44 protein-coding genes (1 of these 44 running past the window's edge) are annotated in these 57,671 nt (G+C 40.5%); 8 read left to right on the top strand and 36 right to left on the bottom strand.

Going from position 1 to position 57,671, the window contains the following annotated elements:
- Window positions 1-219: 219 nt before the first annotated feature.
- A complete protein-coding gene (locus DWX43_RS04020; RefSeq protein WP_182440613.1) occupies window positions 220-1,737 on the bottom strand; it encodes a glycoside hydrolase family 25 protein in 1,518 nt (505 codons plus the stop codon).
- A gap of 501 nt (window positions 1,738-2,238) precedes the next feature.
- Between DWX43_RS04020 and DWX43_RS04025 the strand changes: the two genes are divergently transcribed.
- Entirely contained in the window at window positions 2,239-3,954 is a 1,716-nt protein-coding gene (locus DWX43_RS04025; RefSeq protein WP_118618942.1) for a fibronectin type III domain-containing protein, read from the top strand.
- Between the two features lie 215 nt (window positions 3,955-4,169).
- Here the strand turns inward: DWX43_RS04025 and DWX43_RS04030 are convergent, their stop codons facing one another.
- The 6 genes from DWX43_RS04030 to DWX43_RS04055 all read right to left on the bottom strand — a co-directional run bounded on the left by DWX43_RS04030 (window position 4,170) and on the right by DWX43_RS04055 (window position 17,253).
- On the bottom strand, window positions 4,170-6,182 hold the full coding sequence (locus tag DWX43_RS04030; RefSeq protein WP_182440614.1) for an NlpC/P60 family protein: 2,013 nt from the start codon (window positions 6,180-6,182) through the stop codon (window positions 4,170-4,172).
- Between the two features lie 240 nt (window positions 6,183-6,422).
- Window positions 6,423-8,423, bottom strand: a complete 2,001-nt coding sequence (locus DWX43_RS04035; protein WP_118618946.1) for a peptidoglycan DD-metalloendopeptidase family protein — start codon at window positions 8,421-8,423, stop codon at window positions 6,423-6,425.
- A 66-nt stretch (window positions 8,424-8,489) separates the two neighbouring features.
- Complete coding sequence (locus DWX43_RS04040; RefSeq protein WP_182440615.1) at window positions 8,490-8,810, bottom strand: MW1434 family type I TA system toxin; 321 nt, start codon at window positions 8,808-8,810, stop codon at window positions 8,490-8,492.
- Between the two features lie 321 nt (window positions 8,811-9,131).
- The gene (locus DWX43_RS04045) at window positions 9,132-14,153 is read right to left on the bottom strand and encodes a leucine-rich repeat protein (RefSeq protein WP_118618950.1); all 5,022 of its coding nucleotides are present in this window, start codon (window positions 14,151-14,153) and stop codon (window positions 9,132-9,134) included.
- 33 nt (window positions 14,154-14,186) lie between these two features.
- A complete protein-coding gene (locus DWX43_RS26890; protein ID WP_182440616.1) occupies window positions 14,187-16,955 on the bottom strand; it encodes a hypothetical protein in 2,769 nt (922 codons plus the stop codon).
- 118 nt (window positions 16,956-17,073) lie between these two features.
- On the bottom strand, window positions 17,074-17,253 hold the full coding sequence (locus DWX43_RS04055; RefSeq protein ID WP_118618952.1) for a hypothetical protein: 180 nt from the start codon (window positions 17,251-17,253) through the stop codon (window positions 17,074-17,076).
- 94 nt (window positions 17,254-17,347) lie between these two features.
- Between DWX43_RS04055 and DWX43_RS04060 the strand changes: the two genes are divergently transcribed.
- Window positions 17,348-18,625 (top strand): lipopolysaccharide biosynthesis protein, encoded by a 1,278-nt coding sequence (locus tag DWX43_RS04060; RefSeq protein ID WP_243099246.1) that lies wholly within the window; start codon window positions 17,348-17,350, stop codon window positions 18,623-18,625.
- A gap of 226 nt (window positions 18,626-18,851) precedes the next feature.
- On the opposite strand, the gene DWX43_RS04065 is transcribed toward DWX43_RS04060, so the two are convergent.
- The 19 genes from DWX43_RS04065 to DWX43_RS04155 form a co-directional block, all read right to left on the bottom strand.
- Entirely contained in the window at window positions 18,852-20,105 is a 1,254-nt protein-coding gene (locus DWX43_RS04065; RefSeq protein WP_118618954.1) for an acetyl-CoA acetyltransferase, read from the bottom strand.
- A gap of 18 nt (window positions 20,106-20,123) precedes the next feature.
- Entirely contained in the window at window positions 20,124-21,425 is a 1,302-nt protein-coding gene (locus tag DWX43_RS04070) for a 3-hydroxyacyl-CoA dehydrogenase family protein (protein WP_118618956.1), read from the bottom strand.
- 12 nt (window positions 21,426-21,437) lie between these two features.
- Window positions 21,438-22,592, bottom strand: a complete 1,155-nt coding sequence (locus DWX43_RS04075) for a pyridoxal phosphate-dependent aminotransferase (protein WP_118618958.1) — start codon at window positions 22,590-22,592, stop codon at window positions 21,438-21,440.
- A 29-nt stretch (window positions 22,593-22,621) separates the two neighbouring features.
- A complete protein-coding gene (locus DWX43_RS04080) occupies window positions 22,622-24,511 on the bottom strand; it encodes a glycosyltransferase family 39 protein (protein ID WP_118618960.1) in 1,890 nt (629 codons plus the stop codon).
- Window positions 24,495-25,463: a glycosyltransferase family 2 protein gene (locus DWX43_RS04085; protein ID WP_118618962.1), complete on the bottom strand. Its 969-nt coding sequence runs from the start codon at window positions 25,461-25,463 to the stop codon at window positions 24,495-24,497. The genes DWX43_RS04080 and DWX43_RS04085 overlap by 17 nt, the downstream gene beginning before the upstream one ends.
- Before the next feature lie 9 nt (window positions 25,464-25,472).
- On the bottom strand, window positions 25,473-26,114 hold the full coding sequence (locus DWX43_RS04090) for an RraA family protein (RefSeq protein ID WP_118618964.1): 642 nt from the start codon (window positions 26,112-26,114) through the stop codon (window positions 25,473-25,475).
- An 18-nt stretch (window positions 26,115-26,132) separates the two neighbouring features.
- Window positions 26,133-27,344 (bottom strand): ATP-grasp domain-containing protein, encoded by a 1,212-nt coding sequence (locus DWX43_RS04095; RefSeq protein WP_118618966.1) that lies wholly within the window; start codon window positions 27,342-27,344, stop codon window positions 26,133-26,135.
- A gap of 16 nt (window positions 27,345-27,360) precedes the next feature.
- On the bottom strand, window positions 27,361-28,023 hold the full coding sequence (locus DWX43_RS04100; protein WP_118618968.1) for an acetyltransferase: 663 nt from the start codon (window positions 28,021-28,023) through the stop codon (window positions 27,361-27,363).
- Window positions 28,024-28,040: 17 nt separating this feature from the next.
- A complete protein-coding gene (locus DWX43_RS04105) occupies window positions 28,041-29,102 on the bottom strand; it encodes an acyltransferase family protein (RefSeq protein ID WP_118618970.1) in 1,062 nt (353 codons plus the stop codon).
- Window positions 29,103-29,104: 2 nt separating this feature from the next.
- Complete coding sequence (gene rffA / locus DWX43_RS04110; protein ID WP_118618972.1) at window positions 29,105-30,253, bottom strand: dTDP-4-amino-4,6-dideoxygalactose transaminase; 1,149 nt, start codon at window positions 30,251-30,253, stop codon at window positions 29,105-29,107.
- A 25-nt stretch (window positions 30,254-30,278) separates the two neighbouring features.
- A complete protein-coding gene (locus tag DWX43_RS04115; protein WP_118618974.1) occupies window positions 30,279-32,090 on the bottom strand; it encodes a hypothetical protein in 1,812 nt (603 codons plus the stop codon).
- A gap of 56 nt (window positions 32,091-32,146) precedes the next feature.
- Window positions 32,147-33,232, bottom strand: coding sequence for a glycosyltransferase family 2 protein (locus DWX43_RS04120; protein WP_118618976.1), 1,086 nt, complete (start codon window positions 33,230-33,232; stop codon window positions 32,147-32,149).
- Between the two features lie 19 nt (window positions 33,233-33,251).
- Window positions 33,252-34,472: a glycosyltransferase family 4 protein gene (locus DWX43_RS04125; protein ID WP_118618978.1), complete on the bottom strand. Its 1,221-nt coding sequence runs from the start codon at window positions 34,470-34,472 to the stop codon at window positions 33,252-33,254.
- A gap of 17 nt (window positions 34,473-34,489) precedes the next feature.
- Window positions 34,490-35,185, bottom strand: a complete 696-nt coding sequence (locus DWX43_RS04130) for a sugar transferase (RefSeq protein ID WP_118619367.1) — start codon at window positions 35,183-35,185, stop codon at window positions 34,490-34,492.
- A 74-nt stretch (window positions 35,186-35,259) separates the two neighbouring features.
- Window positions 35,260-36,465 carry a DegT/DnrJ/EryC1/StrS family aminotransferase gene (locus DWX43_RS04135; RefSeq protein ID WP_118618980.1) on the bottom strand — a complete coding sequence of 402 codons (1,206 nt, stop codon included), beginning with the start codon at window positions 36,463-36,465 and terminating at the stop codon, window positions 35,260-35,262.
- Between the two features lie 17 nt (window positions 36,466-36,482).
- Window positions 36,483-38,480 (bottom strand): nucleoside-diphosphate sugar epimerase/dehydratase, encoded by a 1,998-nt coding sequence (locus DWX43_RS04140; RefSeq protein ID WP_347559296.1) that lies wholly within the window; start codon window positions 38,478-38,480, stop codon window positions 36,483-36,485.
- Window positions 38,481-38,525: 45 nt separating this feature from the next.
- Window positions 38,526-40,358 (bottom strand): LCP family protein, encoded by a 1,833-nt coding sequence (locus tag DWX43_RS04145; RefSeq protein WP_243099247.1) that lies wholly within the window; start codon window positions 40,356-40,358, stop codon window positions 38,526-38,528.
- A gap of 215 nt (window positions 40,359-40,573) precedes the next feature.
- Window positions 40,574-42,730: a protein translocase subunit SecD gene (secD, locus tag DWX43_RS04150; RefSeq protein ID WP_118618982.1), complete on the bottom strand. Its 2,157-nt coding sequence runs from the start codon at window positions 42,728-42,730 to the stop codon at window positions 40,574-40,576.
- A 28-nt stretch (window positions 42,731-42,758) separates the two neighbouring features.
- Entirely contained in the window at window positions 42,759-43,184 is a 426-nt protein-coding gene (locus DWX43_RS04155) for a hypothetical protein (RefSeq protein ID WP_118618984.1), read from the bottom strand.
- A 196-nt stretch (window positions 43,185-43,380) separates the two neighbouring features.
- Here DWX43_RS04155 and DWX43_RS04160 point away from each other — a divergent pair, with 196 nt between their 5' ends.
- Entirely contained in the window at window positions 43,381-43,866 is a 486-nt protein-coding gene (locus DWX43_RS04160) for a cytidylate kinase-like family protein (protein ID WP_109729384.1), read from the top strand.
- Between the two features lie 8 nt (window positions 43,867-43,874).
- Here the strand turns inward: DWX43_RS04160 and DWX43_RS04165 are convergent, their stop codons facing one another.
- A complete protein-coding gene (locus DWX43_RS04165; RefSeq protein WP_118618986.1) occupies window positions 43,875-45,146 on the bottom strand; it encodes a dicarboxylate/amino acid:cation symporter in 1,272 nt (423 codons plus the stop codon).
- The gene (gene rfbD / locus DWX43_RS04170) at window positions 45,147-46,073 is read right to left on the bottom strand and encodes a dTDP-4-dehydrorhamnose reductase (protein ID WP_243099248.1); all 927 of its coding nucleotides are present in this window, start codon (window positions 46,071-46,073) and stop codon (window positions 45,147-45,149) included.
- A gap of 217 nt (window positions 46,074-46,290) precedes the next feature.
- Between rfbD and DWX43_RS04175 the strand changes: the two genes are divergently transcribed.
- Complete coding sequence (locus DWX43_RS04175) at window positions 46,291-47,091, top strand: DUF4474 domain-containing protein (protein ID WP_243099249.1); 801 nt, start codon at window positions 46,291-46,293, stop codon at window positions 47,089-47,091.
- The gene (locus tag DWX43_RS04180) at window positions 47,088-47,957 is read left to right on the top strand and encodes a metallophosphoesterase (RefSeq protein ID WP_109729388.1); all 870 of its coding nucleotides are present in this window, start codon (window positions 47,088-47,090) and stop codon (window positions 47,955-47,957) included. The genes DWX43_RS04175 and DWX43_RS04180 overlap by 4 nt, the downstream gene beginning before the upstream one ends.
- A 23-nt stretch (window positions 47,958-47,980) precedes the next feature.
- Here DWX43_RS04180 and DWX43_RS04185 read toward each other — a convergent pair whose 3' ends face one another.
- From DWX43_RS04185 to pth, 4 genes are all read right to left on the bottom strand, one after another.
- Entirely contained in the window at window positions 47,981-48,541 is a 561-nt protein-coding gene (locus DWX43_RS04185) for a manganese efflux pump MntP family protein (RefSeq protein WP_109729389.1), read from the bottom strand.
- 220 nt (window positions 48,542-48,761) lie between these two features.
- The gene (locus DWX43_RS04190) at window positions 48,762-49,820 is read right to left on the bottom strand and encodes a peptidylprolyl isomerase (protein ID WP_118618992.1); all 1,059 of its coding nucleotides are present in this window, start codon (window positions 49,818-49,820) and stop codon (window positions 48,762-48,764) included.
- 48 nt (window positions 49,821-49,868) lie between these two features.
- Window positions 49,869-53,252 (bottom strand): transcription-repair coupling factor, encoded by a 3,384-nt coding sequence (gene mfd / locus DWX43_RS04195; protein WP_118618994.1) that lies wholly within the window; start codon window positions 53,250-53,252, stop codon window positions 49,869-49,871.
- 4 nt (window positions 53,253-53,256) lie between these two features.
- Window positions 53,257-53,835, bottom strand: coding sequence for an aminoacyl-tRNA hydrolase (gene pth, locus DWX43_RS04200; RefSeq protein WP_109729392.1), 579 nt, complete (start codon window positions 53,833-53,835; stop codon window positions 53,257-53,259).
- A 206-nt stretch (window positions 53,836-54,041) separates the two neighbouring features.
- Here pth and DWX43_RS04205 point away from each other — a divergent pair, with 206 nt between their 5' ends.
- A complete protein-coding gene (locus DWX43_RS04205) occupies window positions 54,042-54,476 on the top strand; it encodes a hypothetical protein (protein ID WP_109729393.1) in 435 nt (144 codons plus the stop codon).
- 24 nt (window positions 54,477-54,500) lie between these two features.
- On the opposite strand, the gene DWX43_RS04210 is transcribed toward DWX43_RS04205, so the two are convergent.
- From DWX43_RS04210 to sigG, 3 genes are all read right to left on the bottom strand, one after another.
- Window positions 54,501-54,764: a glyoxalase gene (locus tag DWX43_RS04210; RefSeq protein ID WP_109729394.1), complete on the bottom strand. Its 264-nt coding sequence runs from the start codon at window positions 54,762-54,764 to the stop codon at window positions 54,501-54,503.
- On the bottom strand, window positions 54,757-55,434 hold the full coding sequence (locus DWX43_RS04215; protein ID WP_118618996.1) for an HAD-IA family hydrolase: 678 nt from the start codon (window positions 55,432-55,434) through the stop codon (window positions 54,757-54,759). Before DWX43_RS04215 ends, DWX43_RS04210 begins: the two co-directional genes overlap by 8 nt.
- A 122-nt stretch (window positions 55,435-55,556) precedes the next feature.
- Window positions 55,557-56,336, bottom strand: a complete 780-nt coding sequence (gene sigG / locus DWX43_RS04220; RefSeq protein WP_109729396.1) for an RNA polymerase sporulation sigma factor SigG — start codon at window positions 56,334-56,336, stop codon at window positions 55,557-55,559.
- A 193-nt stretch (window positions 56,337-56,529) separates the two neighbouring features.
- Between sigG and DWX43_RS04225 the strand changes: the two genes are divergently transcribed.
- Complete coding sequence (locus DWX43_RS04225; RefSeq protein ID WP_118618998.1) at window positions 56,530-56,826, top strand: nucleotidyltransferase domain-containing protein; 297 nt, start codon at window positions 56,530-56,532, stop codon at window positions 56,824-56,826.
- Window positions 56,813-57,226, top strand: a complete 414-nt coding sequence (locus DWX43_RS04230; protein WP_118619000.1) for an HI0074 family nucleotidyltransferase substrate-binding subunit — start codon at window positions 56,813-56,815, stop codon at window positions 57,224-57,226. The genes DWX43_RS04225 and DWX43_RS04230 overlap by 14 nt, the downstream gene beginning before the upstream one ends.
- A 71-nt stretch (window positions 57,227-57,297) precedes the next feature.
- Here DWX43_RS04230 and DWX43_RS04235 read toward each other — a convergent pair whose 3' ends face one another.
- On the bottom strand, window positions 57,298-57,671 hold the 3' portion of the coding sequence (locus DWX43_RS04235) for a manganese catalase family protein (RefSeq protein ID WP_109729397.1). It continues 244 nt past the right edge of the window; 374 of the gene's 618 nt are visible here — the last part of the coding sequence; its start codon lies beyond the right edge, outside the window; it ends in the stop codon at window positions 57,298-57,300.

Here is a 57,671-nt window from a genome sequence, read left to right on the forward strand (position 1 = left end):
GCAATGAATTGTCCACAATACATTCGAAGCCTGAAACCCTTGGTTGCCTGAAAAATATTCAATTGTCATATTTTTTGTTTGGGCTTATTAAAATACGCCAAAAATCTGATGATCTACGTCAATTCAGAAACAATTCTGAATACGGACCTGTTTTTATCTCCTTATATAGCGGAAAGTTATCCACGCTCAACGCTAAAATCATTTAACAATTACCTATACTTATAATGCTTTTCCATATGTATACTTAGGGGTTCCTCCCACAATCATTTTTCCTTTGTCATCTTTATGATATGGATATACCCAGTAAAAATTAAACTGTTCTTTCAAAGCTTTCATATCTGTATATGTAGTGCCTCTGGTTGTCATGCCAATATACCCATATTTTCCACCCGTTCTCTGCCCGTATACTAAATAGCCTTCTGCTCCTGAAGATATGTTCCATGTTAAACGTACACCGCCTTTAACAGATGCTGCCCTAAGATTGGTAACCGCATGACAAACACCCTTTGCATATACATACTTCGTGCAGCTGCCTGGTATCATTTTACCAGCAGTATTTTTCACATAAGGAAATACCCAATAAAAATTATATGCTGTATCCAAAGCTTTAGTATCTGTATACGTAGTACCTTTTGTAGTCATACCAACATAACCATACTTACCATTTTTCTGGGCATATATCAAATATCCCTCTGCGCCAACAGACGCACTCCAACTCAAACTGACCCTTTGTTTTCCTAACGATACAGCTTTAAGATCCTTAACTGCAGACGGCGGAGTCACCTTTTCTTCCATCCAGAAATTAATATCAGTACCTCCTGAAATCCCCTCCACTTGTCCTGTATCAGTGCACTGCCACATATTATAAGTACCTTGGTAATCACAGGTTGAATTATACTGTGCTACCCATTTGAACCATGAATTATTGCTAAAAGCTGAATCTGTTAAATAATTATCCCACCAATCAAGATTTGCATAAATACCAACAGAGTATCCAGAAGCAGATACCGTTTCACAAAATACTTTCGCTATATTTCCTTTTAATGTCTTGTCCAGATTAATAGTTGAATTGTCTTCCATATCTAAAAAGACGGGGTAGGACAACGTTCGGCCATTTATCAGACGCAGCACATGCTGTGCTTCACTCTTTGCCTGTTCCACAGTTTGAGCATAAGAATAAAGATAAACCCCATAAGGAATTCCTAAACGTTCACATTCATTTACGTTTCGCTCCCAGTAGTTATCATCCTGATTCATGCCCTCATCCCATTCTGGCTTATCATCCCCATACCCACAGCGTATAATAGCAAATTCAATTCCCGATGACTTAACCCCATTCCAGTCAATAATACCTTGATGTTCACTCACATCAATGCCTTTTTTAACTGCTCCGGGGATACGCTCACCTATATCGTTTACATAATAACCATTAACCTTAGTCCATGCCTTGGTATCATAATTTCTAGCAACGCCATTAGGTTTAGAAATCTTCTCCCCGTTTTGATATCTCCAGCTGTTCTCCTGGAAATTCCTTTTTCTTGTTTTATCACTCTCTTCCTTATCATGTGCCTCATTCTCTTGTAAATTCTCTTTTTGAGGATCATCTATGCTAAAAGATGTTCCAACATCATTTTCAATAGAACCAGCCTTGTAACTTTCTTCTGCATTAACCGATACAACACTTGTTATTAACAGCCCACAGAGCAATAATGTTAATAATTTTATCCTCGTTTTCATAAATCCACTCCTTTTTATATTCTTCATCTATTATATAATAATAAATTAAACAATAAAAGCTTTACCTTAGTAAAAGCATATAGTAAGTATTCACACAAAAGTAACCACTTTTATTCCAGAGTCAGGTTAGGAAAAAGTCCACGCGATAGCGCCTTTTTCCTAATCACTCAGCCTTTCCATATATGCTGAATCTAGCGCTGCCTGTTCCGTATAAATCGTATCTTGTGTATTTATACCTATACTAATTTTCTGGGCATATATATCTTTCCGACAATTTTTGTCTTGTGGTTGTTATCTTGTAAAATATAATTACTTTATTTCAGCATCTAATATTTTAAAGGATAAATACGGCATTCTGACGATTAATAAATAAATGATTTAAATTAATTGTTAAAATGTATTTGATGTATTCCTTTCCTGATGCTATCATTATATTATAAGTTTAGAATTACAAAAATAAATATTTTTGCATAAGGGATACTAAGAAAGGATGAGGGACTTATGAAAAGAAAAATAGCCTTAGTTATGTGTATTCTAATGATCAGCTGTAATGTGATACCTGTACTGGCAGAAGATACTCAAACACCTGATGCAGCTAAGACAGTTTTTGAAACAAAAGATCCTAGTACACTATCTATTTCTGTGAACGAGAAAGGAGGGACCGAGGAAGCATCACGGTTGGAGGAAAAGCAAGCGGAAGATTCCGGGATGGAGGCCGAAGATGTACCCGTGGTAGATTCTGAAGTACCGGAAGAAAAACAAGACTCTCATAATAATATAGAAGAATCTAAGAATCTCGATGAGATTGTAAATGCAGAAGCCACAGAGCAGGGTGAAAATACAGAAAATTCAGGACAGGAGAATAGTAAAGCAGTTAATACTATCAATCCTCCGGCACCAGTCACCGGATTAAAAGCACAAAACTCAGGAAAATATGTATATTTAAAGTGGAATGTCTCACCTGAAGCAGATGGGTATATCATCTACAGGCAGTTGGGGAAAGGGAGTTTTAAGTATTTATATATTGTATCTAAAACTGATTTTACTGATTTAAGTGCGTCAGCAGATGAATATAATTTCTATCGTGTCTATCCTTATAAAATGGATAACAACGGGAACAGAGTTGTTGGGAAATCCACAACATATGTTTACTCCAAGGCTACTTTGCCGGCGGTCGGAAATTTAAAGGCAAAAGGTACTGATAGTAATACTGTTACTCTAAGCTGGTCTAAGGTGGCCGGAGCAGAAGGATACATCATTTATCGTCAAATTGGAACTTGGAAAATGGAATATAGATATATAGTGTCCGGTACAGGATTTAAGGATACTACTGCTTCCAATAAAGATTATAACTTTTATAGAGTTTATCCATACTTTACCGACAAATCAGGGAAAATGGTCTTGGGTCCATCTAAAGAATATGTCTATGCAAGAGGCCAGCTTGACGCTGTAATACAATTACGTGCAGTTGGAAAGAACGGTTATGTCAATCTTTCATGGGATTGGGTGTGGGATGCTGATGGATATATTATTTATAGGCAGGTAGGTAATTCCGGTTTTAAATACCGCTATATAACCAGCAATAATACTATGCAGGATACAACAGCTTCAACTGAAGAATTTAACTTTTACCGTGTATATGCGTACTTTAACGATGGAGAACGACGTATTATAGGAAAAGTAGGTAATTATGTATATGCAAAAGCTATTTTTCAAGGGCAAAGAGAATATAGTGAAGGTATCTACCATGTAGGAGAAAATATTCCGGCTGGTAATTATGTCGTGACGGGCAACTCCTGCTATATTGCTATCTGTAGCTCATATCCCTCAGATAATAGCCTGTATAATATAATAGAAAATGATTTTTTTAGTGGGAACAGGTATGTCACACTACATGCAGGAGAATATTATAAAGTTGAACGTGGAAAAACTGTACCTCTAGCAGTAGCACCGAAGTACACAGGAAACTCTGGAAAATATGGTTCAGGAATGTATCTGGTTGGAAGAGATCTCAGTCCCGGACGCTATCTCATCACAATAACCCCCGGATCATATAATGGATATTATGAGATAAGAGGACACGCTATAAATGGATCGGAGGGATCCTATATAAGTGATATAATAAAAAACGAAATAATTGATAGCGGCTCTAGATATGTTACTCTGGAAAATGGGCAATATATTATACTTGAAAGAGCAAATGCAGTGAAAAAATAGCTCTATAGACTTATTAGTGTAAATTGCTTTTCCAATAAATTTTAAAAACAAAGTCTGTAGACAAGACAATTTAGAAGAAGGATAGGGGGGTGCCGATTAGTACAAGTGCACCCCCTTTTTTGAGCTATATTAAAGGATTTCCAAATCCATTTTCGCCTACGTATTATGAAACCTTCATACCTTATTTCATAAGACATTTTAAATAATTAGCTTATTTACTTTGCTTTCCCATAAACATATTTTGGAGTCCCCCCAACAATCATCTTACCTGAAGCATTCTTATGATATGGATATACCCAGTAAAAATTATATTCTGTTTTGGAGGCTTTTTTATCAACAAAAGTTGTTCCTAATGTTGTCATCCCTCTATATCCATAGACTCCCGTAGCAGTTTTCCCATATACAAGATAGCCTTCTGCTCCATTTGATTTTGTCCAACTCAATTTAACTCCGCCCGTTTGAGATGAAGCTTTTAAATTTGTTACTGCCGGACAAATTCCTTTGGCAAATACATATTTTTCAGTACCTGAAGGATGCATCTTCCCGGATGCATCTTTCACATAAGGAAATACCCAATAAAAATTGTACTCCATGTCTAACGCCTTGGTATCTGCATATCGCGTTCCTGTAGTTGTCATACCACAATACCCATATTTGCCTGCCTTCTGGGCATATATAAGATACCCCTCAGCATCTTTAACAGAGTCCCACGTCAAGGTGACCTTATTTTTCCCCGAAGATACAGCTTTGACATTCTTTGATTTTCCCAACGTCGTATGCTGTAAATTTGAATCCAAAAAGTCATCGCTTGTATCTTCAGCAACCCGTGCACAATATGTAATTTCAAAACCACTGTAAGAACGCAGACTATCTACCTGTACTGTTCCCCCGTCCGATACAGTACCATCCGTAGATGCCGCCTCCAGAACACTCCCCTTTCCCATGTAAAATCCAACATGGTGGATTTCCTCCCAATGCCCGCAATTCGAATCACTGCAGTTATCCCATCTCCAGAAAATCATATCACCCATACGTAACTCAGATTCTTTTATAAGAGTACCATATTTTCCGTTTACAATATCCTGCGCCTGCTCATAAGATGCACCCTGAACTTGACTGAGTCCCGACTCCTGACATACCTCTTTTGTAAATGCCCCACAGAACACATCGCTTTCTCCCAATCTGCTCAGACCATTCATAATCAGCCTTACACGCATATTATTTTCATAGCCACCTTCTGCGGCAATCCCCACTACATTTCCTTTTTCATTTATAGTAAAATTAATATGACCATAAGTAAATGATGTGTCTTTCCATGCCGCACCTGAAGTTTCTTCAAAAAAGTAGAGTACATCGTCTACTGATTGAAATCCATATTGCACAGCACCCGATTGGGTAGCTTTGCAATAATATAAATTTCCATCCCAAATCTGAAGTCCCGTTTTTATTCGACCTTCCAGAGTATAATAGTATTTCCTGCCTTTACTGTCTTCGCAAATCCCTTCTTTTGCTTCGCCTGTAGAAGTGTCAAAATAGTATGTTTTTCCGTCAATTTGCTGCACACCAGTCAACATTATAGCACCCGTTTCAGGAGACGAAAAATAATATTTCTTTTCATTCTCCTCTAGCCATCCAGACGCAAGTCCGCCTTCTGCAAGAAAATAATGTTTTCTCTTAACAGTCGGATACTCCACCTCCACAATTCCTGTTACCTGTTTATAGGTGACGGGATCAAAATAGTAGGCCAGACCATTAATCGTCTGCCTTCCTGACGCTGCTGCACCTGATTTTTGAAAATAATATGTATTTTTATTTATAACTTGAAGACCTTTCAACCGTTCACCGGTGGTTGGATCATAGTAATAAAGCTGTCCATTAATAGTAACAAATCCTGAATAGGAAGCCGTCGTTACCTCCCCCTTTTTCTCCGCTTCACCTTCCTCTATATCCTCGCCCATATTAGAACCATTCTCTTCTTTGGCATTTTCAGAAATATTTTGTTCCCCTTCCTTCGGTTCCTCAGTCTGTATTTTTTCCTGTTGTTCCGCAGTCTGAGTTTCTTCTTGTAATTCTTTTTTTTGAGCGGCCTCCTGTCGCTCCATAATCCACCCTGTTCCTATCTGGCTCTCATCCTGCTCCGCCGCCATAGCATTAGAAACCGCCCCCAATATTAGTGTTGAATTCAACAAAATAATTCCCATTCTTCTTATTTTCGTTCTTATTTGCATGATCATCCCCTCCTTAATAATATTAACTACATTTGCTGAATATATTCTCTTTTTAAAACATAGTATCTACAATCCTATTCTCCGAAATTTGGATTTGTTTCCATTAGCGTAAGTTTATCATTTTTAGATCTTTTATTTAATATGATATGAACTAATCTCCTTACTATATATATTGGTTCCATTCCTGCCTCTCAGAGCCCAGAATGCTATATGGACCCAGACTATAATTATTATTTCATTTTATCTCACTTTTCCATATACGTATTTAGGCGTGCCCCCAACGATCATCTTACCACTTTTATCTTTGTGATATGGATATACCCAATAAAAATTATACTCTTTCTTTGATGCCTTCTTATCCACATATGATGTTCCTTTAGTTGTCATTCCAATATATCCATATTTTCCAACTGAAGTCTTGCCGTATACGAGGTACCCTTCCGCCCCTACTGATGCTGTCCAAGTTAATTTAATGCCATCTGTTTGGCTTGCTACTTTCAAGTTTGTTACTGCTGCTGTTACCCCTTTTGCAAATACATATTTGGTACAACGGCCCGGGTGCATTTTTCCTGTACTGTCTTGTACATATGGAAATACCCAATAGAAATTATAATCTGAATCTAATGCTTTTATATCTGTATACATTATCCCTTTTGTGACCATCCCACAATATGCATATTTGCCATTTTTTTGAGCATAAATTAAATAACCCTCTGCACCAATAGATAGGTCCCATGTAAGTTTAACTTTATTTTTTCCGGCAGAAACTGCCTTTAAATTAGCAACCGGTGATGGGGTTGCTATTAATTGTTCAAGTAAGAAATATTGATTATTATTTTCATAACTTGTATAAATGTAAATATACATGTTATTTGTTTCTACAGCGCCTGCATCTAGGATATAGTTTGAGCCAACTGGAGATATAATATAGCCTGTTTTATCGCCCATATCCTTGAACACGAATTTTTGTAAACAATCTCCTGTATACGTTTTAAATAGAAGTCCAGTAGAATTTTGTAATCCTCCACTCCCTACTGTTAAAGCTTTATTGTTTAATTTATTATAGATAGCATACTCATTATTATCATTTAACCTTACTATCTTAAACAAATACTTATTTAAATCCTTTGTATTTCCATTAAAAGTTCCTTTTTTGAGAAAACCATCTGAACTTTCCGTAAATAGATAATTCCCATTTTTGCTTTTTATTCCAGTCACAATTTCTTTGCCAATATTTATATTCTCCCCACTCCAAACCACCTCTGCTGACTTAGAAATCGTACGGTCTCCCGATGAACTATAGGCATAAATACGTACATAGTATAACCCTTTTCTTGGTAACTGCATCATGCCACCAGTATTTGTCCCTATATTGATATATGCAATTTCCACGTTATTCGTTCCGAATAAGACAATGTCATAATGGTGAACATTGTTTACTGCGTTAAATCTAGTTGACATCATTCCAGCAGAATCTACGGTAGCAATAGGTGTTTGATCAGTAATATCAGGTAATTGAACTATGTCGTAAACATAATTTATAGAATCTTTATTAGTATTAACAGGAGTAAGACTGTCATAATTACCTGCCTGATTTACAGCTCCTGTCCTTATTTCAAAGTGTAAATGTGCTCCTGTTACATCACCTGAACTTCCTACATAACCAATGATATCACCTTGATTCACCCATTGATTCGACGAAATTGCATAAGAGGACATATGCTGATAATCTGAATAAGTTCCATTCTGATGATCAATTACACTCCAGTTTCCTCTATATTGATTGTACCCCTTTACTACCAGATATCCACTTTGTGTTGCTCTAATAGGAGTTCCTGTTTGAGCAGGTATATCAATCCCAGCATGTAATTTCCATTGACCTGATGTTGGATGTGTTCTATAGCCATATCCGCTACTGATAGTCATACAATCCTTTACTGGCCACAGCCAACTTTCTCCTGTTACTCTGGTATTATCCTGTTCAAACTGTTCTGTTTCTTGTTCGTCTTCACTAGTAACGTCTTCTTTCGCCTCACTTTTCTCTTCCTCTGTCGGTTCCGAATTTATTATTGGTTGCTCGCCTAAGACCTCTACCTCTGATTGTTCAATTTCTTCCGTAGAATCTACTTCATTGATTATACTTTCGTTTTCCTTGCCTTTTTCTGCATATACTGGCAGAACATTTCCACCAACTAATGCCCCACAAATCAGCAATGCCAATAATCTTTTTCCCGCCTTCATACACGCTTCACTCCTTTTATTTTATTACCCCTATTATATAATACTTGGACAGATAAAAAAAGTCCCCTATCTGAAGATGCTGCTGTACTGGACGATCCATTTTGTAAACCCGTCCAGTCCGGGCAGGCAATTGTTCCACCAGCTTAGGTTTACATAATAGAAACCTTTTCTGAGGTAAAAAAATCTCCTATCATCTTCCCATGCATCTGCCTTTGATGGGTACCACGGAATATGATAGTTTCCATCAACTATGATATAAATGTAAGGCACTATCAACTTACTTTTAACATCAGGTATCTGCAAACCAAAATAAATCCCAGATTTATGCCAGCTCTGTTTTGCAACCTTTATTCCTCTTTTTAAATATTTAATATCCTCACCAAACAAAATGTACTTTGCACTCCCTGTATTAGACAGTTCTTCCCGTCTACCAAGATCCATATAGCCTTAGACTCCGCATTGTCAGACTTTATAAGTTCCTGAATATCAATAAATTCTTTAATATCTTCGCCAATTTCCTGATCAGTTTTTCCGCAAGAGTAATACTCCCACATGACGTACAAGATTCTTTCATCATAGTCTACCGCAAGCCCCATTATTTACAATATATCTTAAAAATTGTATCAGTATATCTATATTTTATCTAATAAAAAGAGGGTATAATTACATGGTGAATTTCACTACATAACGATACCCCTTTCTTCTTATTTACCTGGCCTTTCCGTAAACATATTTAGGAGTTCCTCCCACAATCATTTTCCCCGTTGAATCTTTGTGATAAGGAAATACCCAATAAAATTTGAATTCTTTTTTAGACGCTTTTTTATCCGTATAACTCGTCCCCATTGTTGTCATACCGATATAACCATATTTTCCTGAAGCTGTTTTACCATATACAAGATATCCTTCTGCTCCTGCAGACGTTGACCAAGTAAGTTTGACACTGCCTGTCTGGCTGACAGCCTTCAGATTTGTGACAGCTAGAGTCGTTCCTTTTGCAAAAACATATTTTTTACAGCCGCCCGGATGCATTTTTCCGGTACTATCCTTAACATAAGGGAACACCCAGTAAAAATTATAATCACTGTCTAATGCTTTAATATCCGTATAAGAAACAGCAGCAGCCATATTAGTTGTCATACCGCAGTACCCGTATTTACCACTTTTTTGCGCGTAAATCAAATAACCATCTGCGTTTTCAGTTTTTGACCAAGTTAATTTTGTTTTATTTTTTCCTGCCGGTTGGACCTGCAGATTGGTAACCGGATCTGGTATGTTTATTGCAGGCCCCGGCACTTCACATTTTACAGTATTTGAATATTCTGTATATTCTCCGTCTTCATACACCCCACGCACCTTATAATAATATATTTTGCCTGCCTCTATACTCTGATCAATATAATTTTTATTTTTTACCGTGCTAAGCTTTTTATAACTCTTTCCTTCGTCCTGTGACCGGTAAATTTCATATTGAATCGCCCCGCTTACTTCAGACCACAAAAGTGCAACAGTATTAGCCTGACTCTGGAATCCTGTCTCTAATACAGGCATTTTCAATATATCTTCTATGCTGTCACTCTCAACAGGTTTGCTTTCCTCCTGTCCACTATCTTCCAACACTACTTTTACATTTAGTTTTAAGACAACACTTGAGTTCGGAACGGATATTTGTATCATTCCTTCTCCTACACAATTGGTTTTAATATTCAAGGATGCTGATGCGCTCTGTACATTGATTTGCTCTGGGACCTGTATCATTCCGGAATTAGATATACACTTCAAAATCGTACATTTTCCTGTTTCATCCATTACATTGAGTTTCACATCTTTTTCTTTCCCCGCGACAATATAAACTGTACTCGAATCGCAGTTCAAACTCACCTGCTTTTCCACATTAATATTACTGGTTTGGCTCACTGCTACTTTTCCCGCATAATTTTGAACCCCGCCTTTCATCTGAAGCTGGTACTTTCCCCCCTGTTTCATGGTCTGTTTGGCATAAATCAATACGCTTTTTACCATAGCAGTCCCATCAGGCGCTTTAAATGTTGAAGGCACATACAACTCATATTCTATTGTACTACCTCCTGCATCTTTAATTACAAACTTATCTCCTGTAATAGTAGAAGCCTTCATGTACTGATTAAAAGATATTTCAATATATGCCGTTGTCGCTTTCGTCCATTCTATAATGGGAAGAGTTTTTGATACCATGCCTATATTCACAGATGTCTGCGGCGGGGGCACATCCAGCCATTCGCTGTAAGCCGTCTCATATCCATCTTTTTCATATTTTACCTGCCATTGCCCTTCTGGGACGTCCCACGCATACTTGCCCTCCGAATCTGTATACAGCGGGTTACTCTGACTATACTCCGAAGCATCCCATTGAGTCACCTGACAGTTTTTATCTGACCGATAATATAGTGTCGTCTTCACCTCTTCCAATCGGTTATCTGCTATCCCTTCGTAAACATACCCCGAAGGATCAATCGCCCAACGCAGCATTGTTTCTGTATCGCCTGAAATAATTCCATTCATTCTGTATGTAAAGAAAAATGCAGATAGGGACCCCATAATTGTAAGCATTCCTTTCATTATAACCGGCGCCACTGTCATAGCTGCTCCCCCTGTTGCAACGGTTGCCGAACCCATAAGGATTCCCATTATTGCAATAACCGCAACATATTTCAATCGGTCATTTTTCAATGCTTCATTCTGTTTGTGCAATTTCTGTCTGGTCGTTGCATCCACGCTTAGCTCGTCTATCTTACGTTCTGTGTCTTCATAATCATGCGTAATTTCGTACTGGTCTGCAATAATCCCTGTAATCTTTGATACACCATCCATTGCGATAAGTACATCATCAAATTTAACAGTTGAGCCCGATGTTAATTCTTTACCAAATTCAATAATCTGCTTAACGACTTCATTAGAAGATACATCATGAACAAATATAACCAGATTCTCTAGGAAATTTCCCTTTGTTGCAAGGTATACCTCCTTGTTATCTGTCTCACCAGCCACGTAACTGCCAATTACATCATAACCTTCCATTACATCTTTTAATTCTTTGACCTGCTTATATATCTCCGTTAGGGCATTAATAGTTGGGTTTCCTGCCAGGGTTGTATTATCCAGATCTTTGTCTAGCTCTATCCTGTAGGCCACCTGGCTGGAAGGAACGTACTTATCATCTTCTCCCGCTGATCCTTCTATTTCGGAAGCATCAATTTCTGTCACAGTGCTGTATGGAAGCAGATTAGAAATACCACTTTTCAAATCCGAATTATTATAATCAAATTCACTTTCCATTGTAGTCGTAGTTTTATTTTCAAAATATTCTACACTTAACTTACCCGGAACGTAATTATGATTTTCTTTATCGAACCAACCGCTGGCAATAAAACTTTGAGTGCTTTCATTCCAAACAGCAGGCATACGTTTCTGAAGTCCATTCCTTGTACTAACTACATTTACTTCTTTAAGTTTAGAAGGATTATTGAATTTAATATTAAACACAAACTGATAATTAGGGTTAAATTGTGTTACTGCGTTATGGCTAAACGTATTAAGAAGATCTATCTCTGCATCATTATGATTATTATAAAACAGTTTAAATTCTGTAACTTCTACAGCATCTTCTTTATACTGTACACTTGTATTTGCTGTAATTACTGTACCCTCGGCATCAGTGACAGAGGCATTTACCTGATAGGTTCTGTAATTTACAGGATTTTTAATCTGGAGTACTCCCGCATAATTTCCATCCGCTTTTGCTATGACATCAACACTGTCTCCGCCGTCGATGGAAAGTGTAACTTTCTGCTTTGCTCCCGCAATACCATGTACATTGATCTGGGAAGTTTCCACTGTATTTCCAGTCTGAACTGTAAGATCCTTGTGTTCAGCTGAAATAATATCAATTGTATCTGTTCGGTTTTTACCCGCTTTCTTATACTCTAACACGGCGTATGAAAGATTATTTCCGTTACTTGTAATATTAGCAGAAAATGCAATTTTACCTTGTTTTTCAGAGACCGGTATTTTAAACAAATGTGTCGAAGCGTCATACTCATAGTCTTCTGTAACAGTACCGTCAATCTTCACAGTACCATTAACAACATCCATTGTGGAAGGCAGCTTTATTAGCACAGACATATCTGATACGGCTTCCACAACGGCATCGTACACAGCCTCATATTCTGCATAGTTACTACTTGTTTGTGTCATACATTGATAATAACAATCCTTATAATTCAAAATACCGTTTTCTGGATAATCGGTATCTTCTGTTAGCTGTAGAATTAAAGCATTATCAATTGCATAAACTGCCGCATTAGAATATTTTGAGGCACGAATTGTTATACCACTGCTTTGATAAAATGCATTTTCTGTAATCTGTACCACTGAATTTGGAATCTTTACGCTAAGTTCTCCACAATAAGCAAAGGCCTCACTGTCTATGATAGTCACCCCCTCTGGGATTACTACGCTTCTCAGTGCTTTGCAGTTTCTGAACAAACTGGCCGCTATTCGGCTAGTGCCTGACTCAAAATACACGGTTTTTAGACCGCTTTCGCCAAATGGTCCTCTATAATTATACTCATTTGCTGTCTCTTTAAGACTCTTTGGGATCGTTATCTGAGTCAGACTTGTACATCCGCCAAATGCTGCCGTTCCCATATAGGTCAGTCCTCTCGACAAAGTTACTCTATTCAAAGATACAGCATTACAAAATGCTTCTTGTTCTATCTTTTTAACACTATCCGGCAGACTCAGCTCCTCAAGACTCTGGCACCCTGCGAATGCACTTTTTCCTATCGTTTCTATTCCCTCTGGTATACTAATCTCTTTCAGGCCTTTGCACAATTCAAAGGCTGCCTCGTCTATCGTTCTTACTCCTTCCGGAATTTCTATTCTTTCCAGCGCTTCGCAGTTTCTGAATAAGCTTTTTGCTATCCTCACTGTTCCTGTCTCGAACTCTACAGTTTTCATCCCGCTGCCTCCGAATGGGCCCGTATAATTATATTCATTTGCTGTCTCTTCCACACTCCTTGGGATCGTTATCTGAGTCAGGCTTGTACATCCGCCAAATGCTGCTGTTCCCATATAGGTCAGTCCTTTGGACAGGGTTACCTTACTCAAAGAGGTAGCATATTGAAATGCTTCTTTCTCTATCTCCCTTACACTATTCGGAATTACTACCTCTGTAATAACAGTATTACCGCTAAATGAGCTTTCTCCTATTTTTTCTACTGCATACCCATCAACAGATGACGGAATCACAACCTTAGTCTCCATTCCTGTATATCCTGTGATGATTGCAATTCCATTTTTTATTTCATATATAAAATCTTGTGCATTGATTATCTGAGATGCTTCAGCCTTCACTTTTTCATTGGCATCTTTATTGTCCTCTACACTAATTGTCGCATCTGCACCAGATAATTCATTTTCAATTCTGTCTTCGCTTATAGGATTATCATCTTCATACAAATCTCCTGTAGGCTCATTTGTCTCACGATCAGTATCATCTTCTACTTTCGGAATTTTATCCGTTGCTTTTTCCTCAGACGAACCTCCTGATTCTCCATCTGCCAAGCTTCCTGCATATTCTTCGAAATGCTGATTTTCTGAATCGGCAGCATTAACTGAAATAGTCTGCAGGCATAAAGCCACTGATATAAATACTGCCATAACTCTTCTGCCACTTTTTTTCTTCCTCATTTTTCCCCCTAGTTAACATACTATTGATATGGCTTACTTCGCCTTTCCATACACATATTTAGGTGTGCCACCAACAATCATCTTACCGCTCTTATCTTTGTGATACGGATATACCCAATAGAAATTATACTCTTTATTAGATGCCTTTTTATCCGTATAGGTTGTCCCTAGCGTTGTCATTCCTATATATCCATAATTTCCAGTTTCTGTTTTTCCATAAATGAGATACCCCTCAGCTCCTTTGGATGCCGTCCACGTTAATTTTACGCTTCCCTTTTGGCTGACTGCTTTCAAATCTGTCACAGCTAAAGTTACACCTTTTGCAAAAACATATTTTTCACATTTTCCTGGATACATTTTTCCATTTTCATCTTCCACGTAAGGAAATACCCAATAAAAATTATAATCTGTATCTAATGCTTTCAGGTCTGTAAAAGTTGTTCCTCTTGTAGTCATTCCACAGTAACCGTATTTTCCATCCTTCTGTGCATATATCAAATACCCCTTCGCCTCTGGCACACTATCCCATGATAAACTTACTTTATTCACACCTGCTGGTTTCGCTGTTAGACCTGACAAAATTGAAAGCTCAGCTTTACCCTCAACTATATTTGAGAATTTCCCATGTATCAAATTTCCATTTTGATAATTTGCTGCCCTTACTTTATAATAATAGGGAATACCCGTATTAGCCCCCAACGTGCACGTAATTACTTCTTCGCTATTTGAAACATTAAATAGTAGTTCATACTCTCCCGAAATGACATTTGCTCTATAGATCTCATACCATACATCTCCGGAGACTTTTTTCCACCAAAGCTTTATATTATTACTGTCCAAGGATTCTATTTGCACCTTAGGTGTTTCCGGAATAATAATCTCAAGCTTTGGGACCTTCCTTTCTTCTCTGCTGTCACATCTGCTGCATGTTCGGATTTCTAAACCATCAGATTCATATGTAGGTAATTGGATTAAAGTCCAATCAGTATAGTCATGACCTAATGCCTCTATCTCTTGTATGTCCCCTTTTTCTCCACAAATGGCACAATGATGTGACTTACTCCCTTTTTCTATACATGTTGGATTTTTATCAACTGTCCATTCTTTGGCGTAATCATGTGCTATTTTAGGAATTTCTGTAATATCTTTTTTTTCATCACATCTTAAACAATGATGTGATTTACTTCCCGTTTTGTCACAGGACGTTTCTTTATCAATTGTCCACTCCTCCGAAAAATCATGTTCCAAAGTTTGAATATCCACCACAATCTCTTTTTTATCTGCATCTCCTATAATACTAACACGTCTGTTTCCAATTTCCCCAAATTTCAATTCGTATCCATATTCACATTCTCTGATTGTTGATGTACCGACCGTAGATTCTGAATAACTCAAAAGTTTAACCACCGAATCCAATTTTTCATTATTGTACATCACCGAATATGTCTGTTTGACAGATGACAAAAACTTCCCTGAAACACTTTTGTCTATACACGTCGAATACTTTTTAGGAACTACTTCTATAGTATAAACTTTTAGTATTTCATTAGAATTTATGCTATAAACTTCTACCGTTGTTTTTCCAGATTTATAAGGAATAAAAACGCCATCTACTTCCTTGGTTGTATTACTGATGCTAATTCTCTGTTGGATATAACCAACTACAGAATCATCAAATATCCTCATACGTACATTATCATATTTGTTATACGAATACGAATATTCTATATTATCGCCAGAAACACCTTGCAAATTTATAACTTCACAATCATAATCGAATTCTTCATCTGTTATTATTATCCATATAGCGTCTACGTCATATTTACTAAACTTCACACTGCTACTATTCCCTGCTGCATCATAGGCATATACAGATCCTATATAGTATCGCCCCACATTTGTTTGATCCGGCTTGAACGTATATTCGTAAAAACCTGTATCTTCATTATATGTCATATTATACTGTTTACCTATGATTTCCTCACTTTTACATATATCTACATTAATTCTTGTAATCCCTATATTATCGTATGCCTTTACACTTATAACAATATCGTCTCCGACCTTGGCTTCATGCTTACTAATTCTAATAGATGATTTCTCAATTGACGGTGACTCAGAATCAATGCTGTCATTTTTAATATAAAAATCCCAGGTCCCCCCATATTTATTATCTATACCATAGCTCAAAAACTTATAATTACCAGATATGTCATAAGCACCAACAGAGTCTATGATCCAATGACCTGCAGTCATAGATTCCTCTATTTTAAGAGAATATTCATACTTTTCTGTTACCATGTTATATGTCATTGTCTTCCATGTGATAAAGCTATTGTTATCCAAATTCTTCCACTCAATTATAACCCTGTCTAGACCTACATTATCCTCAACTTTTACACCAAAGTTAATAATATCTCCAACGTTGGCTTCTACATTATCAATCGTTAATGTATCAGGATATAATACAGGTTTTTCTGTATCTTCTGATAATCCACTTCTTTCTGGAATCTCCTCTTCGTTCAATACATTTCCTGTTTCAGGTTCTTCCAAAACTGTTTTTTCTTTCTTTTCTCCCTCTGTAGGCACGGTATCTTGATCATCCTTAACCTCAGATTCATTCTCCGGCTCAAAATTCTCTTCATTTTCTTCCTTAACTTCTGTAGTATCAATAGTATCTTCCTTTGTTCCTATCTCTTCATTCCCCAGTGCAGGAACTTCGGCTTCTACCGTTAAAATTGGTTGAACTGCAAATAACATGCATAGTACTAAAGCCAACAGTTTCTTCTTCATCTTCTTCATTTACTTCTCCTCACTTATACTTATTTAATAATTAGACTGCCCTTCAAATTGTTCATAACTGTGAATCGAAATCATATACTGAATAACTTCCATCAGCTTGATTTCTATTCTTCCTTTGTTATCCGCAGCGTTCCCTCTTCGAATACCCTTTTCTAATTACGCTCCCTTCAAATACCACAGTCACCATATCGGACAGCCTCTTTGTCAAAATTTCTTTACTTAAAAATGTATTATTATAGAACGCTTCATTTCTTACCAATAGTAACACAAACATTCCGGGTATTTTTTTCTTCCTCATAAACTTTCTCCTTCGCATCATTTTATGAAACTTTCCTTGACTTTTTCAACAATTATCTGTAACATACAGACTGAATATAAAATTTCTTAAAGGGGTGTTTATCATAAAAAATTTTCTGACTACAGTAAAAAATAAGGAACGGTCCGTTTTTATCTGGAATTCTGCTTCAGCAGTACTGAATGCTTTTCAAACCGTAATAATCTTAATGGTTATATCTCGCATTGATAATATTAACGATGCCGGTACTTTTGTTATTGCATATGCCTTAGCCAACCTTCTCATCATGGTTGGGCGTTTTGGTGTACGCCAATATCAGGCTTCAGATATTAAAGAACAATTCAGCTTTAGCGAATATTTTATATTAAGAATATTTTCTACTATCTTAATGATGTTTGTATCACTCATTTACATAGGAGGTCTTTATCTGAACGGGTCCTACAATATGGAGAAATCAACAGTGGTACTTTTAATCTGCACTGTGCGGGCAGTTGACGCTCTGGAAGATGTCTTTCATGGATTATTTCAACAACATGGCAGACTTGATATCGGCGGCAAAATTCTCACTCTTCGTTTTCTTATTTATATTATTGAATACATGATACTTTATTATTTTACTCATAATCTAATCATAACATCTGCATTTTGCTTGCTAACGTCCATCATACTATTTGTATTAATGAACGGTTCAGTCATGAAAAATTTTGTATATATGAAAAAGAAACCTGACCGAACACATGTAAAAGAATTATTGCTAGACTGTTTTCCACTTTTCATATCTACCTTTTTGATGGCCTATGTAGGAAATGCCCCTAAATATTCAATTGACATTGTCTTGTCAAGTTATGAACAGGCACAATTTAATTATATTTTCATGCCGGTTTTTGTTATCAGTCTGCTCAGTACCTTCATATATCAGCCTATGATAAACCGGCTTGCAGTCACTTGGAATGAAAAAAAAATAAGTGAATTCTGGAGTGCCATACTGCGTCAAACAATAATCATTGCTATCCTGACTCTTCTTGCTCTGGCAGGAGGATATTTGTTGGGAATCCCTGTTCTTTCCCTATTATATGGTGTTGATTTATCCTCTTATAAAATAGAACTGATTATATTACTTCTGGGAGGTGGTGCACTGGCCTTAATCAACTTCTTTACTATGGTAATCACGATAACTAGATATCAAAAGTATTTGATTTGGGGATATCTTATCGTCAGCATTTGCTTCTTTCTTGCAGGTAAAAAAATCGCAGGAACACATGGTGTAATGGGAATATCTATTTTCTATACCATATGCATGATTATACTAGCCCTGATATTTCTTATATACATAATTGTAATAGCTAAGCATTCAAAAATACAAACCACAGAATAAAAGATTAAAAGACTTTGGGACAATATAATAATTGGTCAAACTTCCTTGTGACACTTTAAGACTGGAAACCGGTCCGCCCCTAGTCGTTATTTAGCTTTACTATTCTATATGCATATATTTGTGCTTGTTTAATTATTATACAACAACCAAAGTAATAAAAAAAGCCTCACGTTTGAATAAGTGAGGCCAAATTGATATTAGTCATTATTATATTATCTACTATTGCTTACAAACCTGAATCATTACCTACCAGAAATGCATAATTTGTTGTTGCACTTCCTCCCAAATTCAGCATTAAGGCATTTTGGGCATTCAAAATTTGGTATTCTCCTGCCCTCTGTGCTACCTGTTTATATATGTCTAAAAACATTCTTACACCTGTAGCACCTACAGGATGGCCACCTCCAATCAATCCACCACTTGGATTTATTGGTTTCCTTCCATCGTGCATAATCCAACCTTCCTCTACCGCCCTATACTCCTCTCCTGGGGCTGTAATGCCAAAAGAAGAGATAGCTGCATATTCACTTGATGTAAAGCAATCGTGTGTTTCAAAAATATCTATATCATCTACAGTCAAATGTGCTCTTCTATAACAATCTTCCACAGTTTGTCTTGTCCAGGGCAAAATATATAAATTTTCTCGACTTTCTGCAATTTTATCTGTAAACTGCAACGGCGCTACTCGGTGTCCGTATCCTTTTATTATTGGGGCTTTAGCGCCTAATTTTTTCATATATTTTTCAGACGCAAGAAGAACCACTGCTGCACCATCTGTTACCTGAGAACAATCGGATATTGCCAACTTCCCCCCAATATAAGGGTTCGTTTCAGTCCCCCTATTGGCAGCTTGTTCGTAATCCATATACCATTTTCTGGTTTGAGCATTTTGATTATTCTTAGCATTACTATAATTTTTACAGGAAATCATAGCCAACGCATTCAAATACCTCTTTTCATCTATTGGATACTTTTCCAGTGTTGAATCGGCTAACTTTCCAAATAATTTAGGAAACGGAAATTCAATGCCTTTTGCCTCCTTTTCATAATATGCCGCCCTTCCAAGAAAGTCGCCACCTACTTTAGCATCGACAGTTTTCATCAATTCCCATCCCACCACAACTGCAAGATCATATTCTCCTGTTTTTATTTTCGTAATCCCAGCATCCAATGCTACAGATCCTGATGCACACGCAGCTTCATATCTTGCAGAGGGCACTCCATAGAATGCTTCATCTACTTCTGTAAGCAAACTTCCTAAATGCCCCTGCTCAATATACTTTTCTGCGATAAAATTTCCAACAAAACATGCAACTTTATTTTTTTTATTTAGTCTCCTGATTTCATCAAAATCCAAACCTACATCCTGAAATCCATCCGTTAACACTTCTCTTAACAACCCTATGACATTTTTTCCTTCTTTTGTCCAGTTCCGTTCAAAATCAGTTTGTGCACCACCTAAAACATAGACCTTATTCATAAATTTCTATTCCCCTTTTCACGCTTTAATATATCGCCGAAAATCATATGATGATTTATCCACTCTATCCAAAATCATTTTCCAGTCTATGACACCTTTCATTTCTGGATCTATTCTTTCTTTAATTAGCTCTTCAAATACACTTTTTCCCCCGAGTGCTTCAACAATTCCATAAGGAGGACACCAACCAAATCCGGTCACCATAACATGATCTATTGCTTCTGGTATGTCGCAAGCTTCTATCCCCGCTGTTATTGCATATAGTACATAAGTTAATAAAAATTTAACGCAAAGTCTGGGCTCAAAATCTTCTGAATTGATTAATATATCATATGCCTTCCGATAATTGCTTTCTACAATACACTGTCGCATCTTTTTTGTAAATTGAAAATCATAACTATTAACTGGTCTATATTCTGATGTTTGTATGTCATAAACATACTTAATTCGACTTCCGCCGGGTCCTATAATAGTTTTATAAAATCCTTCATCTACCTTCTTTCCAAGTCTTCCTTGCTGAATTAACCCTTCTACATAATTAGGAAGCTGAAATGTTTTATTAGCAAAATCATGAGTATTCATATACAAATAATCTACAATCGCTTTATGAACATCTAACCCCACAAAATCAGCTGTCATAATAGGAGCCATCGTTCGTCCTGTACATTTTCCTAAAATGCTGTCTATATAATCTATCCCACCGGCCTCTTTATACATTTCAGCATATTGAATTGCTTGGTTAATAAATTGAAAACCAATTCTATTTCCTAAAAAGCCAGGTTTATCTTTAACATCAACCACCTGTCTTCTTAATGTTGTTTTTGCATACTCTTTAACTTTTTCGAAAACTCTTTCATTTGAATATTCTGTTTTTATCATTTCACAGAGGACCATAACATATGGGGGATTAAACATATGCATTCCGAAAAATGCTCCCCTCTGTTCTTCTCTCAATTCCTTTGCCAATTCTGTAATTGATAGTCCCGATGTTCCTGTACAACATATTGCTCCAGGTTTTAAATATAAAGAAACCTTTCTGAGAACATCTTTCTTGATCTCAAAATCCTCAGAAACACTTTCAAAAACCAGATCTGAGTTTTCAATGCACTCTTCTAAAGATGAATAATCTGAAGGTATTAAATTTCTCTTTATACTTTCACATTTTACCGCTTTTACAACACGTGCTACAGCCTGCAGTGCTTTTTCTTTGTTTCTAGCAACCATATACACTGTTGCATTTCCAAACGATGCAAATATGGCTGATGCATTACTCCCCATAGTTCCGTTAGCGCCTAAAACTGTAACCTTTTTTATTTTCAATTTAATACTCCTTTATAAAACAAATTTTTTCATTCTATCAACAGCTTCACGAAGAACATTATCCATACATGCAAAAGAAAACCTCATACAGCAATTCTTATTTTCACCATATGCCTGACCAGGAACTCCAACAACCCCAGTCTGCTGTAATAATTGGTCTGCTATCTCCTCTGACCTTTTTTTAGTATCAAAATTAACCCAAGCATAGAATGCCCCTTCCGCTTTCCTACAGTGTAATCCCTTAATTTGGTTTAACTCAGTAACAAAATAATTACGTCTCTTTTCATAAATTTTTCGCATTTCCTCTATTTCCTCATTACAGTTAAAAACTTCCAAAGCTGCATGTTGGATAAACGTACTAGTTCCTGTAATCGTATGTGTATACAGCTTATACATCATATTTGTTACAATATCATCTGCAACAACATATCCTAATCTCCATCCTGTCATTGCGGCACATTTTGAAAAACCGTTAATGGTTATTACATTTTTCGACACTTCTCTGTAAGAAGCAAGACTCACACTCTTATTTCCATCAAACACAATCCGCTCATAAATTTCATCTGAAATCACAAAAATATCTGTATCTCTTATTACATCTGCCAACTGCCTTGCTTCATTTGCAGATAACACTTTTCCTGTCGGATTATTTGGATAATTTATAATAATTGCTTTTGTCTTATTAGTTATTTTCTCTCTAATCTTCATGACATCTATAATATAGTCATCATCGTAACTTAGTTTTACAAACACAGGTATGCCACCACATGCTTTTACAATTGGTCCATATGAAACCCATGCCGGATTCAGAATAATGACCTCATCGCCTTCATTTATCAGTGTACAGACTGCCATATAAACACCAAATTTCCCCCCCGGTGTTACTATTATATTTTCAGCGCTACACTTAATATCATTTTCTTTCCAAAGCTTTTCTGCAATTTTTTCCCGCAGTAATGGCAGACCTCTGCCAACTGCATAATGGGTAAACCCATCACATATAGCCTTATCAGCAGCCCTACAGATTCTATTGGGAGTGTTAAAATCTGGCTCACCTCCTGCCAGACTAAGTACATCTTTTCCCAACATTCTCAACTGTTCTGCCCTCTGCATCAATTCAATAGATGCAGAAGTCCCCAGCATAGATATATTTCTGTTAAATTCCATATCTCCATCCCCACTAGGCGAAATGGGATTTACTCCCAATTTCCCGTGATATACCCCTTATAGTTTTCACCCTCATTATCAGCTATATTTGGGGGATACATCACTAAATAGTAATCGTTAACATATTGTAGTGTATACCTATTTTTCTCCAAAAATCCCATAAGGATATCTTTTTTTCCTGCATATGTTCTATATGTCTCATCATCAACCTGTTTCTCATAATCAAATTCATAGAATCCAAAGTAATTGTTCGTCCTACCATATATAATTACAGGCAGTTCTTCAAATTTTTCATATCCGTTTTCTATGTCTTTTGTCAATGTCTCATTTGAGTATACACCATTTGTAACCCACGGCTGTACAAAAGACTCCATACCAGTCAGATAATAATATATGATAGAACCCCCAAATACCATCAGTGGGTATTCTTCCTTAACTCCCTTTTTATCAATTTCACTTAAAACTCCATTTACAGCATCTGCTTCTCTTTCAGTTGTCAACAGATATTTCACCTTGGGATTATCAATTTTACTGTTAATCATGCTCCTATCAACACTGTCAAAATTCATTGTATAATAGAGCATGTTCACAAATTTCCCACAAAAACACAGTGTAACAATACATAAGCAGACAATCCATATTTTCCTTGATAAAACAATTCCAAACTTATATAATATCTGATTTATTACACTGCGCACATTATTATTTAATAGAAACTCACTTAATAAATACGTACAGACTGGTGCAATAATCCACAACCCAAGAATTACATGTTTTGTGCCTGTATTAGATCCTGCTATTGTAAGTAATGGTAATAAAATCGCAATTACTGACAGAAGAGCTATTTCCGCCCTTCTACGTTCTCCATACATATGATAAAATAGACATAAAAATGTAATAACATAAAAAACTCCTATTATAAATGAAGGCCCCGTGGTCATTTGCGGCCATGCCTGCACAGGATTTACATTATACGCATATATAAACTGGTATACAGCAATACCTGTAATAACCCCTCCTAATAGCACATTTATAACTTTATGTTTTAAATTCTCTCCTTTTTTTACAAAAACCCCAATTCCTAATAACAAAACTATAAATGCAGCCAAAAAAATTGCACCTGACGCAATTGCATCCAGATTGCCCTTAAAAAATGTTTCAAGAAGGCTATCCATTCCATAACCACCATCTGATGTCGATGCTAATCCTGATAGGCGAAATATATTATTAACAAAATATTCCAATTGCCCTGTTGCTTTAAGCAGAAGTAACATTCCTCCAGACATAAAAACTGTACCTGATAAAAATGTGCCTAAATTTTTCCACAAGAAACTTGCTTTTTTGTCTTGTATTAAATACCAAAACACATATATAAAACATGTTACAATAGCTGTTACGCTGCCCATTCTTGAAAAAACTACAATAGCAAAACAGATTCCACTTAATATGCTGTATCTAATTTTCTCCTTTGTGATTGCCCAAAATTGAAAACACATTATTAATATTAGTAGAAAAACATTAAATTGATGGTAATTAAATATATTTAAATAAGTATCCGAAGCAGTAACTGCAATTAAAATTCCTATTAAGGTCTGTATCTCTCCTAAAAATGGTTTAACTGTCTTATATACAACAAAAGCCATACACATTTCCAACATAACTTCTAAAAAATTCAGTCCCCACAAGCCTAGGTCTGAAAAAAAGGTTAGCCATAGCCAACCTACAAAATTAGTAAAATATGAAGTAAACCCTATTAGTTCCGGAGTCTTATACAAATTTTCAAATGCATACAGATGATATCCTGTATCTCCCAAATCAATCCCTATAAACGAATGGATAAATGGATAAAGAAAAATGGATAAGATCAATATAAATTTTATGATCTTTTTCATCTGTTGAATATTAGATATCTTTTTCATTGTTTTCCTTCCTGTCCTCACCTGTTCCCTCTCTTGTAGTATTTCTAATGATATACTGTGGTTCTTTATTTATACACATATAAATTCGTCCTACATACTCGCCAATGATTCCCAATACACACAAAATTAGTCCACCCATGAGAAGCGTTACCCCTATTTGTGAGGTATATCCTGCCTGCACTGTTGGCACTAATATTTTTCTAATTAAGATAACAATTAAGATAACAAATCCTATAAATGCACTTACAAATCCCAACGCAGTACCAATTCTAAGTGGTTTTAGAGAAAACGCTGTAAAACCATTTACCCACAAGTTAACTAGTTTTTTTAAAGTATATCCGCTATGTCCAGTAATCCTGCTTCTTTGCTGCATCTCAAGATTCCCGATTCTGCTACTAGAACGCAATAGTAATCCCGCTATATAAGGATATGGATTATCATAGCGTATCATTTCTTCAATTACGAATTTCTTAGCCATAAAAAAAGAGGCTACCCCAACATTTTTAGGTTTTTGTATCATGTGATATAACATAAATTCATTTACCCTTGTACCAAAACGTCTAAACTTCGATTTTTGTGCTCTTTCTGTATACTTTGCACATACAATATCGAACCCCTCCTGAATTTTATCATAAAAGTCCCAGACCATTTCGACAGGAGTCTGCCCATCATCATCGGAAGTCATAACATATTCTCCTGTCGATGCTCTGAAACCAGCCATCAAAGCACTTGGCTGTCCAAAATTCTTTGAAAAATTAATTCCTAATATTCTACTATCTTCTGAAGCTAATTTTTTAATCAAGCCCTCCGTATTATCTCTGGAATTATCATTTACAAGGATAATTTCATACTCAAACCCTTTTCGTCTTTCCATAGCACCATGTATTTCAGTAATAACACTCTCTAGATTTTTTTCTGAACAATAACATGGGATAACAAAAGAAATATCCATACCCTACTCCTAATTCAAATATTTTTTTAAGCATACGATATCGTATGTATCCCATTTTCTATGATCTAAACATTCGAACCATATGTCCTCCTGGTTTTCTATATTATCTAATTTCTGAAGAAATTCCTCATTATGAAACTCTTTTGGGATTATAACCACTCCGGTATCGTCACATACTGCTATACTACCTTCATATTTTTTCTCATGCAGTTCTTTTATTTTTGGTTCTAAGGGTTCTTCAATTTTTTTATTAAAACAACCAACTGGAGTAAATCCCTTGCACCATATAGGATAATTCTGTTTAATTAAATCGTTTCCATCTCTCAAATTAGCATTAGATACAATTGCAACTGCCTGACGATATAAAAGCATAAACTTAGACACTAATTCCCCTATTGTTGCCCGTTCTCCACAATTAAACGCCTCAATTAATACAACATCACCTTCCTGAACATCTCTAGCCTGCTCATGTATACTCCAATTTGACTCATTATAAGCATATATCCATTTTACATTTCCAACAGCAAAATGTCCTCTATTTACTGCATGCGCATATTCTAAAACACCAGTTTTTCCCAGGCAATCTGCTACTTCTGTCGTTGAAATACGATTTTGTTTAATCTTCTTAATGATTTCCTCCTTGATAGCCATAACATTTCCTCACTTTCTTTAGTTAAATGAAATTTTTAATAAGTTCTCCACTTTTTCAGTTACACTGTTTATTTCGTCTTTTGATTCACCATATGCAATATAATAACCGACACGTGAACGATCATCCTGAGCACGTGCAACTATATCACCAACTGTAAATTCTAAAGAAAAATCTTTTACTGCTTCTAAATTTTTAATATCATCTACACCTTTTATAGAAGTAATAGCTTTGCCATTAGATTCAATGTCCAGAAAACGTAATACTGCCCATCGTTTTCTATATTTTTCTAATATGGTAAAATCGAGATTCTCTTTAGATACATTCCCCATAGCTGAATCAATAAGAATCTTATATGTATCTATACCAGACATATATGGCACAATATCAGATGCAATCTTTGTCCCACCGCCTCTTGCTGCCATTTCTATTAAATAAAACTTTCCATTTTCGTATTTATATTCAGCATGAGTCAGGCCAAATTGTAATCCTGTTTTCTCAATCAAATCATTATGGATTTGCCTTAATTGATCATAATCATAATTTTCATTATCATATGAGAATAATAATTCGGATGCAATATTTCTATTGTATTCAAAATGTGACTTTTCTGATATTGCAAGGCTGTAATGTTTTCCTTTAAACGAAATTCCATCTATAGTAAATTCTTTTCCTGAAATATATCTTTCAATTAGCACCATTTCAGAACCATTTGAAAACTCTTGGGATATCGGAAATTTTTCTTTTAGTTCCTTAATATTCTCTATGGTAAAAACCCCTCTGCTGGATTGGGAATCCAGAGGCTTTATTACTACTTTTTGATTTAGTATATTAAAAAAATCTACAGCTTTATCAACAGTTTCACATAATTGATATTCTGGACTATCAAAACCATTTTCTATACAAAATTCTCTCATTTTAAACTTATTTGTAAAAAGTTCTGCCATCGCACAGCCTATCGTAGGGCATTTCATTTTTTCAGCAACATATGCAACTGTTGGAACCGCTATATCACTTTGGTCTGTTAAAACACCTGAAACATTATACTTTCTTGCAATTGCCAAATTTTTTTCTTTCTCTCTCACATCACATACTTCTGTAAAATCTGAATACTTAAATCCAGGCGAATCCTCATATAAATTTGAATTTACAACTTCATATCCCAATGATTTTGCCTTTCTAATCAATGGTACCTGCCAGGTACCTCCTGCAATAATCATGATCCTGCCCATCTTGTCTCCCCGTTTCCTACAGCATATCTGTACTTTTTTTATTTTCTAAGCAAATGGAACGTGCTGGAACGTATACACCATATGGCTTTGAACCATTATTCAAATAACAACCAGCTCCTACCAATGTATAATCCTCTATTGTGTTTCCTCCACGTACTGCACTGTTTATTCCAAAAAAACAATTATCCTTTACAATTGTCTGACCTGCAATTAGTGCATTACCAGAGAAAAAATTAAAGTCACCGACGATACATTCATGTGATATCTGGCATCCATTCCAGATAATATTTCCATTACCTATCTCTACATTATAAGCCAACGTTACATTTTCAAAGATGATATTCCCTTCACCCATTTCTGCATAATCACTTACTACACTGGGATGAATAAAATTCTCTAACATATATCCCTTTTCTTTAATCTCATAAAATTTCTTTTTTCTAATATCATTCATTTTACTGTATCCCAATGCAATCAGAAACGAATACTCATTAGCTGGATAAAATTTTTCTATCTTTTCAAACTCTACAACAGGTAATTCATCATAAAATTCTCCATCCTTATATGCCTTATCTATCGCATACGCAATTATCTTCATATCTGTAAACTTCTCCACATAATGTCTCAACATCTTTGCAAAAGACGTTGTTCCAAAAATAATACACTGTTTATTACTCATACTTTCCTCCTAATTTCTCAGCTAAATTTCATAATAATTCTATTAAATAAGTTTGTATACCCTATTGCACTTTTTAAGTTCTCCAACCCCCTTGAAACCATAATACATATTGCCAAAGTTATTAAATAAACCAAAGAAGCATATTTAAAACTATAAATAAATTCTTTCAAATATAAAGAGTATATAAATGCATGAAAAAAATAAATATTTCCACTATTTATACCAAGCAAAGACATTCCTTTTGACACTTTTCCTCCTGTTGGAACAAAATCATATAAAAACAGTATTATTAATAAGGCCAAAATCCAATCGAAACGATAAAAGAACATATTATCTGACATAATTTTAAGTCTAAAGACACAGTAAATACACATCATCAGAAAATATATCAGCACCCTTATCAATTTATTTTTTATCACCAACATCAAAGCGCTACCTATTTTTTCGATCCCATTGAAATTAGCTAGCAGTGCACCTAATAAAAATGGAACACAATATATTAAACTTACTTTCCACCCCATATACTTCCCAGATAATAGTACAATAATCCCCCAAATCCCCCAGCTCCATTTATTTAACCTCTCTATCACAAGACAAATAAACGGAAAAAAGGCATAAAATAAAATACTCATACTTAAATACCACCATGTAGGTATACAGGAAATGTGACTTGTTAAGTATGCAAGTCCCAAGAAATCCCATAAGGCATTTAACCAATCACCAGCATATATAATACTTGGACTTCTGTCAAAAAAGATTCCCATGGGAACAAATATAATATACACAAACCAAAACATACTCCAAAGTTTTAAGATATGGCGTATTACAAATTTAAACGCATTTTTTAAAGTACGTTTTTCCTTTGTGTAGGAAATGAAGAGACCATATCCACTCATTATAAAGAACAAATATACACATACTTTCGCCAAACTCACAAACGGGTACAAGTAATCAAATGTCCCACCTATTAGTATTGACTCATATGGATACTTTGAATTTAATACATGATGTAATAATAATAGTAAAACAGCTACACCCTTAATGCAATTGGTATTCTCTTTCGAAAATCTTCTCTCCACACCTACCCCCTGTTTCTAGCAAATGATCTATAAAATTCTATTATACTATCAGAAACATATTTTACTGTCTCTTCGTCCAATCCATAATATAAAGGCAATCTCATTAATCGTTCACTTTCCATTGTTGTATAAATATCTTCTCCATGAAAAACTCCCAACCTTTTTCCGGCAGGCGAAGAATGCAATGGAATATAATGGAATACACAATTAATATTTCTTCCCTTAAGATAATAAATTAATTCTGTTCTCTCCTTTAAATCTTTTGCCTTAATATAGAACATATGAGCATTATGAACGCACCCTTTAGGTACACCAGGCAATTCTATAATGCCTTCCTCTGCCAAACCTTTTAGGTTTGTATAATAAGATTGCCATGTTTTCATTCTATCATTATAAATCATCTCTGCCTCTTCTAGTTGAGCCCACAAATATGCTGCGTTTAATTCACTAGGCAAATAAGATGATCCTGCTTCCATCCATGTATATTTATCAATCTCACCCCTAAAAAACTGACTGCGGTTAGTTCCTTTTTCTCTTATAATCTCTGCCCTTTTTACATTATTAGAGTCCTTGATTAACAAGGCTCCCCCTTCACCCATACTATAGTTTTTTGTCTCATGAAAACTATAGCATCCATAATCTCCAATGGACCCTAACGCCCGTCCTTTATACGTTGACATCATTCCTTGGGCTGCATCCTCAATAATAAAAAGCTTATATTTGTCAGCAATCTTACAAATTTTATCCATCTCGCAGGACACACCTGCATAATGCACAGGAACTATAGCTTTTGTTCTTTCTGTAATTGCATCCTCAATCAATTCTTCATTAATATTCATAGTATCTGGTCTTATATCAACAAATACTACTTTTGCTCCTCGCAATACGAATGCATCTGCTGTGGATACAAATGTATACGATGGCATAATCACTTCATCCCCTGGCTGAATGTTTGATAAGATTGCAGCTAATTCTGTTGCATGTGTACATGATGTTGTAAGTAAAGCTTTTGAAGTACCTGTTGTTTTCTCAATCCACTCAGAGCATCGCTTGGTAAAAGAACCATCCCCACATATTTTATGAGATCGTATTGCTTCCTCAATATAAGTCATTTCTTTCCCAACTACCGGTGGTACATTAAAACTAATCATCTTCTGTTCTCCCATTCCCTAATTGTTAGTTTTTATAATATTTCCAAATTTGGAAACCATCAATCGTTTTATATAATTCCTTTCTTGCATCTGGATAATAATGTTCTTGAATATAGATTAAAATCTCCTCCGGATAAAAATTATCAATCAGATAAACATTTTCGTCTAAAAGACTCTTTATTGGATTTTCAACTTTATTACTCTTTAATAAATTTAATACATCAGGAAAGTTAACAGTTATTCCTGATAAATAATAAGAATTCTTCCACAGACCATTCCTTTCATCACACCGTGGATCTTCAGCTAAGTAGAGTGTTTGAATTGTAGTACTGAAATTTAAAAAATAGAAATTATCTGAATTCTTTGTTATTTCCTCTGCAAGGCCTGAAAACGCCTTATTATTATAAGCCGAGCATCTATATCTTCTGCTATCATAATCCCATGAATTAAAGAAATTGTCTTCAATATAATTTTTATATTCTTCCCCATTTATCCACTCTGCCCATTGATTTAATCGATATGTGGGGGCCTGATATATGCATAACAACATTATTAATATAACACATATATTATGCAATTCCAATTGATTTTGCACTTTTCGACAATTACTTTTTTCAAAAAAATATATTCCCGTTAAAAAAACACAAAATAAAACGGCATATTCTATCCGATATACAATTTTCCCACTTGCAGCAAAATAATATAAATATAAGTACCCTCCTACACCAGACATTAATAATACTATCCAATATCTTTTTACAAAAACAATACATAACAATAATAAAATCACACATCCCCAAAGAGAGGGATATGCCCAATAATTTCTACTTCTCAAATCATATTTTACTGAGTCTCTGTCTACCCCCTGTTTTGCCTGATAATTACTAATAATCTCTCTCACTTTTTCCATCTTTTCTAGAGTAAAAAAATCAGGATCTGCAAAATTCCATGTTCTAAACAGTGTATAATCATTCTTCGATATTCCCATTTTCTGAAATTCTTCGGCACATACCTCGTAACCGTAATCCCTCTTGTCTACAATATTACCTCTAACATTACCGTAAGCCCTAAAAAATGCATAGCTTTCATCAGTATTATATATAAATTCGTCAAGCTCCTTTGCACCTATTACAGCTGTGATTAATATTATGCCAGCTGCTGTAATCTGTCCGAACTTTTTCCAACCCCGTTTATTTCTATTGCATATCATCCCTATGAACTCGGTTACTAATATTAGTAATATAAACCCACCTGCTATATAAATGACATTAAAGCGGATTAGAGTTCCAATAAACACAAGACATCCTCCAAAAACAATCTGCTTTATGTCATGATTCTTTTCATGAAAAAGAGCAGTTAAAAACAAGACACTTCCCGCCATAACAGCCACAATTGCTGTCTTAGTAAACTGTACCATGATGTATACATCATCTGAGAAAAATGTTATAAACAGGGTGGAGAGCATTAATGCCAGAATAGTATCCAGTCTTTTCAAAAGCACGTAAGTAATCGTTGTAAAAGAGAAAAAACACACTATTAATTGTGAAACCAGATACCAACTCAACTGAGGAATAAAATAATAAAAAGGTAATAAAATATAGCCCCATATAATATTTATATATATCATATGGGGATTAGGTGTTCCACTATAGGCTCCTGACATGATAGCCGCCATAATATAATCATCTGAAGTCTCATATTTTATTTCACAAAACACCAATACTAACATCAAAAAGACAGAATTAAGCAGTATTGCGGATATAAATGTATGCCTTTCTATCGTCTGCTTAACTAAATTTAATATTCCTTGAAATTTTTTTATCCAAATTTTAATCATTGTATTTTCCTAATCATTAATATCAATAAAACTCAAATTAAATTCATTTCTATTTCTTACCGCCCCGATTTCACCTTCGAATAAACCATAGGCAAAAACTTCCGCACAATATATATCCCCCGTCCCATCATTAAACAGAGCATTGCCCTTTTATACCGGAATAATACCAGAGCAATCCGAAGTGCCAGACTTTCTTTTGCCCTTGCCACAGGTATAAGTTCATTAAACAGTCCCTGAGCAAACACGGCCCTGCACCACTTGTACCGCAGGGCGTGATTCATGCCGGACCTTTTATCGCAGTTTCTTTCCAAGGCGGATAGGATATATCTTGCATACAGGCTTCCAAGGATACTGCGAATTTCTTCTGTACAGATCTCCCAGTAAGAAAACTGGTCAAACAGCATCTCAATCCGCTGTCTGTGCAGTTTAAAGTAATCCGGCACGAACTTATTCGTCAGATTTGCTTCCATTCGTTTTCCGTAATGGTATGGTGTCACCGGCAATATGTTTACAGTCTCCACATCCATGAAATACTTGACGTTAAACGTGATATCCTCGATTAATTTTATATTTTCAAATTCCAGCTTCATCTCACGGATATAATCAAGCAGATAAAATTTGTTCCATGCATACCCATACAGAGTCTGCTGTTCCAGTTCTATCACACAGGGCCTGAACTCCGCGGCCGTCTTATAGTAATGCTCTAACGGGCAGATAGAATGGGTATACTGCAGAACACCTTTTTTGTCGTAATACTCTTCTACATGTCCAAACAGCACCGCCTGGGCGGGATTCCGCTCAATTGATGCATATACCTGTTCCAGCAGGTCTGCGTCTGCATAGTCATCCGGGTCCATATACCAGATATATTTTCCGGAAGCGGCCTGTGTTCCTGTATTCCGCGCCGGGCTTAACCCCTGGTTCACTTCATGGTGGATCACCCGGATGCGCGAATCTTCAGATGCATACCTTTCTGCGATCTCTCCACTCTTATCCTTCGTACAGTCATCCACAACCAGAATCTCCCAGTCACCGAATGTCTGCTCCTGTATACTGGTGATTGCACGGTCAATATATTTCTCCACACCATAAGCAGGCATGACGATTGTAAAAAAAGGGCTTTTTACCTCTGTTTTATCCATAGATGTACCTCTTTGTATCCTATTTTTTAACCAGTCCCCTGATCAGTTCTTCAATCTTCCGGTATGCCTTAGGCCTGTCAAACTGCTCTTCCGCAATCTGTCTGGCTTTTTTGCCCATCTCAAGGCGCTGGTCTTCGTTTTCATATAATTTTTCAATGGCATCCGCCAGAATGTTGACATCCTCTGGCTCTATGTTTATACCAAATCCGTCCTTTTCTACCTTATTGCGGAATTCCGGACTCATGCATGTATTGATCATTGCTTTGCCCGCAGCCAGATAGTCTCCTATTTTTGTAACAATACTCTGGGGTGCTTTGCGCACAAATGAGTTCACCAGAATATCGGACTTCTTAAGGTATGCCGCCATCTTATCATATGGGGCGTACCCTACAAATTCCACGTTATATATCTGCCGGTCATTCGCCAGCATTTCCAGCTCCTCTTTCATGGGACCGCCGCCCAGAATCTTAATGTGGATATCTTTATGGCCTCTCTTCGCCAGTTCTTCGCCAGCCAGTACCATCGTTCGAATGTCATAGCTTGTCCCGATTGTTCCCGCATAAGTTACCCAGAACTCACCATCCAGCTTTACCACGACTTCATCATTGTCCTGCGCACCTTTGTCAAATACGGCAATTTCATTTCCTACATATACAGTCGCCTTCGGCACGGACCTGTTCTGGTTCTGGAACGGCCGGTCTCTGTACTCGTCTGAAGTCCCAATCACACCGGATACCAGTGAATACACCTTTTCCGCATCTCTCTGGAGTGGATAGAACAGAATCGGGCTGATCACCGGGATATCCAGCACCATGCGCATCGCCTCCGGCCACAGGTCGTTAACGTCAGCCACAAAAGGAATCCCTTTTCTCTTTGCATATTCTGCCGCTGCAAGCGCCACGTCATTTGGTGGTATCTCTGCATACAGAAGGTCATAGCCGCCCTCCTTCTCGAGCAGTTCCGTCAGATTCTTTGCCGCAGTCTTATGGCTTTGTATCCGCTTTAAGTCCACATTTTTCTTATATCCGGGTTCGTAGATGAACTTGATTCCGAATTTATAGTCTTCGTTCTTAATCTTCTCTATATCACGCTGTGCCTTCTCCCAGTGCTGAAAAGTCGTCGTTATCAAATCAACCTGGTAGCCTGCATCTGTCAGGAAATCACAGAGATAACGGAATCGTGTATACCCTTTTTCCCCGTTTAGTCTGACACCCATCGTAATCACTGCTATTTTTTTCATCCTTTATCTGCCCCTCTCTATCTGATCACAGCCAGAACCGTATCTATCATAATCTTAAAATCTCCCCAGACGCTGAACTTCTTCAGGTACTGAAGATTATACTTCATCTTCACTGGCAGGATATGTTCTACATAAACATCGTCAACTGTTTTTCCGGTCTCCTGCTGGTATTTTTCCATCTTCTCATCTTCATCCTTGAACAGAATGCTTGTTCTTGAAGTAATACCGGCGGGAAGCAGCAGTGTCGCCATCATTTCCTCTGAGTACCGGTCCACATACTTTTTCACTTCCGGCCTGGTCCCTACAAATGACATATCCCCGGCCAGCACGTTAAAAAGCTGAGGAAGCTCATCCAGCCGGCACTTTCGCAGCATCTTTCCCGCCCTTGTAATCCGGTCATCCTGCTTTTTTGTAACTAATGGCCCCTTTTTATCGGCATCTGTAACCATAGTCCTGAACTTGAAAATACGATATGGTTTCCCATATCGTGTTATCCTTTCCTGTCTGTAAAAGACAGGTCCCTTGCTGTCTAATTTTATCCATACCGCAAGCCCCGCCATGACTGGTGACAAGACAACTGTTAAAACAAGTGCAAGAAAGAAATCCACCATGCGTTTCAGACGAAGGCTGGACTTCTTTCTCACTAATCTTTCATAATATGGTCTCACATGTCCATTGCGCATGGACTCCGGCAACTGGTTCCATTGTGGCATCATAATTATTAACTCCTGTTTTTCCTGATTGTAACTGTTCATGGTATGAACCAGTTACGCCTTATTACCTTTTATTACTTTAAAAGGCTGCGGAATGTCTCCGCCGTAAACTGCAGCTGCTCATCTGTGAGGCATGTATGCAGTGGCAGTGTGATTTCATTTTCAAACTGGGCATATGCATTTGGGAAGTCTTTGATATCAAATCCCATATTCTTATATGCCGTCAGTAATGGCAATGGCTTATAATGGACATTCGTCGCAATCTCCGCCTCAGCCATTTTTGTAATCATATTGTTACATTCTTTACGTGATTTGTCAAGCACACGTACCAGATATAGGTGTCCGCTGGACTTATGGGACTCCCCATAGTGGTTCAGGAGGCTGACTGGGCAGCCTTTCAGAGCTTCGTCATACTGCCTGATCAGTTCTCTTCTTCGCTTCAGTATATTCGGATACCGTTTAATCTGGACAAGCCCTATGGCAGCCATGATATCCGTCATATTGCATTTAAAGTATGGAGCGACAATATCGTACTCCCATGCCCCCGCCTGTGTCTTGGCAAGTGCGTCTTTCGACTGGCCGTGCAGGGATAAGAGCATATATTCCTGATACAGTTCCTCACTGTCTATTCCTGCAGCTGTCACTGTCTCCGACCACGTCACTGCCCCGCCTTCCGCGGTTGTCAGATTCTTCACTGCATGGAAAGAAAAGCAGGTGAAATCTGCAATCTGGCCGCACATTCTTCCGTCCGCCTCCGCACCGAAAGCATGGGCCGCATCTGACATGACAAGGATTCGGCCAAGTGCCTCCTGTCTTTCGCAGGAAGGATGGAACAATGCCTTTTTCTCTTCCACAATCTGAAAGATTTCATTATAACTGTCATATATGATCCCTGCCAGATCGACACAGATGATTGCCTTTGTACGCTCTGTTACGGCCTCCCGCACCTTCTGCGGGTCCATCTCGTATCTGCCCGGCAGTGTATCTACCAGAACGGGGGTTGCCCCCGCGTGGCAGATGCTGCTGCATGTAGCTGAATACGTATATGCAGTCGTGATCACCTCATCTCCGGGTCCGATCCCCATCACTCTGAGAGTCATCTCCAGACACGCAGTGGCAGAATTCAGGCAGACTGCCCTCTGAGTCCGGCAGTAAGACGCGATCTTCCGTTCAAACTCTTTTGTCCTCGGGCCGGTCGTAATCCAGCCGCTCCTCAGTGTATCTGCTACTTCTGCGATTTCCTCTTCTGTAATATCCGGTGGTGAAAATGGTACCCTCATCGTTTTTTCCTTCTTTCTTAATTCCCTGTTTCCGTTTCTTCCGGCTGCACATCTGAGTCAGCTGCGCTGCGGCTTAAAAACGCACTTGGAAGCTTTGACCTCGTATCTGTAAATTCCTTTTTCCAGCCTGCCTGTATCTGCTGGTCCCGGATGATATCTGCTTCCCGTAAATGATAAGTCGGAACGATTTTATGCACGATCCGTTTCATCTGATCGGTTTCCGCATAGGCTTCTCTGTAAAGATCTTCAAGATCCCTGAGAAATTCCTCTTCGTCAAAATCAATCGGTTTCCCGATATGGATCTTCTCGTTCTCTGTGCTTTCCAGACCTTCCTCTGCCATCAGCAGTTCTTCATAAAGTTTCTCACCGGGACGAAGACCCGTATATTTAATCTCAATATCCGTCCCCAAAGTGTATCCCGAAAGACGGATCAGGTTTTTCGCCAGATCAACGATCTTGACTGGCTGCCCCATATCCAGCACAAAGATTTCTCCCCCCTTTGCACTCGCGCCTGCCTGCAGGACCAGAGATACGGCTTCCGGAATCGTCATAAAGTACCGGATAATGTCCGGATGTGTGACTGTGACCGGGCCGCCCGCCTCAATCTGCTTCTTGAACAGAGGAATCACGCTGCCGTTGCTTCCCAGAACATTTCCAAACCGTACTGCAACGAACTCTGTTTTCGAACGGGAGTTAAACACCTGTATGATCATCTCGCACATCCTCTTGGACGCTCCCATGATGTTTGTCGGATTGACCGCTTTGTCTGTAGAGATCAGAACAAATTTCTCAACTCCGTACCTGTCGGATGCCAGTGCTACTTTATAGGTGCCGAATACATTATTCTTAATCGCTTCATTCGGGCTGTCCTCCATCAGAGGCACATGTTTGTGCGCCGCAGCATGGTAGACGATATCCGGGCGGTATTTTTCAAAGACGCTGTTTACCTTACGTCCGTTTCTGACAGAGCCAATCAGCACGACAAGGTCCAGGTTCGGATATTTTGACTTCAGTTCCTGCTGGATATCGTAGGCATTGTTCTCATAAATGTCAAATATAATCAGCTGTTTTACCCCGTTTGCCGCAATCTGGCGGCAGAGCTCGCTGCCGATGCTTCCGCCTCCGCCTGTGACCAGGACTACTTTGTCGGAGACGTAACGGCCAATCTTCTCTGTCGTTATCTGAATCGGGTCTCTTCCGAGCAGGTCCTCAATCTCTACATTACGAAGCTTTGAGACCGTCACCTCGCCGTTGACAAGCTGGTAAACACCGGGCAGGATCTTCAGGTCACAGGCCGGTATCTTCTGGCAGATATCCAGAATCTTCTGGCGTTCCCGTTTGTCCGCACTCGGAATGGCAATGATGATCTCATTAATATCATATTTGTCTGCATACTTCAGTATGACATCTCTGCCGCCGACTACTTTTACTCCGTGGATAAATGTTCCTTGCTTTCTCGGGTTATCATCAATCACGCAGCAGATCTTGGCATCCAGTTCCGTGCTCAGTTCCAGTTCCTTCATCACTACATTACAGGCTTCCCCCGCACCGATAATCATCGTGTTGCGCACATGTCTGCCGTGGATATTCCCACGGTACAAAAGGCGCATGAGCCTGTAGGAAAAACGGCTTACACAGGTAAGCAGGAACAGCGCCGTGCCATAAAGCAGAAAATAACTTCTGTAAATCATCCGGTATGTCAGGAAATAAGCCAGAAGATTGAAAAGTACCGACACCATGCACGCCTCGATGATATATACCAGTTCCTTGATGCTTGCAAATCTCCAGAGGCTGGTATAGAGCCGGAACATTGCAAAAATAATAACCGTGACGATAGTATTGACGACGGCCACTTCTAAGACAGAGGTATAATATTCACCCGGTATCTCCGTGATGTGCATGTTAAAGCGGACCCATAACGCAAGAAAAGAACTTACGTTGATAAATAAAATATCCAGAAGCACTAAAAAAACTTTGTATATAACAGACAGGTCCCACTTTCTTAAAAGTTTCATCATATCTTATTATTCCGTATCTTTCAGATTCCAAAGGCCGCCCGTTTACTGGGCAACCTCTGAATCCGGAAGAATTTCTCCCTTCTCTACAGCGTCAATCGCCTGTTTTATCGTATTGATAGAATCGAGATTTGGCTGTGTGACATAAAGGATACTTCCTGGTGAAGAATAACATTCCTGATCGTCCCCTGTTCCCTCTGCGGCCAGTGACTTGATGTTCCATGCCGCTCCGTCAGAGAGCTGGCTTTTGATCAGTTCCTGTATCTGTGCCTGTGACATATTCGTATCCACATTACCGCTCACACTGCTTAAAATTCCGTTTGCACCGGTAAGGATCGCCGGTGAGATTGCCTTTTTAATCATTGCAGTAATGACAGCCTGCTGGTTTCTTCCCCTCTGGAAGTCACCGCCGTCCACATTCATTCTTTCTCTTGAGAATGCAAGCGCCTGCTGCCCGTTAAAGTGGTTCTCCCCCTGTACCACATTCATGACAAGTCCTGAATCCTCACTTGTCGTGAATCCCTGTTCAGACACAACATCGACACCACCCAGTGCATCGACCATCTGGACAAGAGATGTGAAGTTCACCCTTGCATAAAAATCAATCTTTGTGTCATAAAGCTGTGCCAGAGTTGCCATAGAAGCATCCACTCCATAAATCCCCGCATGAGTTAGTTTATCCTTCTGTCCGCCCGATATTCCCGGAATCTCCACATAATAGTCACGAGGCGTCGTAACCAGAAGGATCTGGTGCGTTGTCGGATTCACAGTTGCGATGATATTCACGTCGCTGCGGCTGTTCGTCTCAATCGCTCCATACACGTCAATACCGCTGATATAAACGGTAAAGCAGTCACTATCCACTTCAACTTTTGCCGCTGCATTCTCCAGCTTACTCGTAATCTCATGTGAATAAATGATTTTCACATTGTCACTGTATCCTTCGAACGCCTCTTCCAGAATCGCGGTATAGGCATCATTATAGATAATTGCCTGCACATTTCCGTCATGCAGGGCAGTCGCCTGCTCATTCAGACTCTTGTACTCAGTCGTGGAAATGTCGCTGCCGACTTCCTTATCAATACTTTCTACCGTGGCTTTTACATCGTCGCCCTTCATGGCATACTGGACACCAAAGTCATAGCCTGCGGCATCCTCGATTGTCTCTGCTACATCCGTTGATAACACGGCTACTACCATCTTATCTACCTTTTTGTCACCGCCGCTGATCGCTTTCACGGTTCCGTTTGTCTTAAATATATAGTAGGAACCCATTACAAGGACAATGGACATCAGCACACTGAGAACCTTACCCGCAATTGCCTTCTTCTTCGAGATCAACTGGCTTGCAAGCGGAATGACCCAGAGAAATACAAGTACACCGATGATAATTCCCAGATACTTCATCGGCAGCATATTCAGCACAAACAGGGCCGCGATGAACACAAGCGTTACCGCAAACTGGATTCCACAGAGAATGATCCCGACTTCTTTACTTACCTTATTAGATGCTCTCTTCTTTCCTCCTGAATTACTCCGGCTTCTTCCCGCCGGTGTACCCTTAGCCGGATTCCCGCCTCTGCCCGGACCGCTCTTCGCACTGTTCGCACTCCTGCCTGTTCCGCTTCCGGCACTGCTGCGGTTCGGTTTCCTTTTTGCCCCTTCCGCGGTGCTGCGGTTCGGATTTTTCCTAGCGCCTTCGCCCGTACTCCTGTTTGGATTTCTCTTTGCACCTTCTCCGGCGCTCCGGTTCGGATTTCTCTTCGGGATGCCGTCGGCACCGCCCGCACTCTGCTTTTCTTCCATCCTGCGGCGCTTTCTTGCCTGCTCCCGCCTGTATGCTTCCCGTTCGCTCTCACTCATTTTATTCTGGCCCATTGGTTCCGCCCCTTCCCTGTCTTTATGTTTCCGGAAAAGTCGATAGTTCGCTTTTTCCGGCTGCTTCTTTCTATATGACTGTGTAAAATACAGGCAGACTTTTTAAATGAAATCTGTTTAAAAATGTCTGCGTACCCTTAATCGACAAGAGTACCCAGACATAATAGCATTTTTCTGCAATTTTCGCAACATTATGAATGTTTCTTCAAAAAAAGTTAAGGATTCTTCCTGTTTTTCCACGTCACCCACACTGCACTTGCAATGCATATGGATGAATAGCATCCGCTGATCATCCCGACCAGCATAGGCAGTGCAAATACTTTGATTGATTCTATATTATAGATGACCGCAAATACCAGCACAATTGCCACACAGAGCACTGTCGTGAATGCTGTGTTCACTGACCGCCCCAGTGTTTCCGTGATACTTCTGTTGACCAAAGGCACAAGCCCCTCTTTCGTGTGTGTGTTCATATGCTCCCTGATCCTGTCATATAGGACGATGGTGTCATTGATCGAATATCCAATGATCGTCAGAGTTACCGATACAAACGCATCGTTCAAAGGTATTTTGCACACACCGAATACTAAAAATACAATAAACACATCGTGCATCAGTGCGATCACTCCGGACACGCCCGCAGAAAGCCCTGACAGCGCAGAGAAACGGATCCTGATGTACACCACGATAAACAATGCAGCAAGGACGACGGCGATCACTGAGTTTTTCAGTGCGCGTGCCCCAATATACGGTTCCACCGCATAAGTCTCGGATGACTGGTATTTCTGATCCGGCTCTGTTTCCTGTATCGTTTTTAGTACCTTCGCCTGTTCTTCTGGTGTGATTCCCTGATTGCCTCCCAGATTAAGTACCAGTTTTTTCTGCCCGGAGACAAAATCTTCTCCTGCCTGTGCACTGACCGGACGGCTCAGAACCGCCTCCACCGCCGCAGATGTCTTACTGATATCCGGAGTCTTGTCACACGTGTATTTTAAGATGACTCCGCCCGTAAACTGGGTATCCAGTGTCACACCCCGGACTGCACTGATGACCGTGCCCGTCAGAAGCACAGCGGCAGTAAAGAGAAAGATGGCCTTTCTTTTGCCGAGAAAATCAATCGGCTTTTTCACTTTCTTTATATAGAACAACTTCTGGTTCTGGAACTTCGGATAAAGGAGTACTGAACTCAACATCGTCCTTGACAGCCAGACACCAGCTACTAAATTGATCAGTACCCCTGACAGCAGGGTATACCCAAAGCTCAGCATCGTTCCTGAACCAAATATCATCAGGATCACCGCAACTGCCGCCGTTGTTACATTTCCGTCCAGCACCGATGAAAAAGCATTTTTATATCCTTTTCTCACGGCCGTTCTCAGGCTGCTGCCCTTCTGGATTTCCTCACCGATGCGCTCGCTTATGATGACATTGGCATCCACGGCTATTCCCAGGGACAAAATCAGTCCGGCGATCCCGGGAAGAGTCAGGGTATACTGCGGAACCGAAAGTGCCAGTACCTGAAGGCTCATCTGGAATACCAGCGCCAGACACGCAATGAATCCCGGAAGCCGGTAATACAGGATCATAAAGATACAGACGAGAATAAATGCAGTCGCGGCCGCCATTGTCATGGCTCTCAATGCACCGCTTCCCAGAGTCGGACTGATTGTATTATAGTTGGTTGTCTTCAGGGAAAACGGCAGCGCACCAGCATTGATTTTCTCCGAAAGTGCCTTGGCATCCTCCTGAGTTTTCATGCCGTTGATAACAGCTTCTCCTCCCTGAATTGCTTCCTGCACGACCGGGTTGGAGATCATATCTTCATCCATATATATCCCAATTGGCTGCCCTGTCAGTTCTTTTGTTGCCTTATAAAAATCATCGGCCCCTGTTTTATCAAACTGGAGAGATACCTCATAGGCTCCCGTCTGCTGGTTTTTTACAACGGAACTGTCTGCCACGTGCTGACCTTCTACCAGAACCTTCCCCTGCGGATCACGGAAAGTCAGCCTCGCCGTTTCTCCCAGCTCTGCGATTGCAGACTCCGGATTAAATTCTTTCTCATCCGATTTCCACGGGAACCTGACGATGATATTTCCATGCTCTTTATCAACAGTAACTTCCCTGTCCAGAATATTCTGTGCATCCAGCCTGTTTTCTATAACAGTTCTGGCGGACTCCATGTCTTCCGCTGACGGAATCCCTTTCACACCTTCCGGCTCGAAAACAGCCTCTACACCGCCCCGGATATCAATCCCGAAACGCATATCTTTTGCGCCCTTAAAGTCACTGCCCAGCCCGAAAATGGCAGCATAAAGGAATACTGCAATTACACACAGCACAATCCATATATTTCTTTTATTTACTTTCAAAGTAAAGTCCTCCTATTCTATTTTCATTTTAAGAATAAAAGAACCCCTTCTTTTTTCCATCCCTTAACTGGAGTATTCGTATCTGATGCATGGCATAGCTCTGAAAAGCCATGCTGACAGACTGAATGGCAGACCACACTCTTCCATCCGGCAGAAATAAAAGCATTGAGAAAACTAAAAAAAGATTAAAGAAAATCAGGACAGACTCTTCTTCCGGTCTGCCCGTTCTGATACTTGAGACATTTCTTGATTCTGCTGCCGGCAGGACATCGGGCATGCCCGAAGCCAAACGGTTTCCTGAATCCAGAACCGTCTGCTCACTGCCGGAGCCTGTTTCAGACTGCACATGGTTTGTTACATTATGCGGCCTGCGGTCACTCTCAATAAAAAGGCATAGGAGCACAATCTGTACCAGAACTATAATTCTCATTAATTTTATTGCCTTAGTCTTCATAGTGCTCCTCCTTTACCTTTTTATTCGATCTATAGGTTCATTATAACGAGTCTTCCCTCTCCGCACAACTATTAACTACCATAAAAACACTCTTTATAAAATATACATACACTTTTCCCCCCATCGGTGTTATAATAAAACTCAAATACTGACGGTATTGCAACTCTCAGAGGCACACACGAAGGAGGAATTCATTATGAAATTAGTAATTACAATGAGCCGCCGTTTCGGCACCGGCGCAAGCGTGATTGCAAAGGAACTTTCCGAAAGGCTTGATATCCCTGTATACGACAAGGCATATATTGAACAGCAGATAGACGACCATATGTATGACAGCGAGGCAGAGGCCATTCGTGAACTGGCTGGTAACCCGTGCATCATCCTTGGCCGCTGTGCCTCCGATATTCTGAAGGATAAACTGAATGTACTGAATATTTTTGTCTGTGCAGATAAAGAAGACCGTATACAGAGGATCATGGGACTCGAATCGCTTTCTTATGAAGAGGCGAAGGAAAAGGTCGAACATACTGACAAGGAACGTGCCGCATACTATTACGAGCATACCGGCAAGACATGGGGTGACGTGAACGATTACCATATGATACTCGATACGTCAGAGCTCGGCGTTGAAAATTGTGCGGACATCCTCATGCAGTACTTCGAAAAGCTGGAATATATCTAAAGATCTGGTTACTCCATTCTGTCAAATACTTCCCGGTTCAGGGATTTGTTCTGATAGGCAACGATCGTGGTGCATACTGCATCCCCGGTTATATTGACAGCGGTTCTTGTCATATCGAGAATCCTGTCTATTCCCATAATCAGAGCGATCCCTTCTACCGGAAGCCCTACGGAATTGAAGACCATTGACAGTGTGATCAGGCCTACGCTCGGGACTCCGGCCGTTCCTATCGAAGCAAGGGTAGCCGTGGCGATTACGGTAATATAGTCTGCCGGGGAAAGTGCGATCCCGAATGCCTGTGATACGAACACAACCGCGACTCCCTGCATGATGGAGGTTCCGTCCATATTGACGGTCGCTCCCAGCGGCACCGTGAAAGATGAAATTTTCTTGGATACCCCCATTTTTTTATCCAGCGTTTCAATGGACAGGGGGATCGTCGCATTGGAGGTTGCCGTGGAAAACGCGAATCCCATGACTGGCAGGAATTTGCGGATAAATTTTATCGGGTTTAATCCCGTAAATAACTTCAGCAGTATCTGATAGACCCCAAAGCCCTGCAGCAGCAGTGCGAGGAAGACGGCCGCCATATATTTCAGCATCGGTATAAACGCGTCGAAACCAATTCCCGCAAATGTCTTTGCAATCAGGCAGAACACGCCGAATGGTGCGGCTTTCATAACTGTCATCGTCATATCCATCATGAGATCATTAAATTCAGCAAAGAACTGGGCAACAGATGCAGCCCTCTCACCTCTTTTAGCCAGAAGAATCCCAATAAAAATAGCAAAGAAAATAATCTGCAGCATGTTGCCTTCCGCAAGTCCCTGAATCGGGTTCTTCGGTATGATATCCAGCAGGGTATCTGCAAATCCTGCCGTCTCTGCGGCCGAAGTCTCTGCCGTCTCGATACTGCTGATGTCCAGGCCAACGCCCGGGTTAATCAGATTGCCGATTCCCAGTGCCAGCGTAATCGCTGCCGCCGTGGTAAACAGATAAAACCCTATGGTTTTCACACCGACTTTTCCAAGAGTCTTAGTGTCCCCGATTGCCATGCTTCCGCAGATCAGGGAACAGAATACAAGCGGCACGACCAGCATCTGCATGGCCCGCAGGAAACCGTTCCCGATTACATAAAAGATTCCGTCTATAATCACTGTATCTCTGACATATCCCTCCGGGACCCAGTAGTGCAGAACGATTCCCGCAAAAGCCCCTAGCAGGAGGCTGATAAAGATCAGTGTCGTAAGTCCTGGTTTTTTCCTCTTCCTTTCTTTCATCTACATTCCCCTTTCTTTTCTCTTGTTCTCATTAGCTGTACTATAATCGGAAACATAATCCGCCACATATTCTCTCAGTGCTTCCTTCCATCCTGACGGCTGCTGTATGCCGCACATCCGAAGCATCATATTGTCCAGTACTGTATACTCCGGCCCCTCGAATCCCGGCTGTCTTCCGCCCATTTTTATCGGGACCAGTTCTACTTCTTCTCTCCCAAGCAGTCTGAGAATTTCCTGTGCCAGAGCGTATCTGCTGCAGTGTCCGGCACAGACTGCATGGTAAATGCCCTCCTGTTCAGCCTGAATCAGGCGCAGGATCACCCCGGATAGTTCCTTCGCACTTGTCGGGCATGCAAAGTCATCCACGGCTGCCTCGATCCGCATTCCTTTCCCAGCCTGCTCAATGATTGAATTTACAAAGTTACTTCCTTCTGACCCATAAACCCAGGAGCTCCGGATGATCAGGTGCTTCGGCGCCAGCTCTTTCACGAAGTTCTCGCCTGCAAGTTTTGACTTTCCATATACTGTTCTCGGATTGGGTGTGTCAAACTCATGGTGGCTTTGCTCGTTTGTATCCCAAAAAATATCGTCCGTGGATATCTGGATGATTCTCGCGTCTATCTTTCTTGCAATCGCACTCAGGTTCCTTGCCCCGAGGGCGTTTACTTTATATGCTTCTTCTACATTTTCCTCACACGCCTGTACATCTGTCATACCCGCACAGTTGATGATTGTGTTCGGGCGGTTCCTGCTTCCGAATAAATTCACATCCCCGGCACAGGTGATATCCAGGTCCTCGATATCCGTCTCAAAAAGCTCAACATCACGCATATCCAACATATTGCGTATCATGGTCCCCACTCGTCCGGCTGCCCCTGCAACCCATATCTTCCCATAATCGTATCCCATCATTCTTCTCCTTTTCAAATCTTTCCCTTAAAAAAGGTTCTCTAAACTTCGCTATTATAAATGGAATCGTCCTGTTTTTCAAGTCCATTTTTCTGGAATCTGCATATAGTGTAATAAGAACTTTTTCAGGACTCTGAGTATGTATCTCCTTATCCCTATTATAATTGTACTGTTTTTTGTTTTATTCTTGTCGTATTACCATAGAAAAAAGCAGGCCGTCCAGAAAGTCGGCCGGATGTCTTATGCATGGAAATGTGACCTGCTGAACGAACTCGCCGTTCCTTTTGGCTTTTCCTATCAATTTGTCCAGGATATCTTTACTTTCAGGGACGATGCATGGCAGAAAGAGTTCGGGTACGGGGAATTTTATGATCTGAATGCATTGTCCATGCACATGATACTGGACTGCGAACCTGTATACTTCAACTATCATGGGAAAACCTGGCTGATCGAATTCTGTAAGGGACAGTACGGGATTAATACAGGCGCGGAAGCCGGTATTTACCACGCAGACTCGGTCGTACCCCCGGCACTCCGGCCCCAGACGGTCTTTACAGCCGCCGCAGAGGATGAGGTTCTGCCTGTTAAACTGCGGCTGACCGGGCCTGACTGCCCGCTTTTTTCCATTTCTCAAAAACAATGGCGCGTATCCGGCTTTGTCATGGGCACCTTCACTGCCCCGGAAGATCTGATTCTCGAAGCAACCGTTACATTCCCCGATCCGGACATGTGTACGGCCTTCACCCGTGCCATGAATGGCCTCGGCTACAAAAGCAGTGAACTGCTCACATACCAGAATACAGTACAGTTCTACTTCACAAGGCCGAAATCAGCTCCGCTCATGGCACCCGATGTCTTTCTGGAAAAATACAGGCTCCTGCAGGGTGATATCTTCTGTGAGCTTTTCCTGTGGCTCACTAATCCTTTTTTTACGACCGTGGACCGGCTGCTTTACCTTTACTACACACATCCCTGCCTTTTTGAGAGGATTCTCTGTATCAGAATGTTTCAGAAGCACAGGAGGAAAAGACAATGAGCTGGTATGAGCGTATTTCACGGGCATTTGTACAGGCGCCTGTCGTCCCCTTAAACAGCAGGTCCCGCTTCGTGCTGATGAGCGACTGTCACAGGGGGGTCGGCAATCACAATGATAACTTTATGAAAAACCAGAATGTATATTTTGCCGCACTAAATTATTATTATGAAAAAAATTATACCTATATGGAATTGGGAGATGGGGATGAATTGTGGGAAAACCGTTCACTTTCCCAGATTATTGATATTCACAGTGACGTCTTCTGGCTGCTTTCAAAATACCGGAGAGAAAACAGGCTCTATCTGCTGTACGGCAACCATGACCACAGCAAACGCCACTGCCATTATTGCCAGAAGCACTGTTCCACCTACCATGTAAGCGGCCAGAACGATGAATCGCCCCTTTTTCCTGGTGACTGCTATCTGCAGGGGCTGATTTTAAAAGATACAGAGCATGGAAATGACCTGTATCTGATCCACGGCCATCAGGCAGACTTTTTAAACAGCACACTCGCCCCTCTGGCAAAGCTGCTCGTCCGTTATATCTGGAAGCCGCTCGAAGCAATCGGGGTGTCCGATCCTACGAGTGCGGCAAGAAATTATACGAAAAAGAAAAAAGTGGAGAAACGATTGACAGACTGGGCCATACAGGAGCATAAGATACTCGTGGCCGGGCATACACACCGTCCGATGATTGGCAGTTCACAGGCACCCTATTTTAACACGGGAAGCTGCGTACACCCCCGGTGCATCACCTGTATTGAAATCCAGAACCGGATGATGATACTCGTCAAGTGGACGCTGCGCACCCGGGAAGACAGGTCCCTGTATGTAGCACGGGAAGTTCTGGAAGAATACAGGCTGTAACAAAATTTGGAAATACCATCGTTTTACAGGACCCCCAGATGTTCCAGCAGGATCTTCACCCCCAGAAGGATCAGGATGATTCCTCCTGCGAGCTCTGCTTTTGATTTGTATTTTGTCCCAAACACATTCCCGATCTTTACTCCGGCGGCCGACAGGATGAATGTAGTCACTCCTATAAAAGATACGGCGGGGATGATATTCACACGGAGAAATGCAAAGGTGATTCCCACCGCCAGTGCATCTATACTGGTTGCCACGGCCAGAACAAACATCGTTTTTATGTCCAGGGAATCACTTGTATTTTCGCATTCCCCCGAGAGTGATTCCCTGACCATGTTCACACCGATGATTCCAAGCAGGATAAAGGCGATCCAGTGGTCTACAGCCGTGATTTTATCCTGAAACTGTACGCCCAGAATGTAACCGATGAGCGGCATCAGTGCCTGAAACCCTCCAAACCACAGTGCAACAATAGATACTTTTTTCACGGTAATCCTGGGCATCGCCAGGCCCTTACAGACGGACACCGCAAATGCATCCATTGATAATCCTACTGCCAGTAAAAATAATTCTATAAATCCCATTCTTTTTTCCTCCTGTGTAATGAATCTGACGTGGGTTAGAATAAAAGGGCAAAAAAAAGACACATGTACAGCAAATAAACTGTACATGAGTCTCATTAATTAAGATAAGCCAGACTTTCCAGTCAGTATGTTGACTTACCACGCATATCCTGCGCCAATTACTCCCTCACGGACTGATTAGTATTCTATCATCCAAAGACTGCAATTTCAAGTATTTTATTTATTCATTATCCGAATAGTCGTCTTCACTCTGCTTTACAGTGACACCCTGCTTTTCAAAATTGACTTTCTTCCAAACATTTTTATGTTCTGTTATCTCTGTGTCTTCTCTCCACTTCTTCAGAAGAGAATCATACTGCTCCTGCTTTCTCTCTTCCACAATGGATTCCTTCTTTGCATCGGTAGCTTCTCTGTCAAGGAAACTGGTCACTTTTGCCACATAAATACCTGAATCCGTATCAACGATGTCTGTGACGTCCCCTTCATTCTCAAGAGCATCCGCTGCCTTCACCAGATCTGCATTCGGGGATGTGGAATCGGCATCAAATGTAGCTGTCTTTACTTCCTGTCCTGCTTCCTGTGCCAGAGCCCCTATATCCGGATTGTCCCCTGCTTTTAAGCTGTCTGCAAATTCCTGTGCCTTCTGCTTCTGGGCCGCTTTCTCGTCATCAGTCATGGCCTCTGAATTACCATCCGCATCTGTCTTATTATAAGAGAACAAAACATACTGCATGCTCTTCTGCGCGGCCTCTTCATCAGACACCTCTTCGTCAACGCCTTCCTTCATCGGCTGGTCCATCCTGCTCTGTATGGTAGCAAGCTCCAGGTACTTCTTTACATTCTTCTCATACCCGGAAACCGCCTCTTTGTCCTCCAGGGTGTTATCTTCTACAAAGAGATTAGCTGCCTTATCAATCGCCTTTTTATCATCATCAGTCAGTTCAATATCATAATCCGCCGCATGCTGGTTCAAAAGATACATGTTCTCCAGAGCCTCAAGGAGACTTTCTTTCATACCGTCTTCGTAGGTCTTGCCATCCTCAACCTCCTGCTTCCACATGTCCTCACCAGTCATCCCCATCATACCCGCATAATAGGTCTCATACTGAGCCTGCTGCATTCTGGCATAAAAATTGGCAACACCCAGTGTGATCTTATCCTTTCCAACCTCTGCCACGACCGCATCATTATCCATAGAACGGCTGCATCCTGCCAGAGATGACACTGCAAGGGCTCCCGCTGCCGCCATAATTATCAATTTCTTTCTGAACTGTCCCATAATATCCTCCTACGTACATTCTAACTTCATTATTATAGCCTTTTTTTATTATTCTAACAAGCCTTTTATATCATTTAACAGCTTTTTCACCAATTCCAGAACGTCCTCGTCCTTTGTCTTCCCGCTGCGCCCCTTCTTCTGGTACAGGAAATACGGCGGTGTGTCGGCCTTGAATACAAGGCTGCCATTGTAGGCCTTGAGAAGTCCCGGTATTTTCTGCGGCTGTACCTTTGCTTTCTCATACATGGTAAGCTGGTATGCATCTCCTTTTTGCTCCACTGCCGTTACATAGGCAGAATGAGCCAGCGCCTTTAAGCCTGCAATGTTCAAAAGCTGCTGCACCTTCCTCGGGATGTCGCCGAAACGGTCGATGAGTTCTTCGATCATATCGTCCATCTCCTCTTCATTCTCAATGCTGGCAATCCGTTTATAGACATCCAGCTTCTGGAATTCATTTGCAATATAAGACTCTGGAATATACGCATCGATATTCAGGTCGATGGAGGTTGTATACACATCTTCTTCCATCTCCCCCTTCAGCTGTTTCACGGCCTCATTGAGCATCTTACAGTACAGGTCATATCCCACGGCCTCCATATGGCCGTGCTGCCGGGCGCCTAGGAGGTTGCCCGCCCCGCGTATTTCCAGATCCCGCATGGCGATCTTAAACCCGGAACCAAGATCCGTAAATTCACGGATCGCGGCGAGGCGCTTCTCCGCAATTTCTTTGAGCATCTTATCCCTTCTGTACAGAAGAAACGCATATGCCATACGGTTCGAACGCCCGACCCTCCCCCGAAGCTGGTAGAGCTGGGAGAGTCCCAGCCGGTCCGCATCGTGGATGATCATTGTATTTACATTGGAAATATCCAGTCCCGTCTCAATGATCGTCGTGGAAACGAGGACATCAATATCACCGTTAATGAAGTCATACATAATATTTTCCAGTTCCCGCTCGTTCATCTGGCCGTGGGCAAACGATACTACGGCATCCGGGACAAGCCTCTGGATCCTGCCCGCCACATCTGCGATGTCGCTGACACGGTTGTATACATAGTAGACCTGTCCGTCACGGGACAGTTCTCTTTCTATGGCCTCCCTGACCATCTCGTCATTGTATTCCATTACATAGGTCTGAATCGGCATACGGTCCATCGGGGCTTCTTCCAGCACGCTCATATCCCTGATTCCGATCAGGCTCATATGGAGCGTTCTGGGAATCGGTGTGGCTGTCAGAGTCAGTACGTCTATATTTTCTTTCAGCTTCTTGATCTTCTCCTTGTGTGTGACCCCGAAACGCTGCTCCTCATCAATAATCAGCAGGCCTAAGTCTTTGAACATGACATCCTTTGACAGGACCCTGTGTGTTCCGATCACAATGTCCACAAGGCCTTTCTTTAAATCTTCCACCGTCTTCTTCTGCTGCGTGGAAGTCCTGAATCTGCACAGGAGGTCCACCCTGACCGGGAAGTCTTTCATCCTCTGTACAAACGTGTTGTAATGCTGCTGGGCCAGAATCGTAGTCGGCACAAGATAAACGACCTGCTTTCCCTCCTGAACCGCTTTAAAGGCGGCCCTGATTGCAATCTCAGTCTTCCCATACCCGACATCCCCACAGATCAGACGGTCCATGATCTTCCTGCTTTCCATATCCCGTTTAGTGTCGGCAATCGCCTGGAGCTGGTCGTCCGTTTCCTCAAAAGGAAACATCTCCTCAAATTCCTTCTGCCATACGGTGTCCGTCTCATAGGCATACCCTTCGGCCTGCTGCCTTGCCGCATACAGCTCTACCAGGTCCTTCGCAATCTCCCTGACTGCTCCGCGTACCTGGCTCTTTGTCTTCGCCCACTGGCTCGTTCCCAGCTTGTTCAGCTTTGGTTTCTTTGCGTCCGCCCCCGCATACTTCTGGATCAGGTCCAGCTGGGTCGCCAGAATATAAAGCGCGCCTCCCCCGGCATAGGTAATCTTCATGTAGTCTTTCGTGATTTTGTCTACTTCAATCTTTTCGATGCCCTGATAAATTCCCAAACCGTGGTTTTCATGTACAACATAGTCCCCGGCCTTCAGTTCCGAGAAGTTCTGGATCTTCTGCCCCTCATAGACTTTCCGGCGTTTCTTCTTTTTGTGTTTCCCGAAAATATCGGTCTCTGAGATGACCATGAACTTCAGCATCGGATATTCATATCCCTCTTCCACATGCCCGTACGCAACCATGATCTCCCCGGGCTGTACGATGCGGCCCATATCCTCGCTGTAAAAACTGCTCAGGTCATAATCCCGCAGATCCTCTGCAAGACGCCGTGCACGCGTCCTGGAGCCGGAAAGGAGGATCACGCGGTACCCATTTCTTTTCAGCCTCTTCAAGTCCCTCGTCAGCATTTCGAAGCTGTTATTGTACGGATTTACACCCTTTGTCTGAAGACTGTAAGTATCCCGCACATGAAAAGAACCGCATTTTGACTCCAGCGTCGTCAGTCCGATCCCGTAATACTGGTTCATCTTCTCCACAAGCTCTTTTGTGGAAAACACACGCAGATCCTCTTCCTCATCCTGAATTCCCGCGGCCTCCCTGTTTTTCTGACTGTTCAGGAATTCTTCCTCCACCTCGTCCAGACGTTCCAGAAGTCGTACAGGTTCATCCAGAAATAATATACTTTTTGAAACTGGGAAATAATCCAGAAAGGAAACACAGTCTGCACTGTCCCCCTGAAGCTCTGCGGCGGGGTAAATCACGACCTCGTCCAGATTCTCAACCGAACGCTGGCTCTCCACGTCAAACGTACGGATCGAGTCCACCTCGTCGCCCCACAGTTCTATACGGACGGGAAGCTCTTCTGTCAGGGGGAACACGTCCAGAATCCCGCCTCTCACGGCAAACTGTCCCGGCCCCTCGACTTCTGTCTCTCTCTCATACCCCATCGCTGAAAGTTTTTTCTGGAGTTTTGTAAAATCAACGGCCCCCTCTCCTGAAATATGAATCCTCTTTTCAGAAATGTCATTAAGCGGGGACATTCCATCCAGAAAAGCATCGATCGTCGTAATGATAGTAATCCCGTTTTCAGTCCCCCCGGCATCTCCTGCTGAAGCACTGCCTTCATTTCCGGTCTCAAAAATTGCCTTTACCACTTCCATGCGCTGCTTTACAAGATACTTGCCCTTGATATCAGCATGGTAAAAGAGCAGGTCCTTTGCCGGGTAAAGGTACACATCCTCATCCAGAAAGCGATATTCCTCATAGGCTTTCTTCGCCTTTTCATCACTGGAAAAAGCGATGATTTTGTAAAAACAACCATCGCTTAATGCATACATCAGGTGCGTCTTCTGTGAGTTGACACATCCCGCGATCTGCAGGATTCCTTTTTCCTTTTTTCGCTTTGAAAAAATCTCATTATACTCCGCCAGCTCGGAAAGCGGCGCTAAAAAAGCCTGCATAAGTCTACTCTTCCTTCTTTTTGCGGTTATATTCATTCATCGCGGCCTGAATCTCCCCGGCCGTAATCATTTCCACGGCATGTACCGCCTGACTGTAGCCTTCTTCCATCAATTCATGCTCCGCTTTTGTAAAATGCCCAAGCACATAGTCTGCCAGATCATACCTCGGCGGCTTTTCACCAACGCCAACCTTAATCCGTGGAAATACCTGACTTCCCAGATGTGCAATGATGCTCTTGATCCCATTGTGCCCTCCGGCACTTCCCTTTGCCCGGATGCGCAGCTGTCCGACGCCGAGGCTCACATCATCATAAATAATAATCAGTTCCTGCTCAATATCCACCTTGTAGTAATCCACGAGACTGATAATACTCTCACCGCTGAGATTCATATAAGTCATGGGCTTTGCCAGAATCACCTTCTGGCCCCCGATAATGCCTTTCCCTATGAATGCACGGTGCTTCCTCGTGTCCACTGATATATTATATTGGCCAGCAATGGCATCAATGACTTCAAATCCCACATTATGCCTTGTTCCTTCGTATTGTTTATCCGGATTTCCCAATCCAGCAATAATATACATAACTTTCACCTCTTCATGCAGGGCCGTAATTAAAAATTAAACACAGCCTGAATTTTCCAAATGTGGCTGATACGCCGCATCTCCATACATTTTACAGGATTGCATCCTATTTGTCACGTAAAAGCCGCGAATATTTTTCGGTTTCCCGTCATACACTTATAAAAAGCGAAATGGAAATAAAATGGCTAACATGGGAGGTCTTTTTCATGGGTTCTAAAACTAAAATCATCGTTCTGCATATGAAAGAAATCATTTATACCGCAGTTTTTGTGGCACTGGGCATACTGCTTGTCATTCTGCTGGTAGTTATGTTCCGTCCCGGAGGGAAAGATAAAAGTGCAGATGCGAAAAAACAGTACACTCCGGGGGTCTACACTTCAACACTGACTCTGAACAACACAAACCTGGAGGTCGAAGTATCCGTGGATGAGTCACATATCAACTCCATCCGCTTCTCCAATCTGGATGAGGCGATGACAACCATGTTCCCGCTCATCCAGCCGGCAATCGAAGAAATTGCTGATCAGGTCTATGATAAGCAGTCGCTCGAGGAAATTTCGTTATCCGATGATACCCCGTACACATCCCAGGTGATCCTGGATGCAATAAAAGAAGCCACAGAAAAAGCCGCAGTGAAATAATTCTGCGGCTTTTGTATGTGTGGATTATCCTTCCACAATCAGATACTGACCATTCTGCAGTGCGAATACTTCTGACGCTTCTTCCAGTTCTTCCGGAGTCATCGCATCGACATCGATCCCGCTCTCCTCAAAATATTCCCTTACCTCGTCAATGGAATCAACAACCACTGCCATGCAGTCTTCCAGGAAGGCTTCTGCCTCCTCCAGTGTCTCAGCCACAGGTTCGTCAAACAGCTGGGACTGTTTCTGCAAAAATGTAAGTAAACATTCCTCATCGTATTCATTCATGACTTTCCACCTCCCTATCATTGATAAATTCAAAGATCTCAAGCGGCGAATCCATAATCAGTTCAGCTCCCGCTTCTCTGAGGGCTTCTCTGCCCCTGAATCCCCAGGATACTCCTATGGTCTTCATCCCGGCCGCTCTCCCTGTCGCAATGTCCACTTCAGAATCGCCGATATACAACGTCTCTGACGCATCTGCCTGTAGCTTCTGCGCAATATCGAGCGCTGCCGCAGGGTCCGGCTTTCTTGGTACGCCCTCTTTCTGGCCCTGTATCCACTGAAATGTATCCGTGCCGAAAATCTCTTTCACGACGCTCAAAGCATCTCTGTCCGGCTTGTTGGACAGTACCGCCATCCTGATTCCCGCCGGCTTAAGCTTTGATAGCAGTTCCATGATCCCGTCATACGGTACTACATGATATGTGCATCCGGTCTTAAATATGCGGTCATATCTTTGCATGGCCTCGTCAAGCCGTGCCAGATCCTTCTCACCTGACGCTTTCAGGGATTTCTCTAAAAGCACCTTAGCGCCGTTGCCGACAAACATCCGGCATTCATCCCGGGTGATCGGTGGAAGTCCCATCTCTTTCAGTGTCTCATTCACAGAAAAAGTCAAAGAATCCAAAGTATCTGTCAATGTTCCGTCTAAATCAAAAATGCAAGCTTTATACATGGTTCCTCTCCATACCTTCCTTATTATCGTATCTGTATAGAACAGTTACTTATAATCTACGTTTATCATAGTATGAAGTCATGGAAATTTCAACCATAAATAGGGATTTTTTCTGAATGTGTTTATCCAAGCAGGTACTGCTTCATTACTTTCAGTGCATTTTTCTCCAGACGGCTGACCTGTGCCTGTGATATCTTGATCTCCTCGGCCACTTCCATCTGGGTCTTTCCTTCAAAGAAACGGAGGGTAATGATATAGCGCTCCCGCTCATTGAGACGCTCCATCGCGGCTTCCAGTGACAGCTCCTCTACCCAGTTTTCCTCCTTATTCTTCTTATCGCTCACCTGGTCCATGACATACAGCGTATCCCCCCCGTCCGAGTACACAGGCTCATGCAGGCTCATAGGCATCTGTATGGCATCCAGAGCAAAGACGATATCCTCTTTGGAGATTCCGATCTCCTCTGCAATCTCCTGCACGGTAGGCTCCTTTAAATGCTTCTTCATATAGCCTTCCTTCGCATAGATTGCCTTATAAGCGGTATCCCTTAAGGACCTGCTGACACGGATGGAATTATTGTCCCTTAAATACCTTCTGATTTCCCCGATAATCATTGGAACTGCATAAGTAGAAAACTTCACCGCCCTGTCCGGGTCAAAATGGTCCACCGCCTTCATGAGTCCTACGCAGCCGATCTGGAACAGGTCATCCGCATTCTCATTACTGCTTGAAAACCGCTTAATCACACTTAAGACCAGCCTTAAATTCCCTTTAATATACTGTTCCCGCGCCTCTTCGTCCCCTTCCTTAATACGGGAAAACAAAGCCACCTTCTCTTCTTCTTTCAAGAGTGGGAGCTTCGCTGTATTGACACCACATAATTCCACTTTATTCAAAGCCATAATAAAAATCCTCCTAGACGAAAATTTGATCTAGTAAAATCATTCTCATTCTGGCCGGCAGTTATTCTTTGGGGAGAAAATTAAAAAAAGTTTTAGTCCTTGACAATACGATTCGGCTCTGGTGGGATAACGCAAGTTGAATTTAGAGATTCTTTTGTGTATAATGGTAAAAAACAGATGGATAGGAAATATTATGTGTACAGGAAAAACAGGAATACGCAGGCAGGTTTTAGAAGAAATTATAGATTTGGCAAAGTTTTATGATCTTTCAAGGGTCATTTTGTTCGGCTCAAGAGCCAGAGGATGTTATCTGGAAAAAAGTGATATTGATCTGGCTGTAGAGGGAAAGAATATCGTGGACTTTGCATTGGATGTGGATGAAAAGACAGATACCTTACTGCAGTATGACATCGTGGATTTGTCAACAGCCCGGGAAGAATTATTGGAAAACATCAGGAAGGATGGGATCATATTATATGAGAAAATTTGATAATTACTGCAGCAATCTGGCTGTTTTGGAAAAAGCATATAAAGAAGATATTCAGAATGAATTTATAGTTTCGGGGATTATAGATAAATTCTTCATTCAATTTGAACTTGGATGGAAAGTATTGAAGGAATTCATTCTGTACGAAGGAAGTTCCATAGGAAAGACAGGCTCACCGAGGGCTATCATAAAAGAGGCCTATCACATCTTTGATTTCATGGACGAAACTATATGGCTTCATATGCTAAAAGATAGAAATGATACAAGCCATATATATGATGGCAATCTGGCAAAAGAACTGGCAGCAAGAATTTTAAAGGAATATATTCCTGAATTTGTATCGACGAGGGAGAACCTGTTCCGCAGGTATAAGGATATTGTGGGGGAAAAACAATTTGATTAATATGTATAAACTGGCGCCATTAAATAAATCGGGAATTCTTTTGTATAGCGCCAGTTTATAATTTTTTTGTCTTACAACTCTGTTTTCATCATTCCTTTATCGAATTCAGGATTGAAGTAATAATAATTCTTTGAATCCAGTTTTTCTTTCGTTTTTTCTAATGCTTCCCCGAATCTCTGGAAATGCACGACTTCTCTCGCCCTTAAGAATTTCAGTGGTTCTCTGACCTCAGGGTCGGGAATCATCCGCAGCAGGTTGTCGTATACTGTTCTTGCTTTCTGTTCTGCCGCAAGGTCCTCCGTCAGGTCTGTAATGGCATCGCCCTTGGACTGGAATTCGATGGACGTAAATGGCAGCGCGGATGCGGCCTGCGGCCAGAGAGCGGTCGTATGGTCTATATAGTAGGCATCAAATCCTGCCTCTTTTGCCTGCTCAATTGTCAGGT

It is taken from the genome of Clostridium sp. AF19-22AC, from assembly GCF_003479085.1.
Taxonomy (GTDB): domain Bacteria; phylum Bacillota; class Clostridia; order Lachnospirales; family Lachnospiraceae; genus Faecalicatena_A; species Faecalicatena_A orotica.

Bases quoted from the DNA above. Each gene is read 5' to 3' on its own strand.
- DWX43_RS04155 (WP_118618984.1), bottom strand. From the start codon at position 43,184: ATGAAGACTAAGGCAATAAAATTAATGAGAATTATAGTTCTGGTACAG.
- DWX43_RS04055 (WP_118618952.1), bottom strand. From the start codon at position 17,253: ATGAGGAAGAAAAAAATACCCGGAATGTTTGTGTTACTATTGGTAAGA.
- DWX43_RS04145 (WP_243099247.1), bottom strand. From the start codon at position 40,358: ATGGGCCAGAATAAAATGAGTGAGAGCGAACGGGAAGCATACAGGCGG.
- DWX43_RS04230 (WP_118619000.1), top strand. From the start codon at position 56,813: ATGAGAAAATTTGATAATTACTGCAGCAATCTGGCTGTTTTGGAAAAA.
- DWX43_RS04185 (WP_109729389.1), bottom strand. From the start codon at position 48,541: ATGGGATTTATAGAATTATTTTTACTGGCAGTAGGATTATCAATGGAT.
- DWX43_RS04210 (WP_109729394.1), bottom strand. From the start codon at position 54,764: ATGAATGAATACGATGAGGAATGTTTACTTACATTTTTGCAGAAACAG.
- DWX43_RS04135 (WP_118618980.1), bottom strand. From the start codon at position 36,465: ATGAGGGTACCATTTTCACCACCGGATATTACAGAAGAGGAAATCGCA.
- mfd (WP_118618994.1), bottom strand. From the start codon at position 53,252: ATGCAGGCTTTTTTAGCGCCGCTTTCCGAGCTGGCGGAGTATAATGAG.
- DWX43_RS04080 (WP_118618960.1), bottom strand. From the start codon at position 24,511: ATGAAAAAGATATCTAATATTCAACAGATGAAAAAGATCATAAAATTT.
- DWX43_RS04045 (WP_118618950.1), bottom strand. From the start codon at position 14,153: ATGAGGAAGAAAAAAAGTGGCAGAAGAGTTATGGCAGTATTTATATCA.
- DWX43_RS04175 (WP_243099249.1), top strand. From the start codon at position 46,291: ATGTCTTATGCATGGAAATGTGACCTGCTGAACGAACTCGCCGTTCCT.
- DWX43_RS04140 (WP_347559296.1), bottom strand. From the start codon at position 38,480: ATGAAACTTTTAAGAAAGTGGGACCTGTCTGTTATATACAAAGTTTTT.
- DWX43_RS04190 (WP_118618992.1), bottom strand. From the start codon at position 49,820: ATGGGACAGTTCAGAAAGAAATTGATAATTATGGCGGCAGCGGGAGCC.
- DWX43_RS04035 (WP_118618946.1), bottom strand. From the start codon at position 8,423: ATGAAGGCGGGAAAAAGATTATTGGCATTGCTGATTTGTGGGGCATTA.
- DWX43_RS04025 (WP_118618942.1), top strand. From the start codon at position 2,239: ATGAAAAGAAAAATAGCCTTAGTTATGTGTATTCTAATGATCAGCTGT.
- pth (WP_109729392.1), bottom strand. From the start codon at position 53,835: ATGTATATTATTGCTGGATTGGGAAATCCGGATAAACAATACGAAGGA.
- DWX43_RS04180 (WP_109729388.1), top strand. From the start codon at position 47,088: ATGAGCTGGTATGAGCGTATTTCACGGGCATTTGTACAGGCGCCTGTC.
- rffA (WP_118618972.1), bottom strand. From the start codon at position 30,253: ATGATTAGTTTTAATGTACCACCGGTAGTTGGGAAAGAAATGACTTAT.
- DWX43_RS04160 (WP_109729384.1), top strand. From the start codon at position 43,381: ATGAAATTAGTAATTACAATGAGCCGCCGTTTCGGCACCGGCGCAAGC.
- DWX43_RS26890 (WP_182440616.1), bottom strand. From the start codon at position 16,955: ATGAAGAAGATGAAGAAGAAACTGTTGGCTTTAGTACTATGCATGTTA.
- DWX43_RS04215 (WP_118618996.1), bottom strand. From the start codon at position 55,434: ATGTATAAAGCTTGCATTTTTGATTTAGACGGAACATTGACAGATACT.
- DWX43_RS04130 (WP_118619367.1), bottom strand. From the start codon at position 35,185: ATGCCACAATGGAACCAGTTGCCGGAGTCCATGCGCAATGGACATGTG.
- DWX43_RS04225 (WP_118618998.1), top strand. From the start codon at position 56,530: ATGTGTACAGGAAAAACAGGAATACGCAGGCAGGTTTTAGAAGAAATT.
- DWX43_RS04120 (WP_118618976.1), bottom strand. From the start codon at position 33,232: ATGGATAAAACAGAGGTAAAAAGCCCTTTTTTTACAATCGTCATGCCT.
- DWX43_RS04165 (WP_118618986.1), bottom strand. From the start codon at position 45,146: ATGAAAGAAAGGAAGAGGAAAAAACCAGGACTTACGACACTGATCTTT.
- DWX43_RS04205 (WP_109729393.1), top strand. From the start codon at position 54,042: ATGGGTTCTAAAACTAAAATCATCGTTCTGCATATGAAAGAAATCATT.
- DWX43_RS04085 (WP_118618962.1), bottom strand. From the start codon at position 25,463: ATGGATATTTCTTTTGTTATCCCATGTTATTGTTCAGAAAAAAATCTA.
- DWX43_RS04065 (WP_118618954.1), bottom strand. From the start codon at position 20,105: ATGAATAAGGTCTATGTTTTAGGTGGTGCACAAACTGATTTTGAACGG.
- DWX43_RS04125 (WP_118618978.1), bottom strand. From the start codon at position 34,472: ATGAAAAAAATAGCAGTGATTACGATGGGTGTCAGACTAAACGGGGAA.
- DWX43_RS04115 (WP_118618974.1), bottom strand. From the start codon at position 32,090: ATGATTAAAATTTGGATAAAAAAATTTCAAGGAATATTAAATTTAGTT.
- DWX43_RS04095 (WP_118618966.1), bottom strand. From the start codon at position 27,344: ATGGGCAGGATCATGATTATTGCAGGAGGTACCTGGCAGGTACCATTG.
- sigG (WP_109729396.1), bottom strand. From the start codon at position 56,336: ATGGCTTTGAATAAAGTGGAATTATGTGGTGTCAATACAGCGAAGCTC.
- DWX43_RS04030 (WP_182440614.1), bottom strand. From the start codon at position 6,182: ATGCAAATAAGAACGAAAATAAGAAGAATGGGAATTATTTTGTTGAAT.
- DWX43_RS04100 (WP_118618968.1), bottom strand. From the start codon at position 28,023: ATGAGTAATAAACAGTGTATTATTTTTGGAACAACGTCTTTTGCAAAG.
- DWX43_RS04020 (WP_182440613.1), bottom strand. From the start codon at position 1,737: ATGAAAACGAGGATAAAATTATTAACATTATTGCTCTGTGGGCTGTTA.
- DWX43_RS04075 (WP_118618958.1), bottom strand. From the start codon at position 22,592: ATGGAATTTAACAGAAATATATCTATGCTGGGGACTTCTGCATCTATT.
- DWX43_RS04090 (WP_118618964.1), bottom strand. From the start codon at position 26,114: ATGGCTATCAAGGAGGAAATCATTAAGAAGATTAAACAAAATCGTATT.